Annotated in this window: 51 protein-coding genes and 1 pseudogene (2 of these 52 running past the window's edge); 42 read left to right on the top strand and 10 right to left on the bottom strand. The window is 47.3% G+C overall.

All coding sequences use genetic code 11. The annotated features are described in order from the left end of the window. Window positions 1–1,222 carry the 3' portion of a HelD family protein gene (locus tag PTQ21_RS30045; protein WP_274568267.1) on the top strand. 965 nt of this gene lie to the left of the window's left edge, so 1,222 of the gene's 2,187 nt are visible here — the last part of the coding sequence; its start codon lies off the left edge, out of view; its stop codon occupies window positions 1,220–1,222. A gap of 169 nt (window positions 1,223–1,391) precedes the next feature. On the opposite strand, the gene PTQ21_RS30040 is transcribed toward PTQ21_RS30045, so the two are convergent. Together PTQ21_RS30040 and PTQ21_RS30035 are read right to left on the bottom strand one after the other, a co-directional pair. After that, window positions 1,392–2,261 (bottom strand): DMT family transporter, encoded by an 870-nt coding sequence (locus PTQ21_RS30040; protein WP_274568266.1) that lies wholly within the window; start codon window positions 2,259–2,261, stop codon window positions 1,392–1,394. A 34-nt stretch (window positions 2,262–2,295) separates the two neighbouring features. Continuing rightward, entirely contained in the window at window positions 2,296–3,036 is a 741-nt protein-coding gene (locus PTQ21_RS30035) for an SDR family NAD(P)-dependent oxidoreductase (RefSeq protein ID WP_274568265.1), read from the bottom strand. Between the two features lie 163 nt (window positions 3,037–3,199). Here PTQ21_RS30035 and PTQ21_RS30030 point away from each other — a divergent pair, with 163 nt between their 5' ends. Genes PTQ21_RS30030 through crcB (PTQ21_RS30015) form a run of 4 tightly spaced genes read left to right on the top strand, consistent with a single transcriptional unit; the run spans window position 3,200 to window position 6,225 of the window. Then, complete coding sequence (locus PTQ21_RS30030; protein ID WP_274568264.1) at window positions 3,200–4,078, top strand: LysR family transcriptional regulator; 879 nt, start codon at window positions 3,200–3,202, stop codon at window positions 4,076–4,078. A gap of 53 nt (window positions 4,079–4,131) precedes the next feature. Then, entirely contained in the window at window positions 4,132–5,439 is a 1,308-nt protein-coding gene (locus tag PTQ21_RS30025; RefSeq protein WP_072734760.1) for a replication-associated recombination protein A, read from the top strand. Between the two features lie 28 nt (window positions 5,440–5,467). After that, a complete protein-coding gene (crcB, locus tag PTQ21_RS30020; RefSeq protein ID WP_274568263.1) occupies window positions 5,468–5,869 on the top strand; it encodes a fluoride efflux transporter CrcB in 402 nt (133 codons plus the stop codon). Next, window positions 5,866–6,225 (top strand): fluoride efflux transporter CrcB, encoded by a 360-nt coding sequence (gene crcB / locus PTQ21_RS30015; protein ID WP_063566844.1) that lies wholly within the window; start codon window positions 5,866–5,868, stop codon window positions 6,223–6,225. Before crcB (PTQ21_RS30020) ends, crcB (PTQ21_RS30015) begins: the two co-directional genes overlap by 4 nt. Before the next feature lie 140 nt (window positions 6,226–6,365). Here the strand turns inward: crcB (PTQ21_RS30015) and mnmA are convergent, their stop codons facing one another. Further along, window positions 6,366–7,490, bottom strand: a complete 1,125-nt coding sequence (gene mnmA / locus PTQ21_RS30010; RefSeq protein ID WP_063566845.1) for a tRNA 2-thiouridine(34) synthase MnmA — start codon at window positions 7,488–7,490, stop codon at window positions 6,366–6,368. A 323-nt stretch (window positions 7,491–7,813) separates the two neighbouring features. Between mnmA and cymR the strand changes: the two genes are divergently transcribed. From cymR to PTQ21_RS29935, 15 genes are all read left to right on the top strand, one after another. Beyond that, window positions 7,814–8,233: a cysteine metabolism transcriptional regulator CymR gene (cymR, locus tag PTQ21_RS30005; protein ID WP_063566846.1), complete on the top strand. Its 420-nt coding sequence runs from the start codon at window positions 7,814–7,816 to the stop codon at window positions 8,231–8,233. A gap of 125 nt (window positions 8,234–8,358) precedes the next feature. Then, window positions 8,359–9,510, top strand: a complete 1,152-nt coding sequence (locus PTQ21_RS30000; RefSeq protein ID WP_072734758.1) for a cysteine desulfurase family protein — start codon at window positions 8,359–8,361, stop codon at window positions 9,508–9,510. Between the two features lie 164 nt (window positions 9,511–9,674). Then, entirely contained in the window at window positions 9,675–10,196 is a 522-nt protein-coding gene (locus tag PTQ21_RS29995; protein ID WP_024633069.1) for a PRC-barrel domain-containing protein, read from the top strand. Window positions 10,197–10,206: 10 nt separating this feature from the next. Continuing rightward, window positions 10,207–10,416: a hypothetical protein gene (locus PTQ21_RS29990; protein WP_024633070.1), complete on the top strand. Its 210-nt coding sequence runs from the start codon at window positions 10,207–10,209 to the stop codon at window positions 10,414–10,416. 251 nt (window positions 10,417–10,667) lie between these two features. Next, window positions 10,668–11,735: an AI-2E family transporter gene (locus tag PTQ21_RS29985; protein WP_063566848.1), complete on the top strand. Its 1,068-nt coding sequence runs from the start codon at window positions 10,668–10,670 to the stop codon at window positions 11,733–11,735. A 421-nt stretch (window positions 11,736–12,156) separates the two neighbouring features. Beyond that, window positions 12,157–14,787, top strand: coding sequence for an alanine--tRNA ligase (gene alaS, locus PTQ21_RS29980; RefSeq protein ID WP_090953820.1), 2,631 nt, complete (start codon window positions 12,157–12,159; stop codon window positions 14,785–14,787). 242 nt (window positions 14,788–15,029) lie between these two features. Next, window positions 15,030–15,290, top strand: coding sequence for an IreB family regulatory phosphoprotein (locus PTQ21_RS29975; RefSeq protein WP_024633073.1), 261 nt, complete (start codon window positions 15,030–15,032; stop codon window positions 15,288–15,290). A gap of 125 nt (window positions 15,291–15,415) precedes the next feature. Continuing rightward, a complete protein-coding gene (gene ruvX / locus PTQ21_RS29970; protein ID WP_063566850.1) occupies window positions 15,416–15,832 on the top strand; it encodes a Holliday junction resolvase RuvX in 417 nt (138 codons plus the stop codon). 12 nt (window positions 15,833–15,844) lie between these two features. Continuing rightward, window positions 15,845–16,144, top strand: coding sequence for a DUF1292 domain-containing protein (locus PTQ21_RS29965; protein ID WP_024633075.1), 300 nt, complete (start codon window positions 15,845–15,847; stop codon window positions 16,142–16,144). After that, window positions 16,145–16,459, top strand: coding sequence for a DUF1292 domain-containing protein (locus tag PTQ21_RS29960; protein WP_024633076.1), 315 nt, complete (start codon window positions 16,145–16,147; stop codon window positions 16,457–16,459). A gap of 79 nt (window positions 16,460–16,538) precedes the next feature. Continuing rightward, complete coding sequence (mltG, locus tag PTQ21_RS29955) at window positions 16,539–17,579, top strand: endolytic transglycosylase MltG (protein ID WP_274568260.1); 1,041 nt, start codon at window positions 16,539–16,541, stop codon at window positions 17,577–17,579. 15 nt (window positions 17,580–17,594) lie between these two features. Further along, a complete protein-coding gene (locus PTQ21_RS29950; protein WP_064635862.1) occupies window positions 17,595–18,524 on the top strand; it encodes a peptidase U32 family protein in 930 nt (309 codons plus the stop codon). Between the two features lie 17 nt (window positions 18,525–18,541). Further along, the gene (locus tag PTQ21_RS29945) at window positions 18,542–19,870 is read left to right on the top strand and encodes a peptidase U32 family protein (protein WP_274568258.1); all 1,329 of its coding nucleotides are present in this window, start codon (window positions 18,542–18,544) and stop codon (window positions 19,868–19,870) included. Between the two features lie 235 nt (window positions 19,871–20,105). After that, entirely contained in the window at window positions 20,106–22,388 is a 2,283-nt protein-coding gene (locus PTQ21_RS29940; RefSeq protein WP_274568257.1) for a methyl-accepting chemotaxis protein, read from the top strand. Between the two features lie 121 nt (window positions 22,389–22,509). Next, window positions 22,510–24,318, top strand: coding sequence for a peptidoglycan D,D-transpeptidase FtsI family protein (locus PTQ21_RS29935; RefSeq protein ID WP_063566854.1), 1,809 nt, complete (start codon window positions 22,510–22,512; stop codon window positions 24,316–24,318). On the opposite strand, the gene PTQ21_RS29930 is transcribed toward PTQ21_RS29935, so the two are convergent. Continuing rightward, window positions 24,297–25,493 carry an AI-2E family transporter gene (locus PTQ21_RS29930; RefSeq protein WP_063566855.1) on the bottom strand — a complete coding sequence of 399 codons (1,197 nt, stop codon included), beginning with the start codon at window positions 25,491–25,493 and terminating at the stop codon, window positions 24,297–24,299. The genes PTQ21_RS29935 and PTQ21_RS29930 overlap by 22 nt on opposite strands. A gap of 186 nt (window positions 25,494–25,679) precedes the next feature. On the opposite strand from PTQ21_RS29930, the gene PTQ21_RS29925 reads away from it, so the two are divergent. Then, window positions 25,680–27,080, top strand: coding sequence for a polysaccharide deacetylase family protein (locus PTQ21_RS29925; RefSeq protein WP_063566856.1), 1,401 nt, complete (start codon window positions 25,680–25,682; stop codon window positions 27,078–27,080). A 107-nt stretch (window positions 27,081–27,187) separates the two neighbouring features. On the opposite strand, the gene ilvD is transcribed toward PTQ21_RS29925, so the two are convergent. The 3 genes and pseudogenes from ilvD to PTQ21_RS29910 all read right to left on the bottom strand — a co-directional run bounded on the left by ilvD (window position 27,188) and on the right by PTQ21_RS29910 (window position 30,603). Then, the gene (gene ilvD, locus PTQ21_RS29920; RefSeq protein ID WP_063566857.1) at window positions 27,188–28,873 is read right to left on the bottom strand and encodes a dihydroxy-acid dehydratase; all 1,686 of its coding nucleotides are present in this window, start codon (window positions 28,871–28,873) and stop codon (window positions 27,188–27,190) included. A 316-nt stretch (window positions 28,874–29,189) separates the two neighbouring features. Further along, a pseudogene (locus PTQ21_RS29915) lies at window positions 29,190–29,438 on the bottom strand (KGG domain-containing protein); the annotation flags it as partial. A 112-nt stretch (window positions 29,439–29,550) separates the two neighbouring features. Beyond that, entirely contained in the window at window positions 29,551–30,603 is a 1,053-nt protein-coding gene (locus PTQ21_RS29910; protein WP_274568252.1) for an acyltransferase family protein, read from the bottom strand. Between the two features lie 221 nt (window positions 30,604–30,824). Here PTQ21_RS29910 and PTQ21_RS29905 point away from each other — a divergent pair, with 221 nt between their 5' ends. The 6 genes from PTQ21_RS29905 (at window position 30,825) to mgrA (ending at window position 36,102) form a co-directional block, all read left to right on the top strand. After that, window positions 30,825–31,790 (top strand): sugar kinase, encoded by a 966-nt coding sequence (locus PTQ21_RS29905; protein ID WP_063566859.1) that lies wholly within the window; start codon window positions 30,825–30,827, stop codon window positions 31,788–31,790. A gap of 86 nt (window positions 31,791–31,876) precedes the next feature. Beyond that, window positions 31,877–32,542 (top strand): bifunctional 2-keto-4-hydroxyglutarate aldolase/2-keto-3-deoxy-6-phosphogluconate aldolase, encoded by a 666-nt coding sequence (locus PTQ21_RS29900; RefSeq protein ID WP_063566860.1) that lies wholly within the window; start codon window positions 31,877–31,879, stop codon window positions 32,540–32,542. A gap of 90 nt (window positions 32,543–32,632) precedes the next feature. Continuing rightward, on the top strand, window positions 32,633–33,397 hold the full coding sequence (locus tag PTQ21_RS29895) for an alpha/beta fold hydrolase (RefSeq protein WP_090953810.1): 765 nt from the start codon (window positions 32,633–32,635) through the stop codon (window positions 33,395–33,397). A gap of 61 nt (window positions 33,398–33,458) precedes the next feature. Further along, window positions 33,459–34,244, top strand: a complete 786-nt coding sequence (locus PTQ21_RS29890; RefSeq protein WP_072734750.1) for an HAD family hydrolase — start codon at window positions 33,459–33,461, stop codon at window positions 34,242–34,244. Between the two features lie 21 nt (window positions 34,245–34,265). Beyond that, window positions 34,266–35,006: an NAD-dependent protein deacylase gene (locus PTQ21_RS29885; RefSeq protein ID WP_063566863.1), complete on the top strand. Its 741-nt coding sequence runs from the start codon at window positions 34,266–34,268 to the stop codon at window positions 35,004–35,006. Window positions 35,007–35,094: 88 nt separating this feature from the next. Continuing rightward, window positions 35,095–36,102, top strand: coding sequence for an L-glyceraldehyde 3-phosphate reductase (mgrA, locus tag PTQ21_RS29880; protein WP_063566864.1), 1,008 nt, complete (start codon window positions 35,095–35,097; stop codon window positions 36,100–36,102). 104 nt (window positions 36,103–36,206) lie between these two features. Here the strand turns inward: mgrA and PTQ21_RS29875 are convergent, their stop codons facing one another. Continuing rightward, window positions 36,207–37,169 (bottom strand): AraC family transcriptional regulator, encoded by a 963-nt coding sequence (locus PTQ21_RS29875; protein ID WP_274568249.1) that lies wholly within the window; start codon window positions 37,167–37,169, stop codon window positions 36,207–36,209. Window positions 37,170–37,325: 156 nt separating this feature from the next. Between PTQ21_RS29875 and PTQ21_RS29870 the strand changes: the two genes are divergently transcribed. The 15 genes from PTQ21_RS29870 (at window position 37,326) to PTQ21_RS29800 (ending at window position 55,860) form a co-directional block, all read left to right on the top strand. Next, window positions 37,326–38,507, top strand: a complete 1,182-nt coding sequence (locus PTQ21_RS29870) for a galactokinase (protein WP_274568247.1) — start codon at window positions 37,326–37,328, stop codon at window positions 38,505–38,507. Between the two features lies 1 nt (window position 38,508). Further along, on the top strand, window positions 38,509–39,498 hold the full coding sequence (galE, locus tag PTQ21_RS29865) for a UDP-glucose 4-epimerase GalE (RefSeq protein ID WP_064635876.1): 990 nt from the start codon (window positions 38,509–38,511) through the stop codon (window positions 39,496–39,498). A 15-nt stretch (window positions 39,499–39,513) separates the two neighbouring features. Further along, entirely contained in the window at window positions 39,514–41,112 is a 1,599-nt protein-coding gene (locus PTQ21_RS29860) for a UDP-glucose--hexose-1-phosphate uridylyltransferase (RefSeq protein WP_274568245.1), read from the top strand. 149 nt (window positions 41,113–41,261) lie between these two features. After that, complete coding sequence (locus PTQ21_RS29855) at window positions 41,262–41,849, top strand: MSMEG_1061 family FMN-dependent PPOX-type flavoprotein (protein ID WP_090809510.1); 588 nt, start codon at window positions 41,262–41,264, stop codon at window positions 41,847–41,849. A 92-nt stretch (window positions 41,850–41,941) separates the two neighbouring features. Next, on the top strand, window positions 41,942–43,105 hold the full coding sequence (locus tag PTQ21_RS29850) for an iron-containing alcohol dehydrogenase (protein WP_063566869.1): 1,164 nt from the start codon (window positions 41,942–41,944) through the stop codon (window positions 43,103–43,105). Window positions 43,106–43,366: 261 nt separating this feature from the next. Further along, window positions 43,367–43,903, top strand: coding sequence for an NfeD family membrane protein (locus tag PTQ21_RS29845; protein WP_274568242.1), 537 nt, complete (start codon window positions 43,367–43,369; stop codon window positions 43,901–43,903). Window positions 43,904–43,964: 61 nt separating this feature from the next. Then, window positions 43,965–45,515 (top strand): flotillin lipid rafts scaffold protein FloT, encoded by a 1,551-nt coding sequence (locus PTQ21_RS29840; protein WP_274568241.1) that lies wholly within the window; start codon window positions 43,965–43,967, stop codon window positions 45,513–45,515. Between the two features lie 165 nt (window positions 45,516–45,680). Then, window positions 45,681–46,535, top strand: coding sequence for a glucose PTS transporter transcription antiterminator GlcT (gene glcT, locus PTQ21_RS29835; protein WP_274568240.1), 855 nt, complete (start codon window positions 45,681–45,683; stop codon window positions 46,533–46,535). A 288-nt stretch (window positions 46,536–46,823) separates the two neighbouring features. Further along, window positions 46,824–48,881 carry a glucose-specific PTS transporter subunit IIBC gene (gene ptsG / locus PTQ21_RS29830; RefSeq protein ID WP_063566873.1) on the top strand — a complete coding sequence of 686 codons (2,058 nt, stop codon included), beginning with the start codon at window positions 46,824–46,826 and terminating at the stop codon, window positions 48,879–48,881. Between the two features lie 77 nt (window positions 48,882–48,958). After that, entirely contained in the window at window positions 48,959–49,234 is a 276-nt protein-coding gene (locus PTQ21_RS29825) for an HPr family phosphocarrier protein (protein ID WP_024633102.1), read from the top strand. Next, window positions 49,227–50,939 carry a phosphoenolpyruvate--protein phosphotransferase gene (ptsP, locus tag PTQ21_RS29820; protein ID WP_063566874.1) on the top strand — a complete coding sequence of 571 codons (1,713 nt, stop codon included), beginning with the start codon at window positions 49,227–49,229 and terminating at the stop codon, window positions 50,937–50,939. The genes PTQ21_RS29825 and ptsP overlap by 8 nt, the downstream gene beginning before the upstream one ends. 249 nt (window positions 50,940–51,188) lie before the next feature. Then, window positions 51,189–52,760: a helix-turn-helix domain-containing protein gene (locus PTQ21_RS29815; protein ID WP_072734744.1), complete on the top strand. Its 1,572-nt coding sequence runs from the start codon at window positions 51,189–51,191 to the stop codon at window positions 52,758–52,760. Between the two features lie 144 nt (window positions 52,761–52,904). Continuing rightward, on the top strand, window positions 52,905–54,074 hold the full coding sequence (locus tag PTQ21_RS29810; RefSeq protein ID WP_269054429.1) for an alpha/beta hydrolase family protein: 1,170 nt from the start codon (window positions 52,905–52,907) through the stop codon (window positions 54,072–54,074). Between the two features lie 26 nt (window positions 54,075–54,100). Next, window positions 54,101–55,081: an ABC transporter substrate-binding protein gene (locus PTQ21_RS29805; RefSeq protein ID WP_269054428.1), complete on the top strand. Its 981-nt coding sequence runs from the start codon at window positions 54,101–54,103 to the stop codon at window positions 55,079–55,081. Then, window positions 55,078–55,860 carry a hypothetical protein gene (locus PTQ21_RS29800; RefSeq protein WP_064635886.1) on the top strand — a complete coding sequence of 261 codons (783 nt, stop codon included), beginning with the start codon at window positions 55,078–55,080 and terminating at the stop codon, window positions 55,858–55,860. The genes PTQ21_RS29805 and PTQ21_RS29800 overlap by 4 nt, the downstream gene beginning before the upstream one ends. Window positions 55,861–56,004: 144 nt before the next feature. Here the strand turns inward: PTQ21_RS29800 and gcvPB are convergent, their stop codons facing one another. Beyond that, the gene (gene gcvPB, locus PTQ21_RS29795) at window positions 56,005–57,492 is read right to left on the bottom strand and encodes an aminomethyl-transferring glycine dehydrogenase subunit GcvPB (RefSeq protein ID WP_274570587.1); all 1,488 of its coding nucleotides are present in this window, start codon (window positions 57,490–57,492) and stop codon (window positions 56,005–56,007) included. Between the two features lie 95 nt (window positions 57,493–57,587). Continuing rightward, window positions 57,588–57,671, bottom strand: the 3' end of a protein-coding gene (gcvPA, locus tag PTQ21_RS29790) for an aminomethyl-transferring glycine dehydrogenase subunit GcvPA (RefSeq protein WP_072734740.1). Its footprint extends 1,272 nt past the window's final position; the window shows 84 of its 1,356 coding nt (coding positions 1,273–1,356); its start codon lies off the right edge, out of view; it ends in the stop codon at window positions 57,588–57,590.

Below are 57,671 nucleotides of genomic sequence, written 5' to 3'. Positions count from 1 at the left end.
GCTATCCGGGATGGAAGAGGAATCCGTACCTGATATGGACTTCAGCCCATGGGATGGTGCAGTGCTCAGCAAAGCCGAGATTGAGAACTGGTTCGGGGATGAGTACAAACATTATCCGCTGGCGAAACGCAAAGAGCGGGTTATGGCGCGTATTCACCGCTGGATTGAGATGGAACTCAAGAAACCTTCCCCGGAAGCCATTCGCAAAGAGCGTAAGAAGAAAGCGGCAACTCGTGAGAAGGCCTACGCCAAAAAATGGCCTCAATATGAACCGCTTACGCTGTACAAACAGCTGTTTAAGGTTGTTAAAGGCGGTTCGGTACCTGCCTCGCTCAGCGGGCTTATTCCCAAATTGGTGATGAAGCAAACGGCTGCAGATCTGAAGCAGGATATTATCCGTGAAGAGGATTTGCCTGCATTGGTGTACATTCATACCTTGGTTCATGATATTGAAGGCTCCGAGCGATTCGATCATGTCGTCATTGATGAAGCGCAGGACTTTTCTCCTTTTCATGTGGCGCTATTGGATCAGTTTGTCAAAGGGCATTCTTTCACCATACTGGGGGATCTGTCCCAAGGCATTCATGAGTACCGTGGTGTTCACGCGTGGGAAGAGATGAGTTCGCTGTTTCCCGAGGAACAGAATGCATACTTTGCATTGACCCGGAGTTATCGCTCGACAATGGAAATTATCGATTATGCCAATACGATTCTGGAGCGGGGCGTCAAAAGCGGTATTACGGCAATTCCTGTATTCCGGAGTGGTGATCCTGTACGGACATTGTCCTATGGGGTAGAAGGGCGCACAGCAAGCCTCGAACAGGCTCTGAAGCTCTTGACGGTCAAAGACTATCGCACAGTCTCTATTTTGACTCGTACCCTGCGTGAGGCAAAGGAACTTCATCAGGAGCTCCAGGCCGCAGGTTGGGATCTGAACTTGATTGACGGCGGCAAAAAACAGTACACAGGCGGTCATTCCGTTTTACCTGTCTATTTGTCGAAAGGGTTGGAGTTTGATGCAGTTATCGTAGCGGATAGCGATGAGAAACACTATTTGCCCAATGCGGGTGATGCGAAGCTGTTATACGTTGGCTGTACACGGGCATTGCATGAACTGTGGTTATTCCACGACGGCCCATTGCCAGACTATGCTGCTGCAACCCACAATCTGGAAGGCGAGTCTGTTGCCATTCAGGGTTGGCCTGACAGCGAGGCAGAGTGAAACCTTGTTGTTGAACATAGCATCAATAAAGAAAGAGCATGGCGCTGTTAAAGCACCATGCTCTTTTTTGTACTTTTCAGATGAGTATTATTTTCGAGAGGTACACCTAAAGTTTGGTTGTTGTTCTTCTGCTGGTTAATTTGCAGGTGTACGTTGGGTCAAACTCGGCTTATTCCCAAACTGACTTATGTCTGGAGGGGTGGCGGTTAACCAGGAAAATGCCCAGACAGATCATTACCCCACCTGCACCCACAATCCAGCCGACATGCTCTTCCAACAAGACGAAGCTCGACAGCAGTCCAAACAGCGGTGCCAGAAAAAGAAAGGAACTGGTTTTGGCCGGATCTGTGTTCTGCAGCAAATAAAACCAGAGGGTGAACTGAATGATGGAACAGAAAATTGTCAGCCAAACCAGGACAACGATGGACGTTGTATTTACGATAAAACGAGGCTGCTCTGTAAACACACTCAGTAGAAGCAGTACTGCCCCTCCAGCGAGCATTTGGTAAGCGGTAAGTACAAATGTATCATGAGCAGCTCCCCAGCGCTTAATGAGCAACGTGGATACAGCAAAGGAGACAGCGCCACCAAACCCAATCCATGTCCCTGGACTCAAGCTCAGATGGAATCCAAAGGTCAGCGCCACTCCGACAAATCCGAGAATCACACCGGTCCACTGGCTAAAACGATAGGACACACCATATAGAGCAGCACTCAGGATGATGACAAGCAACGGATTCGTAAAGGTGATTATGGCGGACTCTCCCGAACTGATCCAGTTCATGCTGTAGTAGGCACAGCCCATCACTCCCGCCGACTGGAACAGACCGATTACGGCGATTTGCATCCACTGTTTCCACCCCACAGGCATGGGGCGTTTTCTGATGAGCCACGCTAGTAATGCTCCTGCCAATATATAGCGAAGTCCCATTAACAAAAAGGGAGGAGCATACATCATACCGATTTTTCCTACGGGAAACGAGGTTCCCATGATGAGAGTTGTAACAAGGATCAGGAGCGTATATTTTAAAGGCTTCATCAGGATTCCTCCACTTCGCTTCCCATGCTCATAATCATAACGTCTGACCGCTATCTACTGTAATCAGTTGCCCTGTCATGGATGGTTGCTCCAACGCGGCGCATATCATATGTGCAATGTCTTCGCTTGCCGCTATTCGCTGCAACAATAATTCACCACCCAGACGATGCATTTGTTCTTCCTTTCCTGCCCACCATCGGGTTGCGACTGCACCCGGAATGATGGCGTTAACCCGAATATCGGGGGATAGCGAGTGTGCCAAAGACTTCGTCAAACCGTGTACTGCTGCTTTGGAAACTGCGTAAGGAAGGGAGGACCCAGATCCTGTGCTGCCAGCGATACTGCCAAGGTTAACGATTGCGCCTTGACCTGCCTGCTGCATTCCTTTCGCTACAGCTCGTGCGCAGTAAAACATGCCTTTAACATTAACGTCATATAGTTCATTCCATATGTCATCCGTTACGGATTCCAGATCCTTCATTGGGATATGATGCGTAATGCTGGCGTTATTTACGAGTGCGGTCACAGGGCCAACTTTATTAGTGATAAAGGCTACCATTTGACGAACCTCGACATCGAAACCCACATTAGCCTGAACTGCAAAAGCATGACCTCCCGCATTCAAAATATGTTGTACAGTCTCTTCGGCCTCATCCTGGGAACGGGAGTAATTGACGGCAACGGTTGCTCCACGATTAGCGAGCAGTATACTGGTATCTCGGCCTATACCCGTACCACCTCCGGTTACCAAAACTACAGTGTTCGTCCAGTTCATTATTATTAACACTCCTTAAGTGAACTCAGCGAGTAGTAAGTTGCTGTGTTCTGATTACCCCGATTGTAGCTCGAAGCAGCTATACTGTATAATGATTGTTAATGGATTAGATATCATTTTAAATGATGTCAGAATGGATATCGTTTTATTGGGGAGGTTTACTATGGAAAGTGGGGATTTAAGGATATTTCAATGTGTCGCACAAGAAGGGAATCTAACCCGAGCTGCGGAGCGCCTCGGTTACGTGCAGTCCAATGTCACAGCAAGGATACGACATCTGGAATCCGAAGTAGGGACACTGCTGTTTATTCGTCATAATCGGGGGATGACGTTATCTCCAGCAGGTGAGATGCTGCTGACGTATGCGGATAAAATTGTAGGCCTGCTCGATGAGGCTGGTAAAGCGTTGAGCTCTACAATTGAACCTTCTGGACCACTATGCATAGGCTCCACGCAGACTGCCGCAGCGGTACGTTTACCTGAGCTTTTTGCGAAATATTATAAACAGCATCCGGCTGTCTCCTTATCTTTGAATACAGGTAACTCTCAAGTGCTTATGGATCAGGTTATTGGGTATGAATTGGAAGGGGCGTTTATCGGTTGTTCATGTGATCACCCTGATATTGCTTCTACTCCCGTATTCGATGAAGAACTATTCGTTGTCTCCTCTGGTATGGGACCAGAAGATGAAGAACTCACCAGTAAACCGATTCTGGTCTACAGCATGGGATGTTCGTATCGTCAGATTTTGGAGGAATGGTTATCGGCTAGCGGTGTAACCCGTCCGGTCATTATGGAATTTGGAACCCTTGAAGCGATTATTAGCGGGGTTACATCCGGCATGGGAATTTCACTGTTACCCGAAATCGTCATTCGGCATCAGATCCAAAATGGATCACTGCGCAAGCACACACTCCCGGCAGGCATGAATCGGATGATGACTCATTTTATTACGCGCAAGGATGCTTTTGTCAGCAGTGCGCTTGGCGCATTTATGGGTATGCTGCCGCGGGAGTATGATATGATAGAGAATAGCGATTAATCAGAATTTAATAAGGAACAAGTAAAGGCAATCCGTTAAGGAAGTGATGAGCAATGGATTTATTTTCGTTTCAGCAAGATTCAGAACCTCAAGCAAGACTGCTCGCTGACCGCATGCGGCCAGAGCGTCTTGATGAATATATTGGGCAAGAACACATTATTGGACCGGGGAAATTGCTTCGGCGCGCTATCGAAGCGGATCAGATCTCGTCTATCTTGCTTTATGGTCCTCCGGGATGTGGCAAGACGACACTGGCACATATTATTTCCCAGCATACCCAAGGACAGTTCGTCCGTCTGAATGCAGTGGATGCTTCCGTCAAAGATGTACGTGAAGTCATCGAGCAGGCGCAAACGAACAAGCAGTTGTACGGAACAAAAACCATTTTGTTCCTCGACGAAGTACACCGCTTTAATAGTTCACGTCAGGATGCACTGCTGCCTGCAGTAGAGAAGGGCACGATCATTTTTATCGGTGCAACGACAGAGAATCCCTTTCATTATGTGAATGGGGCCTTGATGAGCCGTTCCACGCTGTTTCAGCTGGAGTCTTTGAACAAAGAGCATTCCCTGATTGCGATGCGCCGGGCACTGACGGATGTGGATAAAGGTTTGGGATTCATGGATCTGCAGGCAGACGAGGAGGCATTGGAGCATATTGCGACGATGGCAAATGGCGATATTCGGCGTGCGCTGAACGCCTTGGAACTTGCTGCACTGACTACACCGCCAGAGAAGGACGGCTCGATTCACATTACGCTTGATGTAGCTGAAGAATCTATTCGTCGTCCGATTGTGAAGGCAGATGAATCGACACAATATGATGTATTATCGGCATTTCATAAAAGCATCCGGGGTTCCAGTGATGCAGCACTGTTCTGGTTTTTGTATGCGGTAGAGAAGCTGGGCATGGACCCGATGACGTTTATACGTCGTCTGATTGCAGCGAGCAGTGAAGATATTGGACTTGCGAATCCGCAAGCGATGACCCAGGCCATTGGGGCGCTGGATGCTTATCGCAATAATGGCTGGCCTGAAGCCAAGCTGAACATTGCCCAAGCAATCCTGTTTGCTGTTGAAAGTCCGAAGTCCAATGCGGTGTACACTGCGATCTCGAAAGCGATGAATGCCATTGATGAGGTGAAATCGGCTGAAGTCCCTCTTCATCTGAGGGATACCCATTATTCCGGTGCAGTGAAGCTGGGACATGAAGGCTACCAATACCCGCACAATTATCCGGGCCATTATGTGAAGCAGGAATATTTACCGAAACAGCTCTCACGCCGTATTTTCTATGAAGCAACGGAACAAGGCAATGAATCGAAGATTCGTCTAAACCAGCAGCGGCGCAGAGAGCTGTAAGATCCATGACCCGGGAGATGCTTGAACGATGAAAGAAATATTCTATATTGGAATCGGTGGAATTTTGGGTACATTATGCCGATATGGGATACAGTTATGGATGCCAGCAGCCAATGAGGGCTTTCCTTGGGCAGTGATGTTGATCAATGCCATCGGGAGCCTGTTTTTGGGTTGGTTCTTCACCATAGCTTTTCCAGGTAAAATAACGCCTCAACTTCGTCTTGCAATTGGTACGGGATTTACTGGGGCATTCACCACATTCTCCACCTTTACTCTCGATATGGTCCGTTTATCCGAGGGAGGAATGTGGGGGAAGGCTGTTATATACCTCGTTGTGAGTGTATTTGCAGGGTTATTGCTGTGTGCATTGGGGATTAAAGTTGGACAGCGAATGCTGAGTAAACCGACGCAGGATGGTGTTGCACCATGATCATCTGGATTGGACTTGCAGGAATGCTGGGTGCGGTGCTTCGCTACAGTTTGGGTCGATGGATATCCGGTTCGCTAGGAACGGCCTTCCCATGGGGGACATGGGTCATTAATATCAGTGGTTCTCTGTTACTTGGATTACTCTATGGCTGGCATAAGTCAGCTTCAATCCCGGAAGAAGTCTGGGTGATTTGGGGGACTGGATTTTGCGGAGCGTATACCACATTCTCTACATTTGGATATGAGACCCTTGGTTTGATGGGGCAGGAACGTTACTTAAGAGCATTTATATACGTCATCAGTTCGGTACTGCTGGGGGTTGCGGCTTCTTTTGCAGGAGTGTGGCTGGCTGCATAAGTGAAAATAATTATTTTTTTTGCAGGAAAAAGAAGGAAAAAAGCCATCCGTCATGGTATACATGAAAGATGGCTTTTGTTATAGGAATACAGGGTATTGTGCAAAATCCATATGGGGAAGGATTCATTTCTGTTATTGATCTATTGCAGCGCCGGTACAGGCACTTTTTGAACCTGATCGATCGTTCCGCCGCCGAGACACACTTCTCCATCATAAAACACAACGGCTTGACCTGGCGTGATCGCTTTTTGCTGTTGGTCAAACTGTACATCCACGCTGCCATCTTCTTGCCATGTCAGGGTTACACCCTGATCCGGCTGACGATAGCGGAATTTGGCGGTACAACGGAATGGTACGTTAGGCATGTGTGCTGCACCTGCGATCCAGTTTACACCTGTTGCAGTCAGACCGGTTGAATACAGGCTTGCATGTGCATCGCCTTGAACGACAAGCAGTTGATTTTTCTCCAAATCCTTGTCTGCCACGAACCAGGGTTCACCATTACCGGAACCGCCAATGCCGAGACCTTGACGTTGTCCAAGCGTATAGTACATCAGACCATCATGACGGCCCTTCACTTCTCCGGTTGCAATATCAACCATGTCTCCACCTTTGGCAGGAAGATAGTTGCTCAGGAACTCTTTGAAGTTGCGCTCGCCGATGAAGCAGACACCTGTGCTATCTTTTTTCTTCGCGGTGTACAGGCCAGCTGCTTCTGCAATCTTGCGCACTTCCGGTTTTGGAAGATGACCAATCGGGAACATGGCTTTGGACAGCTGGTTCTGATTCAGTGCATTGAGGAAGTACGTTTGGTCTTTGTTACTGTCCACACCGCGCAGCAGTTTGAACGTTCCATCTTCTTCAATGAGGCGAGCATAGTGGCCTGTAGCCACATAATCAGCGCCGAGATCCAGTGCTTTGTTCAGGAATTCGCCGAATTTGATCTCACGATTACACATGACATCAGGATTCGGAGTCCGACCCGACTTATATTCATCAAGGAAATAGGAAAATACTTTATCAAAGTACTCTTTCTCGAAGTTGACAGTGTAGTAAGGAATGCCGATCTGTTCGCAAACCCGGCGTACGTCCTCTGAATCTTCTTCAGCAGTACAGTGGCCGAACTCGTCCGTGTCATCCCAGTTTTTCATGAAAATGCCGATGACATCGTAACCCTGCTCCTTCAGCAGCAGTGCGGTGACGGAAGAATCGACACCTCCGGACATGCCAACGACGACCCGTGTATTTTCAATTGTTTTGGACATCGTTATCACCATTTCTCTATATAAATGTGTTTCGTTTCTTATTCTAGCATAACCGGACTCAAGTTACGATACACCCGGCCAACTTTGGATAGTGTCCACCACAGGCGCACATTTTGGAATTTCGTCAATCTTTTTTTTCCATAAAGCATGCAGATATGTTAACATTAGCTGAGGGTTATGATCGGAATACGGAGGATTAGAGGGACTAGGTCTGTATTTTTCATATCCCGCTGTGGCGGATCCTAGAAAGACGGTCTTGGACCACATCCTGTTATTTTATGTTTTACAACTTGTTTTTTCGAAAATTGAAAGAGGTGACTCCTTTGAAAATATCGACAAAGGGCCGTTATGGGCTCACAATCATGATGGAGCTGGCAGCCAGAACAGGCGAAGGCCCTACATCTTTGAAAAGTATTGCCGAGCGCAACCAGCTCTCGGAGCATTATCTGGAGCAATTGATCGCTCCCCTGCGTAATGCAGGACTGGTCAAGAGTATCCGTGGCGCCTACGGCGGTTACATTCTGGCAGGCGATCCTGCTACCGTAACGGCAGGGGATGTTATTCGTGTACTGGAAGGTCCAATCTCTCCAGTGGATTTCACGGAGGAAGATGATCCGGCGAAGCGCGATTTGTGGTTGCGCATCCGTGATGGCATTGCAGAAGTATTGGATTCAACAACGCTGAAGGATCTGATTACATTCCAGGATCAGGAGCAAAAAGACAGCTACATGTTCTATATCTAATATAGTTGATGATGAGCATCACAGACGACACACTAAAGCCCCCATATTTGGGGGCTTTAGCCGTGCAACAAGCTTCTTTAATGATTTGAAAATATGGAAGTCCAACATATAACGGGGTGAAATCAATGAAAAGAATATATTTGGATCACGCCGCATCGACACCTATGCACCCACAAGTCGCGGAAGCGATGATGAAAGTTATGACAGGGCAATATGGCAATGCATCAAGTATCCATGCCTTTGGGCGTGAAGCCAAACGGACCGTCAGTGGAGCAAGGGATGTCATTGCGGCGTCTTTGGGTTGTTTCCCAGATGAACTCGTATTTACCGGAGGCGGCACGGAAAGTGACAATCTGGCGATATTTGGCGCAGTTTCAGCGAGAAATGAACGGGGACGGCACATCATTACAACGGCCATTGAGCATCATGCGGTACTGCATACTTGTCAGGAGTTGGAGCGACAAGGCTATGACGTGACCTATTTGCCTGTAGATGAGTACGGAAGAATACGTTTGGAAGAGCTGAAAGATGCCATCCGGCCAGATACAGTGCTGATCACCATGATGTATGCCAATAATGAAGTGGGTACGATTCAGCCTATCCGCGAAATTGGTGAATTGGCCCGTCAACATGATATTTTGTTCCATACCGATGCAGTTCAGGCTCTTGGCACCCAGGAAATTTCCTGCAAGGAACTGCCTGTGGATCTGATCAGCTTCTCTGCTCATAAAATTAATGGTCCTCAAGGTGTGGGTACACTATATGTACGGCGCGGAATTGTGCTGGAAGCGAGATCTCATGGTGGCCTTCAGGAACGGCAGCGACGGGCGGGTACCGAGAATATAGCGGGTATCGCTGGTTTTGCGGAGGCGTTGAAAATATCAGGAGAACAAGCGGATGCGCGCCGTGAACATGATCTGGCATTGCGATCATTACTTCTGGAACAATTGGAGCAGCATGTAGGGTTGGAGCATTTCCACGTCAACGGACATCCGGAATATACGCTGCCCAATATCCTGAACATCAGCTTTCCGGAAGTTTCCACAGAGACGATGCTCATGAATCTGGATATGGAAGGCATCGCAGTTGCGAGCGGTTCGGCATGTACTTCCGGTTCCCTCGAAGTATCCCATGTACTCAAAGCGATGAAGCTGCCGGAGACATTTTTGCATTCCGCGATTCGTTTTAGCTGGGGGTTGGGTAATACTACGGAAGAAATCATGATAACCGCCGAAAAAATTGGAACCATTCTTGGGCGACTGCGTAATAGAGCCTAAGGGGCTCTTTGCACATGGAACAGAAGGAGGGAAGAAGTTCCATTTCATCGGTTGGATAGAAGCGGTTTTGATGATCGGCGTCTGATTGCCACTCATCAACTTTGGGCATACCTAGCAATAGCGCCGCGACTATTTAATGATAAGAAGATGAGGAGGACCCTGCGATGAAGCTTCAGGAAATGATCGGACTTGCCGTTTTTGACGTTGAGGATGGAAAGCAGGTCGGTAAAATCCAGGATTTCATTGTGAATGACGATTGGAAAATTGAAGGCATTGAACTTGAAAACAAAGGCCTGTTTACCAGTCATGTCAAAATCGTGCAGTGGCAAGATATCGTTGCCTACGGCGAAGATGCCGTCATGATCCGTAATCAACAGGCTGTCCGCAAAACGGGAGCCGACGACATAAAACACACGTACCTCCTCGGCCAGTCTAAATTGAAGGAGATGTCCGTGCTCACCGAAGAAGGTTTGCTGCTTGGACGTGTCTCTGATGTTTATTTTGACCAGGAGTTGGGAAATACAATAATAGGGATTGAAATTACGGACGGTTTTGTGTCCGATTTGATTGAGGGCCGCAAATGGCTGCCATGTACAAGCGATATGTCTATTGGGGAAAGTGCCATTATGGTGCCGCCGCTGAGTGAACAGCGCTTGGAAAATGCCATTCATTCTGTTAATGGATAGGTGAATGAATATGAAATGTCCAAACTGTAGTTCCAAAGATATTGGGAAAATCGGTTCCCACCAGTTTTATTGCTGGGGATGCTTTATCGAATTAACAGTGAACGGTGAGAAAATGTCCGTATACCAAGTGGAAGAAGATGGCACGCTCAGCTCCCTCGATGATCTGTTCTTCGGGGAAGAGCTGCCGCAAGACTTCCCTCATCTTCATGCTTCTTCTTAATAAGAAGCATAACTTCTTCTATATGCGGTTTCATGACAAAGACTGTCATTGAATGCTGTCATGAAATGATGACAGATGTATATAGCTGCGGTTACATAGTGGTTCAAGGGAACTTGTATGAATATATGCTAACCCGGATCACAAGATGCGTCTCCTTCGTTATGAAGGAGACGCTTTTTTTGTGTGTTAATAAATATTCCCTTCCTTACATATACTGACTTTCAGAGCCAGTCCAAAAGGGAGAGATGCAAGTGGAGCAATTAACCAAAAACAAGCTGTTCCGTTATGCCATCTGGCTGCTACTCGGATTGATTATTCTATATTTTATATGGCTGCTGCGGCCATTACTGCTTCATATATATGGATTTTTGAAAACAGTGCTGGCACCATTTATCGTGGCCCTCATCATATCCTATGTTCTCAATCCGATTGTAAGCATGCTGGGAGGGCGCAAAGTCCCTCGAACCATTGCCGTGCTGTTAATCTATGCTTTTTTCCTCACCTGTATCGGGGTCATCCTGATGAATGTCATTCCGGTGTTGATTGAACAGTTGGAGGAACTGAACGAGCATATGCCTGAACTGTCGATGCGTGCTCAGAGTCTGATGAACAATATGGATCACAAATTGATGCCGCCAAGTGTGCGTACAGGTATGAACAGCTGGTTTTTCCAGATGGAGGATCGGCTGACCCAGGGGATCACGAAGCTGATGGATAATATCGGGACAACCATTAATGTGTTGTTCAACGTGTTTATCGTGCCATTTCTCATTTTCTATATGTTAAAAGATTTTGAGGTGTTCGAGCGTACGATTGTGGCGTACCTGCCCCGCTCACGGCGCAAGGCCATTGTTTCGGTTATGAAAGAGATTGACACGGCCTTGGGAAACTATATTCGCGGACAATTTATCGTCTGTGTGATTGTGGGCATCTTTGCCTACATTGGTTACATGGTCATTGATATGCCTTATGCACTGCTGCTCGCGAGCATTGTCGCTGTATTTAACATCGTGCCTTATTTGGGGCCGTTTCTTGGAGCTGCTCCTGCAGTGGTGATGGCGTCTACGGTATCGTTCAAAATGGTGCTTTTCGTTGTTATTGTGAACACACTGTGCCAGGTGCTGGAGAGCAACGTCATCTCCCCTCAGGTGGTAGGGCGGACTTTGCATTTACATCCGTTGTCGATTATCTTCGCGCTCCTTGTGGGAGGCGAACTGGCGGGCATAGTAGGTCTCATTCTAGCGGTGCCAGTTTTTGCTGTTCTGAAGGTCATTGTGCAGCACTTTTTTGCCTATTACATCAAAAGAAGAACGGACTAATCGTAGCAACAGTCTGGTCCTAAAGGGTGCGTTGACACCATATAGGCATATCGATATAATGGAGGGGTATGTTTAGAACAAGAAATCGATGATGAAATGAAGTACGCCGAGGTTCCTTTCCTCAGAGAATAGACTTCTTCGGATCAGATGTAATCTGAGCCCGATGGCTGGAAGAGTCTTGAAAGTTGAAGCGGCGGAAAGCTAATTTCGGAGTGCAGGACAACCCTGCCGGGAGCGACCGTTATTTCGCATCAACGAGGAGATTGTTTGTTTCATCTGCGGATGAACAGCAATAACCAGGGTGGTACCGCGATTACAATCGTCCCTGACTATCAGGGGCGTTTTTTGTGTTTATTTTTACTTGTTAACAACCCGGAGCGAATACGCACCGGACTATTATAATTAATTGGGGGCACTCCGTATGAAAGCCAGTGAAATCCGGTCCAAATGGATAGAGTTTTTTGCAAGTAAAGGTCACAAAATCGAGCCAAGCGCATCGCTTGTACCTCATAATGATCCATCCCTTCTGTGGATCAATGCGGGTATGGCACCGTTGAAACCGTATTTTGACGGTCGGGAGAAACCGGAGAATCCACGTCTTGCCAACTCCCAAAAATGTATTCGTACGAACGATATTGAAAATGTCGGCAAAACTCGCCGTCACCATACGTTCTTCGAAATGCTCGGTAACTTCTCCATCGGAGACTATTTCAAGGAAGAGACGATTACTTGGGCATGGGAATTTCTCACAAGCAAAGAATGGATCGGTTTTGATCCGGAACGTCTCTCCGTAACGGTATACCCGGAAGACGAAGAAGCTTTCAAACTGTGGAACGAAAAAGTAGGCTTGCCTGCTGAGCGTATCATCAAACTGGATGAGAACTTCTGGGATATCGGCGAAGGTCCGTGTGGACCTTGTACCGAAATCTTCTATGATCGCGGCGAAGCTTATGGCAACGACATGAATGATCCCGAGATGTATCCAGGCGGGGAAAATGAACGTTACCTCGAAGTATGGAACCTGGTATTCTCCCAGTTCAATCACAACAAGGACGGTAGCTATACACCGCTTCCGAACAAAAATATTGATACAGGCGCAGGTCTGGAACGCTTTGCATCCATTCTGCAAAATGTGGATTCCAACTTTGACACAGATCTGTTCCAACCAATGATTCAAAGAACAGCGGCTCTTGCCGGTGTGAAATATAATGACAGCGTAGAGATTGACGTTGCACTTAAAGTCATTGCCGACCACATTCGGACCGTTGCCTTTGCTGTGGGTGATGGCGTTCTGCCAAGTAATGAAGGACGCGGATATGTCATTCGCCGTTTGCTCCGCCGTGCCGTACGTTACGGAAAAGTACTGGGACTGGACCGTCCATTCCTATATGAACTGACAACGACTGTTGGTGAAGTAATGGGGATGTACTACCCGGAAGTCGTGGACAAACAGGAGTTTATCGCTAAAGTGATCAAAACCGAGGAAGAGCGTTTCCACGAAACACTCACAGATGGTCTGGCTATTCTTGCGGATATCAGCGGCACAGCCAAGTCCGAAGGACGTACGGTTATTAGCGGGCCTGAAGCATTCAAACTATATGATACGTACGGTTTCCCGTTTGACCTGACAGAAGATTATGCAGCAGAGCATGGTCTGACGGTAGATCGTGAAGGTTTTGATGCTTCGATGCAGAAGCAGCGTGAGCTGGGACGTGCAGGACGCCAAGAAAGCGAGAGCATGAAGGTTCAAGGCGGACCGCTTGCCGATCTTGCGGTTAAAAGCGAGTTTGTTGGTTATAATGACCTGTTGACGGAAGCAAAAGTGGTAGCCATCGTTGCTGGTGACGCACTGGTAGACTCCGTAAGCGAAGGACAGACATGCCAGGTCATCCTTGATAAGACTCCGTTCTATGCGGAAAGTGGCGGACAAGTGAGTGACCAGGGCTTGCTGCGCGGAGCCAGTGTAACGGCGAAAGTGCAAGGTCTGTTCAAAGCTCCGCTGGGACAACACGTACATCTGGTGACTGTAGAGTCCGGTGAACTGCGTGTGGGTGATGTGATTAAAGCTGAAGTGGATGCGTCCAAACGCGGCGATATTATCAAAAACCATACCGCAACTCATTTGCTGCACAAAGCGCTCAAAGATGTGCTCGGAACGCATGTCAATCAGGCAGGATCACTCGTAGAGCCTCAACGTCTGCGCTTTGACTTCTCGCACTTCGGCAGCATTACGCCGGAAGAATTAACAGAGATCGAGCGTCAGGTAAACGAACAGATCTGGAATCGTCTGAACGTAAACATTGAACTGAAAGCTATTGATGAAGCTAAAGAAATGGGTGCAATGGCACTGTTCGGTGAAAAATACGGCGATATCGTACGTGTGGTACAAGTCGGAGACTATAGTTTGGAACTTTGTGGCGGCTGTCACGTAAACAATACATCAGAGATTGGTATCTTCAAGCTGGTGAGCGAGAGCGGAATCGGCTCCGGCGTACGTCGGATCGAAGCTGTGACTGGCCGTGGCGCGTATCTGTATGTAGAAAGTCAGCTTGAATTGCTCAAACAATCCGCATCCCTGCTCAAAGCAAATGTGGCGGATGTTCCTAAACGCATTGAAGGTTTGAATCAGCAATTGAAAGAAGCTGCGAGAGAGACTGAATCACTGCAAAGCAAACTGAGTGCCATGGAAGCAGGCGCATTGACAGATCAAGTGGTACAAGCAGGAAATACACAATTGCTTGCAGCTCGTGTGGATGCTCCGAACATGGATGCACTGCGTACAGTGGCTGATGAATTGAAAGTAAAACTGCCTAATGCAGTACTCGTACTGGGTGCTCCATCTGACGGCAAAGTGAATTTTGTTGTAGCTGTCCCTGCTGAACAAGTAAAACAAGGGCTGCATGCAGGTAAAATCGTCAAGGAAGTTGCGGCAGTATGCGGCGGCGGAGGTGGCGGACGTCCTGATATGGCGCAAGCCGGAGGCAAGGATGCAACCAAGCTGGATGAAGCGTTGAAACTGGCGGTTTCACTGGTTAGCGGGCATATTGCATAAATCCATTGAGCGGCTTTCAATCTTCAAAATATAAATCGAAATGGTTCTGTTCGTTTATATTTTGTACCCAAGAGCGAGTGGAATCGAATGATGCAATATGCTGAAGCCAGTAAAGGACAAGCAAAAAACACAATTGGCTTATCCTTTGTTTACTTGTGGCAGTCAGAATATGTTATTATATAAGCAGAAATCAATTCGGCAGGACATGGTCCCCATGTTCATGCAGGAGCGAGGTGTCATCAATGGACTCCATGGATAAGACGGTTAAATTTAATGTGAAAGCCGACGAGCAGGAAGCATCCTCCAAAGAGATTCTTCTCACGGTATATGATGCACTGGTGGATAAGGAGTATAATCCTATTAACCAGATTGTCGGGTATCTGATTTCTGGAGACCCCGCATACATCCCTCGTCACAACAATGCACGCAGTCTGGTCCGTAAAAAAGAGCGCGATGAGCTGATTGAAGAGCTTGTTCGTTCTTATCTGGCCAATCACCGGTAATGTACATCGCTTCCGCTGTGATGCAGCTATGCAGGCAGCGGGAAATGAACCGACAGAAGACAGCCTGAAGCTTGAGAAGGCGATTATTAATCGACCTAAGCAGGCTTGAGGATGGGAGAGCATGGATGAAAATATTAGGTTTGGACTATGGGGACCGAAGAATCGGAGTTGCCGCTAGTGACGCCTTCGGTTGGACTGCCCAGGGATTGGAAGTACTTGAACGCCGCCGGGATGAAGGTGAGTTCGTTCGGATTGCTGAACTTGTGCGTGAGCATGAGATTGGCGAGATCGTAGTCGGACTTCCCAAAAACATGAACGGCACCGTAGGGCCGCGTGGTGAAATATGCATCGCTTTTGCCGACCGCCTGCGGGGCGAACTGAATTTACCTGTTCACCTTTGGGATGAACGGCTGACAACCATGGCAGCAGAACGAACGTTGCTTGAAGCGGATGTCAGTCGCAAAAAACGCAAGCAGGTTGTGGACAAAATGGCCGCAAGCTTGATTTTGCAAAATTATTTGGATGCCAATAGTAAAAGGTGAGGGGGATCAACAATGGCTGAAGATCAACTGGGTATGGAAGAAGAATCGGAGATTATTTACATTGCGGATGACGAGGGTAATGAAGAGGAATTCGAAGTCATCATGAAATTCGAAGTGGACGGTTCGGAGGCCAAGTACATGATGGTTGCTCCGGTTGAACCCGAAGATGGAGAGACGGATGTTTATGCATTCCGTTATGAAGAAGAGGGCGACGATATTAAACTTTTCGTCATCCAAGATGATGCCGAATGGGATATCGTCGAGGAGACGTTTAATACATTTCTTGCAGAAGATGAAGAGGAAGCGAACTAAATGACAGAATACAGCCGCGAAGACTTGAAATGGACAGATTCGCTGCGTCTGGCTTTTGGTGCTCACGTTGAGCTGGAAGAAGAGAACGGTAAATCGCATCCGTATGACCTGTTGGCTGAGTTTGAAGTGAAGGGCCAACAGTATGCGGTGCTCCGCAGTTCATTACGTCCTTATGACGAAGTTGAACTTCTGCGGGTTTTACCGGGAAGTGAAGGCCAGATCATGCCGGAATTAGTTACGATTGACGATGATGATGAGTGGGAGAACATCTCTGAACTGTATGATGAGTGTACACTCCCGATTGACGAAGATTGATTGATCAGCTTCAAATTGAAGAAACCGGGAGGGCGGAGAAGTCCGCTCTTTTTGGTTGTGTAAAGGAGTTGTGTCTTTTTTGAAGGGAAAAGCGGTTTTAGTCTTTCTGCTTATCATCGTGGTTGTTGCTGGAGGCGCAGGCGTATATGTCTGGAACATGATGCGTCCCGTGCAAGCATCCACAGAACCGATCGTTTTCGAGATCAAGAGCGGGTCAGGAACTTCCAAAATTGCCGACCAGTTGGAGCAGGAAGGTCTGATTCGAAGTGGTTTAGCCTTTAAGGGATACCTGAAATGGAAGAAAAAAGGATCGAATTTTATGGCAGGTACATATTCCTTAAATCCAGGTGTGTCATACGATGAGATTATTAATAAGTTGAGTAGTGGCGAAGTTGTACCAGAGGAAATGGTGAAATTTACGATTCCGGAGGGTTATACTGTTCTGCAAATGGCGGGTAAGCTTTCTTATGAGCATGTCGTAGATCGAGATGAATTCATCAAGCTGGCTAATGATCCTTCGGCCTTTGATGTAGATATCGTCAAAAATATTCCAGTGGATGAAGAACTTCGCTACGTATTGGAAGGGTATCTGTTCCCGGAAACGTATGAGCTGAAAAAAGGAAGTTCCACGCATGATGTGATGCAACGGATGCTGGAAGAATTTCAGACCAAGATTAATTCCATTCCTGATTTGGAAGCCAAGCTCCAAGAGAAGAACCTTTCCCTGCATGAACTGCTGACCATTGCGTCACTGGTGGAGAAAGAAGTTGTAGTGGATGAGGAACGTGCTCTGGTTGCCGGTGTAATCTACAATCGGATTAATCAGGATATGAAGCTGGAGATTGATGCTACCGTGCAATATCTGCTCGACAAGCCGAAGGAGCGGTTGTTTTTCAAGGATCTAAAGGTGCAAAGTCCCTATAATACGTATCTGAATAAAGGCTTGCCACCAGGTCCAATTGCCAGTCCAAGTCTTCCGTCCATTGAGGCAGCGCTAAATCCGGAAGCTTCGGAGTATCTGTTCTATGTGACGAAAAAGGATGGCTCGTCTGGACATCTGTTTGCCAAAACGTATAAGGAACATCAGCAAAATATAGCCAAAAGTAAGGCTGCGCAATAAGCGGAGGGGATGTATATGAGTACGAAACATGAACTGCTCGTTACGGCGGCAAATGTGAAAGAGGCAGAGGTGCTGCTCCAAGCAGGAGCAGATGCTTTGTTAATTGGGGATGATCGCTTCGGCATGCGTCTTCCCGGCAGCTTCAGTGTGGAAGAAACAGCAGAGGTCGTTGCCGTTGCAGCGAAACATCAGGCTCGTGTATACGTGTCCATGAACAATCTGATGTCCAACGAGCTGCTAAAGGAATTACCTGAATATGTTCAAGCACTGGGTAAAATCGGTGTACATGGGGTGGAGTTCAACGATCCATCTGTGCTCGCCGCTATTAAGGAGCATGCTCCGCATATCCAGCTGCACTGGAACGCTGAGATGACATCGACCAACTATGCAACAGCCAACTACTGGGGAACTAAAGGAGCGAGTCGTGTCGTGCTTGCTCGGGAGCTGAATATGGACGAGCTTACAGAGATGGTTCCATTTCTGAAGGTGGAAGCTCAGGTTCAGGTACATGGCATGACGAACATTTATCATTCCAAACGGAGTCTGGTGCAAAGTTATATGTCCCATCAGGGGCGTCCTGTAGAGGGGCATTTGGGTAAAGAGCGTGGTTTATTTCTGATCGAGGCTGAACGCCGGGATGAGAAGTTCCCGATCTATGAAGATCTGAACGGAACTCACATCATGAGTTCGGAGGATATTTGTATTCTCGAAGATCTTCATCTGTTGATGGAGGCCGGGGTACACAGCTTCAAAATCGAAGGCATGTTAAAATCGCTTGCGTATAACGAAGCTGTTGTACGTGCATACCGTATAGCTCTGGACAGTTATGCAGCTGATGCCGATGCTTATGCATTTTGTGAAGAATGGCTGGACGAGGTTCGTCAGTTGCAGGACCCTGAACGGGAATTGTCGTTTGGATTTTTCTATAAAGAACAGGTGTATTAATAGACGAGGTGAACAACATGGAAACAGTGGCGGTACAGCGGAAGTTCTCGGGTAAACGTAACCGTCTGGACAAACCGGAGCTGCTTGCTCCGGCGGGCAACCTGGAAAAACTTAAATTTGCAATCCATTATGGTGCAGATGCTGTGTATATCGGTGGACAGGCATACGGATTGCGTTCCAACGCGGATAACTTTAGCTTTGAAGAGATGCGTGAAGGTGTGGAATTTGCTAAAAAATATGGAGCTAAAGTTTTCGTGGCAACCAATATTTATGCGCATAATGAAGATATCGAAGGCATTCAAGCGTATTTGCAAAACTTGTATGATGCAGGAATTGCAGCTATTATCGTAGCAGATCCAGCAATTATTGAAGTGGCTCAGCGTGCCGTACCGGGTCTGGAAGTGCATTTGAGTACACAACAATCCACTCTGAACTGGCAAGCTGTGAAGTTCTGGAAGGATGAAGGCCTTCCACGCGTCGTTCTCGGACGTGAGACAAGCTTTGAAGAAATTGAAGAAATCAAGGCCAATGTGGATATCGAGATCGAAGCCTTTATTCATGGAGCGATGTGCTCGTCATATTCCGGACGTTGTGTGTTGTCCAACCATTTTACGGATCGGGACTCCAACCGGGGTGGCTGCTGCCAATCCTGCCGCTGGAAGTATGATCTCTTTGAAGATGCCCGGGAAGATACCGTGTGGGTCAGCGAAGAAGAAATGCAACTGCAGGCACCTGCACCATTCAAATTGGGAGAGAACCAGCTACCCCTATTTCAGGAGCAGGACAATTCTTTTTCCATGGGTTCGAAGGATCTGTGCATGATTGGGCATATTCCTGAGTTGATTGATGTTGGTGTGGATAGTTTCAAAATCGAAGGACGCATGAAGTCGATTCACTATGTGGCTACCGTGGTTAACGTATATCGTCAAGCTATTGATTCTTATATGGCTGACCCGGATAACTATGTATTGAAGCCTGAGTGGGTAGAGGAAATGAACAAGGCAGCGAATCGTCCACTGAATACCGGATTTTTCTATGATACACCGGATCATGAGGACCACATCTATGAACCGGAAGAAAAAGCGGTACCTTTCGACTTTGCTGGATTGGTGATGGACTATGATGCGGCTACAGGAATGGCGACCATTCAACAGCGCAATCATTTCAAACCTGGACAGGAAATCGAATTTTTCGGTCCGGGAGGCCACTTTTTCAAACAGGTGGTTGGGGAACTGCAGGATGAAGAAGGCAATGTGCTCGATGCAGCTCGTCACCCGTTACAGCGTGTAAAAATGAAGGTGGATCAACCTGTTTCCTACTTTGATATGATGAGAAAAAAGAAGTAGGTTCAAATGCCTAGTTTTTAACAAAATAATATTATGTTTTAACAATATAGTGTTATAAAATTTACAAATTTGACCTCCGTATATCGGTATATGGGGGTCTTTTTTTTATAGAAAAATAGGAAAAAAGTTGTAATAAATTTCGAAAAAACGAAAGGGGAAAGGAGAAAGCTGTCGAATACTACATATTTATAGGGGAGAGAAAGAAAAATCCAACAAGTAAATTACTGGCAGGTGAATGGGATTGGTTCAAAAGAAGCAGAAGGACAGTGGGGAAGAGTTGACAACACCCGAGAAGGTTAAGCCCGAGAAGGTTCAGAAAGTGAAGAAAGAAAAAGGTGTTAAAAGTAAGACAGGGGATGCCTCAGGCAAAAAGTCTTTTACATTGGGCTCAGGTAAGCTGAAGTCGGGGTGGAACAAGACCAAAAACCAGTTGAAGAAGCAAAACTGGAAAAATGTTGGGGGAACCACGTTTACACAGATTAAGAAGGCTAATCCGGTTAAATCGGTAGGCGTTAAGCTGTTTTTGGTCTTTTTTGTAGGAATCATGTTTTTTGTTATTGGTTTAGGTCTATTATCCTATGCTAAAGCCAAAGATACGATTGAGAAGAATGCATCCCGATCAAATCAGGAAACGATTGAACAAACCAAACAAAAAATGGACATTATCCTGGAACGGTTTGTAGACACATCTACACAAATTTTCTTCGATCCGGAAATGCAGTCCTTGCTTCAAAAAATGTCTGATAAGAATTTGTCAGCATATGATACGTTTGTGAATTCAAGCTCCATCAACAAACAATTATCGAATATTGCTTTTACGAATAAATCTATGGAAGCGATTTATCTTGTGCCTACAGACGAAACAAGGTCTACCATGGGCACAGGTAACAGTAGTTCTTCCATGGGCGACATTCGGAATGAGAGCTGGTACAACGAGTTGGTACAAGCAGGTGGATATCGCTGGCTTCCAACGGAAGTCAAAGAGGATGGCAGCACACCAACGTTCCGAATTGCCCGTTCAATGAAGAACCTGCAGGGGACAACCCAGTCCTATGTGTTAATCATTGAATTGAAATTGGAGGTTCTGGAGCAGCAATTGAAATCACTTGACTTGGGTGAAGGCGCAGTCCTCCAGCTCATTGCTCCGGACAACAAGGTAGTAGCTTCAACGATTGCTGATCGTACAGGGAAAGATACAGATTTGGCATTTATAAAAGAGTTGAAAGAAAAATCCGGCAGCACGAATACGGAGTATACGGTGGATGGAAATTCAACCAATATGCTGGCTTCATACAGCACCATGGATACATCCGATTGGAAACTGATTGGGATGGTTCCAACTTCGATCCTGGTGAAAGATGCCAAGGGTATTCTTACACTGACTTTGTGGATGGCATTGATTGATGCCGTTATTGCGATACTGATCGGTATTTGGATGGTTCGTATGATTGCCCGCCCAATGGGCAAATTGAAAGATCTGATGCAAGAAGGTGCAAAAGGGAACCTCAAGGTGCGTACACCTTATAGCTCCCAGGATGAAATTGGCCAATTATCGGCTGCATTCAATCTGATGATGGAGCAAATTACGAAACTCGTGGAGCAAACCAACCGATCTGCACAGGAAGTATTGGATACTGCTTCTGAGCTAAGCAGTGCATCCAAGAAAACAGCAGTCTCTGCTTCAGAGATTGCCGTTGCCACTGAAGAAATTGCAGGTGGAGCAAGTAGTCTGGCAACAGAAGCGGAGCGTGGAAATGAATTGACCGACAATATCTCCCGTCAGATGGAGAGTGTGGTCGCCGCAAATGAACAAATGGGTGATTCAGCCCGTCATGTAGAGAAATCCAGTCAGACAGGTACTCAGCATCTGAACCAGTTGATGACCAAAACACAGAAGACAGAAGAAATGATTGGTGCGTTGGTAAACAAGGTGGATTCCTTGAAAGAGAGCACATCCTCTGTTCTGAAGGTGCTTGACGTCATGCAGAATATTACCAAACAAACGAACATTCTCTCCTTGAATGCAACAATTGAAGCCGCTCGTGCCGGTACAGCTGGACGCGGATTCATGGTGGTAGCAAATGAGGTTCGTCAGTTGGCTGAACAATCCAGACAGTCCATTGATATGGTTGGCGACATTACCGACAAGATTATGACCGAAATGAATGAGACGGTAGATCAATTGTCTGCGGCTTATCCGTTATTCAAGGAACAGATGGATGCTGTTAAAGATACCAATGTAATATTTGCTTCAGTACAGCAACAAATGGGTGCTTTTGTTGAGAGTCTGAGCATGGTCACTGGTTCAATCGGAGATTTGAATCAATCTCAAGGGACGTTATCCGAAGCGATGAGTAATGTCAGTGCTGTAGCTGAACAATCTTCTGCAACGTCCCAGGAAGTTGCCTCCTTGAGCAGTGAACAACAAAATATCAGCAATCAACTGGTGAATTTGTCAGCAAAACTGGAGAATGTTTCGACAGAATTGAAAGATACATTGTCTCGCTTTACAGTATAATTCGAACCTATTTGATTCATTGAGAAGCCTGTCCCTTAAAGGGGCAGGTTTTCTTGTTGTTACCGGATAATTCCATTCTGAATGTAGAATACTATGCCAAAACGCTGAACGGGGTGGCCAGATGCATGTACAACTGAAACGGCGCATTTATATTGCATGTATTCTTCTTACGGGTTTATTCGCTTTGCTTATGATTCGTTTGGTTTGGATTCAGGGCATTCAAATCAACCGCACGATGCCTGGATTTCAACGTACTGTTCGTGAGATGTCCGTATTGCAGCGAGAACGAGGGGTTGTACTGGATACGGGACGAGGACATTTTACTGATTATAAGGGGCAACCCCTAACAGGCAAGCTGGAATGGGGATTGGTCCTTTTTCCGCATCCAGATCAAACAAGTCATTCATATCCATCTACAATGGCAAATTCGGAAGTTAAGGAATTGGCAGCTCTATTACATACCGATACGAAGTCGTTACAAAAGGAATGGAATCAAGGGAACGCACCCCATTTCTGGACAGCAGGTGCCAACCAGCCGATTACGTTGACCGAATCCCAGGTTGCCCGACTACGTATATTGAAGGCAGACGGCGCAAGTGTATATCCTCTCATGACACGTTATGGACAAGCCACTACGGGTATGCAATGGTTGGGTTATCTTGCTGAACAGCCTGGATTTCCGAACGCACAGTCGCGTCATAAGAATGAGGTGAAGCAGCCTTTTGCCATGAAATCTGGAGCAGCTGGGTTGGAAAGAACAATGGAACCTTTATTGATGGGCATTGGGCCGACCCTGTTAACACGTATGGTTACAGGTTCAGGAGAGGTTATTCCAGAATTACAGCCGCGTGTGATTGCACCATCAAATACACACTACCCATTGCGTGCGGAGACGACGATCAATATCGATGTGCAGCAAGGGATAGAGCAGATTGTGAAGAAGTCCGGAATGAAGGAAGGGGCTATCGTTGTGCTGGATGCAGCCAATGCAGACGTGCGTGCAATGGTTTCGGCACCGTTCTATAATCCGCAGCATGTAGACCCTAAACAAACGGCTTGGTCGAATCGTGCCGTGCAGGGGGCTGTACCGGGTTCCATATTCAAAATCGTTACAGCAGCGGCCGCGCTGGAATATCACGCAGTATCCAAAGGGGAGACTTTTCATTGTGGTGGCGAGTGGGGGAAATATGGTCTGTCCTGCTGGAAGGAGCATGGGCATGGGACATTGAATCTGGAGCAAGGGTTTGCCGAGTCCTGCAATATTGTATTTGCTGAAACTGCTCGTCGGCTCAGTATGGAGCAGTTGGAACGTACGGCAGATGCTTTGGGATTGGCACGTCCAGTTGGCTGGGAGGGAAAGCAAATCGCAGGAATGACGGTACTGCATCATTTTGATCATGAGGACGCAGGAAGAGTGAGACTGCCATCCGTCTCTCCTCAGGATGAAGGAGTCAAGGTACAGACGGCTATCGGTCAGCGGGACGTTCTGGTGACTCCATTACAAGCGGCTAATCTGATCGTTACGCTCTTGCATGATGGCAAGGTGAGTGCTCCACGCCTTGTTCAGCGTATCCGATATGCCGATGGCGATACGATGCTGGATATGCCGATGCATGATTCACCATCTTCGGCAGGACGGATCTCTCCAGCTACGGCGCATCAGCTGTTATCTTGGATGAAGAAGGTTGTCAGTGACGGAACGGGAAAATCCCTGCAACATGCACGGTGGCAGGTGGCAGGGAAGTCAGGCACAGCACAGGTACAGCAGCATGGAGAGAAACGTAACCATCAATGGTTTATCGGGTATGGACCTACGGAACAACCCAAATATGCTGTAGCTGTCCTTGTCCAAAACGTTGCTCCAAGCAGCCGTCATCAAGCAACGGCGATGTTCAGAAAAGTGATGGACTATTTGGCTGAATCCTCATGATTACCGGGAGGAGCAGGTTCTTGCACCGAAGGCTCAGTATTCATACCAGAGGTGGTGCTACCCGGTGTGTCCATCACTAATGGGGAGGATTCGAATTCATCCTTCGGCAAGTGAATCCATTGCTGGAGATATCCTTGTTGCAGTAGTTCTTTGAGCAGAATCAGCAGCACCGGAGACAATACCACACCGGCCAGACCAAAGACGGAGAGCGAGATCAGCATAAAAGAAAGCATCAAGTATGCGGAAGAGACTCCGATTGAATTACCCGATATTTTGGGCTCCAGCAGTTGGCGTGTCAGCATGGTTACAGCAAGGACTACAATTAAGCCAATCGCAAGGCTACTATTCCCCACAATGAACAGATACACAATCCACGGAATGAATATAACTGGAACACCCAGCAAAGGTACAAGGTCAAAAACGGCGCAGATGGCTGCGATGGTGAAGGCATTGGCAGTTCCAAGAATCAACAAGCCTGCATAAATCAATACAAAAGTAATCAGCATCATAATCATTTGGGCCTTCAAATACGAACGGATCGTCTTGAACACATGATTACGCATAAATTCAAGAGCCAGCTTCAACGTTTTTGGTGTTTTGGCCCGGGCAAATTTCCGCCAGGATTCAATCTCGATACTGAGAAAGAACGCGAGAATAATGGCAATCCCGAAATTAGTAATAAAGGAAGAAAATGAACTGAGAAAACCGATGACGATTTGTGCACCGCTGGTCACCCATTTGGACAGGAATCCGGTCAGTGTAGCAAAATAGTCACTAACCTTCTCGGTTATTCCGTCAGGTAAAGCATCGGACTTGTCCTGAATAAAATAAACCAGATTGGTGAATTCACGCTGGACCATCTCGATATAATAAGGAAAATTATCCTGCAAATTAGAAATTTGGGATACGATAATTAATCCCAATCCAAAAAAGGCAGCAACAATAACAGCAAGAAACAACAAAACCGAAATAGCGGCGCCCAAGGTTTTGGGCAATCCTTTGCGGTGCAGAAATCTTGCCAGGGGTTCGATCATCCAATACACTATAAATGAAAGAAAAACTGGCGCAGCCAATTGATATAATCGACTGAATCCGTACATGATAAAGTACACGGTTAATACGAGCAGCGCAATGTCAAAGACGGTGCGCCCATATTTTTTGTAAAGCGGCAGCATGGGCAGGGCTCCTTTGTTGGTCATTAAGGTAAAAATTAGGATGCATTTATTGTACACGAAAGCTATCTTTTTGGGAAAAGAGGATTCAAGAAAAGGCTGAATTATGATAAAATTAAAGGCGGTTTATTTTGGTTAGTGCTATATTATGGCACGGTAATTCAGCAAGAGAAGCGGGGAGTTTGTAGCATGACAAATTTACTTCAGAGCATATTACTGTGGTTATTGTACATTTCATCGTTTTACGCCTTTATTCCGAGTTTAGTTAGCAGATTTTTCGGTTTTCGTGTGTTCAGGCGCGGGAGAAGTGAGACGGAGTTTTCCTTAACCTTTGATGATGGGCCGGACCCGGAATACACACCCAGATTGCTTGATTTACTACACCAGTATGGGGCAAAGGCAACGTTTTTTGTAGTCGGGGAGCATGCAGCCCGTCATCCCGAACTCATTCAGCGTATACATGAGGAAGGTCATCTTCTCGGAATTCATAATTATATTCACAAAACGAATTGGTTGATGCGGCCGCGTACGGTTCGAGATCAGATTCAACGAACAGGTCAGATTATTCAGGAGGTTACGGGGGTAAGAACTTGTTATTATCGTCCACCGTGGGGGATTATGAATCTGTTTGATTTTTTCAGTAAAAAAGATCGTCGGATTATTCTGTGGTCGTCCATGTTTGAGGACTGGAGAAGTAGTGTAGGCGTTGAGAAATTGACAGAACGAATGTTGAAGGAGCTAAGGGGCGGAGAGGTCATGTTGCTGCATGATCGAGGGACTACCCTCGGCGCTGATGCACACGCGCCGGAGCAGATGCTCCAGGCGCTCGAAGTCGTATTGCAGGAGGCAAACAGGCAGCAGTTGCACAGTGTACGCATCGATACGTTGATGGGAGGCGTTACGGTGAGCGAATCTAAAAGTACAAATCAACCACAAACACATTTATCACCTTGGAAACGGATGGTTGTTGCTTTGTGGCTAGGATGGGAGAAGTTGTTTCATTGGGTATACCATCTGCATACAGCGTCACCGGAGGACCCATTGCTGCATTACCGCTCCCGCGTATATCATGGAGCATTGGTTGAAATGAATGACGGTCATGTGATTCGTAACGGAGATCCGGTTATTGAACTTCATTTTGATAATAAAAAGCTTTTCGATCTAGGTATGACTTCACGCTCAAGTATGCATCTGGCCATTCGCATGATTCGGGCCATGGAACAGCAACTTCCTGATTTGGCCCGGCAGGTCGCTCTTGAACCTGAACTTCGTTCAGCCAAGGCTCTATACGGTGTGAGCATGATTAACCGGGGACCGGAGAAATTCGGGTTTACGGTTCGGGAGTTGGCTCCTGGGCCGTTCAGTTCTGCATCCAAAGTGTATCTGAAACTTCTGCTAAGCGTCATTCATCCGGCAGGAACGAAACGTCTGAAGCAGCGATCCGAACAATTGGTTCCAAAAATGATTGCCATGCCGCTTGACGTGTTGCTGGATCGATATGGTCAGCACGCATTGGTAGCTGCAACGGCGGAACAGTCCTCTGAGGAATTGTTGGTTCCTGAACAGGATCTTGTACCTGAACGAAACTGATTGCGAAATGAATAAAGAAAAGGGTTGCCCTTCGCCGAAGTCGGCTGAAGAGCAACCCTTTATTTATGTTTCCGATATAGAAATTCACCGGATATCTCATACTTGAATTAGATACTCAGTACGCCGCCGTTGCTTGCATTCGTTACCAGTTTGGAATAACGAGCGAGGTAACCGGTTTTTACTTTCGGTTCAAAGCCTTTCCAACCTGCGCGACGACGTTCGAATTCTTCGTCACTGATATGCAATTCGATGATGCGGTTGTTCAGATCAAGTTCAATGATGTCTCCTTCTTCAACAAAAGCGATTGGACCGCCTTCAGCAGCTTCTGGAGAGATATGTCCGATACTGATTCCGCGGGATGCGCCAGAGAAGCGTCCGTCGGTGATCAGACCTACTTTGGCACCAAGGCCCATACCTACGATTTGGGAAGTAGGAGCGAGCATCTCAGGCATACCTGGTCCGCCTTTTGGTCCTTCATAACGGATAACGACAACATGTCCTTCTTTTACCTTGCCGTTTGCAATGCCTTCGAGCGCTTGTTCCTGGGAGTCGAAGCAAATAGCAGGACCTTTGTGATATCCACCAACCGAAGCGTCAACAGCACCAACCTTGATGATGGCGCCTTGTGGTGCAAGGTTACCAAACAATACAGCCAAGCCGCCTTTTTCGGAATGCGGGTTATCCAGGTGGTGGATGACATTGGTATCTTGGATTTCCTGACCTTCAACGTTCTCACGGATCGTTTTACCTGTTACCGTGATACAGTCGCCATGAATTGCACCTGGTTTCTTGAGCAATTCGTTCAGAACTGCACTTACGCCACCCGCATTGTGAACGTCTTCGATGTGAAGATCGGAAGCAGGTGCCAATTTTGCCAAGTGAGGAACGCGGTTAGCAACTTCATTGATTCGCTCGATTGGATACTCGATGCCTGCTTCATGAGCCAGTGCCAATGTATGAAGTACCGTATTCGTGGAACCACCCATAGCCATATCCAGTGCAAAAGCATTGTCGATGGCTTCTACAGTAACGATATCGCGTGGTTTCAGATCCAATTTGATGAGTTCCATCAGTTGTTTAGCGGATTGTTTAACAAACTCACGACGCTCAGGAGCAACAGCCAGGATGGTTCCGTTACCTGGCATAGCCAGTCCCATCGCTTCAGCCAGACAGTTCATGGAGTTCGCAGTGAACATACCGGAGCATGATCCACATGTTGGACAGCCGAACTGTTCAAGTTCAAGCAAGCTCTTATCATCGATTTTACCAGCTTGATAAGCACCTACGCCTTCAAAAACGGAGGTCAAGGACAGAGCTTTACCATTGCTGTCACGACCTGCCTTCATTGGACCGCCGCTGACAAACACGGTAGGGATATTACAGCGGAGTGCGCCCATCATCATACCTGGTGTGATTTTGTCACAGTTCGGGATACATACCATGCCGTCGAACCAGTGTGCAGATACAACGGTTTCCACGGAATCCGCAATAATGTCACGGCTTGGCAGCGAGTAACGCATACCAATGTGTCCCATGGCGATTCCGTCGTCAACTCCGATGGTGTTGAATTCGAATGGAACGCCACCGGCTTCACGAATAGCTTCCTTTACAATTTTACCGAATTCCTGCAGGTGGACATGGCCGGGCACGATATCGATGTAAGAGTTACATACGGCAATAAATGGTTTGCCAAAGTCCTCTTCTTTAACGCCCGCTGCGCGGAGCAAACTGCGGTGCGGTGCACGGTCAAAACCTTTTTTGATCATATCGGAACGCATCTTCTTGGCTGACATGGTGTATTTCCCCCCAAATTTATAATATTGAGCAACATGAATGGAAATATAAATGGCAGTGCATCTGTCGTTTAATTTCATCCGTACTCTAAAAAAATTGACCAGTGATACTGGTTTCGAGCTTCCCGTAGTTTGTGAAGTTCTTTGCTGCTTTAAACCCGTGAACAACCCGGTTTTTCTATAGAGTCTATCACAACCGTCGTCATAATTCTACAATTCAATAGAAAGAAGCTTCAATCCATTAGTGGAATGAAGCTTTCTTGATTTGATGCACTGCATCAGGTGATCTTTCACCGCTACCTATGGGGATAGACTAACTGCTCCCGCCTTTGCGGCCAATCTCCCGATAGAATTCTTTATTATGAGTTTCTGAAGTTGCTTCTCCACCCTTGCGTCCAATTTCCTTATAGAACTGAGAATCATGCGCATCTGAAGTCGCTTCTCCACCTTTTTTACCTATCATTTGGTAGAAGCTCCGATCATGCTTTTTGGATGTGGCCTTGCCACCTAATCTACCCGCTTCCTCGCGACTCATTTTGTGTTCAGACGTCTGTGGACGTGCCATTACAAATCACTCCTTATATCATAAGTAGATTGTTGTAGCGCGTATTCCTACTTACCACAACATTTCCAGCCTGAAACAAGTCGATTTGAATGGAAAGGAGCAGGATTTCAGTTTATCTAAACCAGGATGCTGAACGTTTTAATACCCCCTGATGGTTGAAGTGAAAGCGGGAAATATCGGGCTCAATGAGAGGGCGAAAGGCATGACGGACGGCTGGGTGGGCCAGCGTTATAGCGAACAGTAACGCAATGGAGACAATCACCGGAATATACAAGCTGGTCTCCAGATAGTTGTAAACCCCGGACCAGACCGCCAAGCGAACGAGAAATCCATGTAAAAGGAACACATACAGAGTGCGTCGTCCCAATTCAGTCAATCTGGATGTTAATGAAGGGACCCAGGCGAGAAATAATGCTCCTGATCCAATTTCAAGTGCATAGATTCCGAGGCGGTAAATTCCTGCAAACCACTCATGATGTCCAAGCTCTGCATAAGTCATGCTTCCCAGTAACCAGCCTGGTGAAATGTTGAACCCTCCGAGTCCAATCCAACCAAGAAGAGCAGCAGATAACGTAGCTGCAATTCTTCGGCCCCAGCAGGATCGCAAATGGGAGCGGATGGACGCTCCGTAGTCATACCCGATAACAAAGAAAGGAAGGAACACAAACGTTCGGCTGAAGCTCAACCAGAAACCATCAAAGGGTAAATATCCGGCACATACTCCCAGCATCACGGCACCCAGTAATCTATAGATCGGCTTCCAGGAGAGTGTAAGACGAAGCAACAGCCGCCAGCAGAAATGACTTGCCAGAAACCAGAGCAATAGATAAGGTGCAAAGAAAGACAAACGCATATGCGGTGTGTGGAATACGGTGAAATCCATTACTGCATACAGAGACTGAAACAGAAGGTATTGTAATGCAATCTGCTTAAGCACGTTACGGCCAGATGTACCTTTGAGTGAATGTCTGGCGAAGTAGCCGGTTACCCATACAAACAGCGGCATGTGAAACGTATATATCCACAGAAACAGAGCCTCTGCTCCTGCAAAACGCGTAATGATTGGTTCGAGAGCATTGCCTGCTAGTACACAGACAATGAGCATGAAGCGCAAGTTGTAAAAAAAGGAATCCTGATCTTTGTGAATGATGGTCGGTTTGTTCATGTTGTAGCCCCCCTGATAACCCTTGGCGATTGCAATCTGCTTCTGTAATAAGGGTAATATGGATGTGTAACATTCATTGTGATATATTTCACAATAGTAAGCGCTATCCTTTCTCAAAGCTGTGACAACAAAATGAACGCTCCGGGATTGACAACGGTTGCATAGAGGCTGACAATGGGGAAAGAAGATGAGAAATTGTAAATATAAGGAGGGGAGAATTCATGTCGACGAATACCCGCCCTAGCCCTGAAATTGTTACGTTTGGCGAAAGCATGGGTTTGCTGACAGCAAAGGATACAAGAGGTCTCGAATATGCAGCGACATTAGACAAATCATTTGGCGGCGCAGAGAGTAATCTGGCTATTGGTGTATCACGGCTTGGGCATACCAGCGGCTGGTTTGGCCGCCTGGGTAATGATCCGATCGGTAACATGATCTTGAAGGCAATTCGTGGTGAAGGTGTAGATGTATCCAGAGCAAGGATGAGCGACAAAGAGCCCACTGGTTTGATGATTCGTGAGAACGCTTCCGGGAAAGCCTCGGTGCACTATTATAGGAAGCTATCCGCTGCAAGTGCGATTACTCCTGAAGACCTGGACACGGATTATATTGCGGGTGCGCAAATCCTTCACGTTACAGGCATCACCGCAGCAATAAGCGCGTCGGGACTTGCTACTGTTGAAGCTGCTATACATATAGCTAAGCAGGCTGGTGTGAAAGTGAGTTTTGATCCGAATCTGCGTCTTAAACTGTGGTCAGCTGAAGAAGCGCGTCCTGTTCTGCTTCGTCTGGCTGAGCAAGCGGATTATTTCTTGCCGGGTCTGGACGAGATGAAACTTCTGTATAACGAAGAAGATGATCAAAAAGTCCTTGAGCGTTTGTCCGCTATGAATGCAGTCTGTATCGTGAAGGGCGGCCCTGATTTGACCTACGTATTGGTGAATGGTACCCTAACGGAAGTTCCGTACTTCAAGGCAGATCATGTCCTGGATACGGTTGGGGCAGGAGATGGATTCTGTGCGGGCTTTTTGTCCGGCCTTATTAAAGGATATTCTCCGCAGGAGGCGACCCGTCTCGGGAATTTGACCGGTTCCATGGTAATACAGGCTGTTGGCGATTGGGAGGCGCTCCCGACGTGGGAGCAGGTCGAGGCCAAGCTGAACAATGTAGCTCATGTTGAGCGCTAGTCGCTGCTGATATCATATATGTCTCATCTTCGTTCATTAATGTAAGGCTTGTAAAAGACAACCACATTGACAAGGGAGAGAATGAAATGAAGAAGCTTCAGCTGCTACAAAAAATAACGGATAGTGGGGTTGTTGCGGTTCTGCGTGCAGATTCTGCTGATCAGGTTATCGCCATGGCCGAACAAGCCATCGCGGGTGGCATCAAGATTATCGAGATTACGATGACGGTACCTAGTGCCCTCAAGGCCATCGAGAAATTAAGCCGTGTATACCATTGGAACACGCAAGATCCAGAGAAATTTGCCATTATTGGAGCTGGAACAGTGCTTGAACCCCAGACAGCGCGTGCCGCGATTATGTCAGGTGCCGAGTTTGTTGTGGGTCCTTCCCTGAACCCGGACACTGTGAAAATCTGCAACCTGTACCGGATTCCGATTCTTCCAGGGGTAATGACCATTGCGGATGTTCAACGTGCATTGGAACTTGGCGTGGATATTGTGAAGTTGTTCCCCGGTAATCTCTACGATCCGTCCATTATCAAAACGATGAAGGGACCTATGCCACAAGCAAATTTTATGCCGACTGGTGGGGTGTCCTTGTCCAATCTAGGTGACTGGATCAAGGGAGGCGCTGTTGCTGTAGGTATTGGCTCGGACCTTACAGCGGAAGCAGTGAAGACGGGGGACTTGAGTCATGTTCGCCGCAAAGCGGAACAATATATGGATGCTTACCGCAAGGCCAAGGCTGAATAGCGATGAATGATGGAGAAGGGGAGCCTCAGGAATGAAGGCTCCCGTTCTGCAAGCCGCGGCACCTGCGGAAGTGCAGAAAGGTGATGAACGTTGAGAAACCGATATAATACAGGGCGCAAGAAGAGGGGCATCGGGAAATTCCTGCTCGTTCTTCTGGCGCTCATTGTCATTGGATGTGGGTTTGTGGCCTGGAAGCTGTTTACGCCTTATGGACCACAGGAGGTGGCTCAGACAGCCATGGAAACTGCAAATCAGGTGACTGTAACTGAAAAAGACAACTGGATTGATTTTGTACCGGACAAATCTGTTGGGGTGAGTGTTATTTTTTATCCAGGTGGATTGGTTAAACCGGAAAGTTATGCACCTCTTGCCCATGAACTTGCGGCAGCAGGACATCATACCATTATTGCAAAAATGCCTTTTAATCTGGCGGTAATCAAGCAGAATCTCGCAGATGATATTATTAAAGCCTATCCAGATGAACAATTTGTTATGGGAGGGCATTCTCTTGGTGGATCAATGGCAGCACGTTATGCTGCTTCCCATCCAGATGCACTTCAGGGCATCTTTTTCCTCGCATCTTATCCGGATGAAAAAGGCAGTGTGAAGTCACTGGGGATACCCGCGTTATCCATCTTGGGTACGAATGACGAAGTTGTGAATGCAACAAAGTATCAGAATGGTCGGGCATATTTGCCAGAAGATACGGTGTATTACACCATTGAAGGTGGTAACCATTCGCAGTTTGGTGACTATGGCCACCAGAGCGGTGACGGCGAAGCTGGGGTCAGTGAAGAGGAACAACTGTCTCAAACGGTTAAAACGACTGTGGGCTGGCTGGATACAATCAAGTAAGCTGCAATTTCAACGGTGAATGGAACGAATCCATAGCAGATGGGAACTGGGGGTGATACGTATGTCTATGCTTCAAATCCGTGGTAAGCAAGTTACCTGCCGAGGTATTCTTTTTGATAAGGATGGAACGCTGCTGGATTTCTTACAGCTATGGGGGCCGTGGGCGGAGTCTTTGCTGAATCAGTTGGAATCACAGCTGTCAGAGCTTGGTGCCTCGTTCACGGTGGAGCGTGAGCAAGTTCTCGGTACGGTCCGCAATCGCGAAGGTCAGCTGATCGGATATGATCTTCAAGGGCCATTAGCTATTGCCACGGTGGACGAGAGCAACGGTTTGCTTGCTGGGCAGTTGTATGCCGCAGGCATGCCGTGGAACGAAGCAATCACTACGATCCGCCATTTTTCCAGTGTCGCCATGGATGAGGTACGGCAGAGAAAAATGGCCGAACCACTGCCTGGATTAAATGCATTTTTGCAGAGCTGCCAGAAAGCATCGATTCCGATGGCAGTGGTCACTTCGGACAGCACAGCTGCTGCCGAGGAACATCTGGAGTGGATGGGAATCCGGTCATATTTTACATCGATTGTTGGCAGTGACCGGGTGACTCTGGGCAAACCGGATGGAGAGGCTGCGGTTCTGGCTTGCCGGGAATTACATATTCTTCCTGAGGAGGGTGTGGTGATCGGTGACAGCAATGGGGATATGCAGATGGGACGTAACGCAGGGGTGTCCTATAGAATTGGTTTCTGTCCAGAAATCCAGAGAAGCCACTATTTACATGACGCCAATGCAATTATCCAAAATTATGATGAGTTAAAAATCATCTCTGAATATTCTTCACAGGGGTGATCTCATAAAGGAGGAGAGAGGATGAACGCAACAGAACAACTGGCTGCCTGGATTAAGGAAAGTTCAAATATTGTTTTTTTCGGAGGGGCCGGAACTTCAACGGAAAGCGGGATTCCCGACTTCCGCTCTGCCGCTGGCTTATACCAGACAGAGCAGCATTCACCCTACCCACCGGAAGAGCTGCTGAGCCGACATTTTTTTGATCAGCATGCTGATATTTTTTATGATTTTTATCGAGGCAAAATGCTTCATCCCAATGCGATGCCCAACGGCTGCCATCGACTGCTCGCCAGATTGGAGCAGGAAGGAAAACTTCAGGCGGTTATCACGCAAAATATCGACGGGTTGCACCAGAAGGCTGGCAGCAGCAATGTCCTGGAGCTTCATGGTTCGATCCATCGAAACGCTTGTATGGATTGCAAGAGATTTTACGGGTTGGATGACATTATTACGGCAAAAGATACGGTTCCTCGTTGCACTGAATGTGGTGGCGTGATCAAGCCGGACGTCGTGCTGTATGAAGAAGAACTGGACCAGACGATATTATATCGTTCGGTTGACGCACTGTCCTCGGCAGATTTGCTGCTGGTTGGTGGAACTTCACTAACGGTGTATCCTGCCGCACAATTGATTACGTACTTTCAAGGGAAACACACGGTCTTGCTGAACGCTACACCTACGGCTTACGACAGGCGAGCTGATTTGCTGATTACAGACCCTATTGGTGAGGTAATGAATAAGGTGGACCAGCTTTTTGGTTAAACGTAAGTCGACATTGTCCGAATAACCGCATTCTCCGGCATACGGACCGGGAACTAGAGGCGGAACCTGGGGAAAGAAGGGATTCATGATGGTCTACGTAGCCAGCGATGCACGCTACGAAACAATGAAATACAACCGCGTTGGACGTTCAGGTTTGAAACTGCCAGCGATTTCACTTGGGTTATGGCATAATTTTGGTGGCATTAATAATGCGGAGAACGGCCGAAATATGATTACCCGTTCGTTTGATCTGGGCATTACGCATTTTGACCTTGCCAACAATTATGGTCCGCCGGCAGGTTCGGCAGAGCAGTTATTCGGTCAGGTATTGGCACAGGATCTGAAGCCATATCGAGATGAACTCGTCATCTCCACCAAAGCCGGGTACTATATGTGGCCTGGACCTTACGGTGAGTGGGGTTCTCGTAAAAACCTGGTTTCCAGTCTCAATCAGAGCTTGAAGCGCATGGGTCTCGATTACGTAGACATCTTTTATTCTCATCGTTATGATCCCGAAACACCTCTGGAAGAAACCATGATGGCGCTGGACCATATTGTTCGTTCCGGCAAAGCATTGTATGTCGGCATCTCCAACTATCCTGCAGAACAGACGAAGCAGGCGGCCGAGATTCTCAAAGGTCTGGGTACACCTCTGTTGATTCATCAACCCAAATATTCAATGCTGGATCGCTGGATTGAGGATGGGCTGCAGGATGTACTTGATGAGTATGGAACAGGCAGCATCGCTTTTTGTCCATTGGCACAAGGCGTGCTCACCAACAAATATCTGAACGGTATTCCAGAAGATTCACGTGCCAAGGGCCCGTCTGTGTTTCTGAATGAGAACAACATCTCGCCAGAGACATTGCGCAAAGTGCGTGCTCTGAACCAGATTGCAGCATCACGTGGTCAGAGTCTGGCCCAATTTGCTCTGGCCTGGGTATTGCGTGATGGCAAAGTAACCTCTGCGCTGATTGGTGCAAGTCGTCCTTCGCAGATTGAAGAGAATGTGGCTGCTCTCAGCCAGTTGGAATTCTCCTCAGAGGAATTGGAGCGCATTGAATCGATTCTTCGTCCGGAACCGGATCATAAATAAAGTTCAAAAGGTGCATCTTAGCCATAATGGCGGGATGCACCTTTTTTGTCTTTTATTATTTATGCTGACCTAGGCGATAGGAGATCCTACTTTTGATTACAGGATTATCGCTGGTTCGGTGGTACTTGGCGTGTCGCTTGATGCAAGGGCCTGTTAAGAATGTTCTCCCGGTACAGACTAGGGGCTTCCCCATGGAATCGCTTGAACTGTTTGGAGAAATACAGCGCATCTGGCAACCCCACGGAGGCCGATACCTGTTCAATGGACAGATCCGGACGTTCCCGCAGCAGTTGGCGCGATTTATCGATCCTCAGTTTAAGCAGGTAGGTAACTGGTGATAGTCCGGTTTCCTGTTTGAAAATGCGGGACAGGTAAGCACGGTTATAGCCAAGACTGGCCGACATTTGCTCAATCGAGACAGGGTAGGCATATTGAGTAGACATGTATTGAATCATCTGTTTTACAGTTCGTCGTATGGAAGATTCACCTGGTACTAAGGTTTGCCCCTGAGAAAGGTGATTTTGTGCCTCGGCTAGAATCATATATAACGTACCCAATGATGTAAAATGAGAGCTTTCTTTTCGCTTGGCAAAAGCCGTCTGCATCACGGATAACCAATCGGAAATACCGCAGGAAGGACCGGCATGAAAGACGGATTTTTCCGGACGGAAACCTGCTTCCTCTATATGCTTGGCAGTCTGGCTGCCGGTAAAGGCCATCCAGCGGTATTGCCAGGGATTCCGGGCATGAGATTGGTAGCTTACAAGCTGCCCTGGTTGAATAAGGAAACAATCTCCTGCGGATAGTTCGTAGGTATGTAGTTCAGTACGGAACGTACCGGCTCCTTTTTCTACATAATGCAATAGATAATAATCGTATAGCTTCGGGCCAAGGGCGTGACCGGGAAGGGTCTGGCTTGCCCCTGCAAAGAGGACATGCAATGCCCCTTTTTCATAATAAACAGGATTGGAGGCAACCGAGTAGCTGAGTGCTCCACTTTTGCCAGAGGTTTCCGGAATTTGTTTTATCGGATCCCCCGTTAGACCTTCCTTACGTTGTTCAGTCATGATGACATTCCTTTCCTTCCTGGATGTTCCATTCATTATACGTCGAAAGGTCACATTTATCCATATGGAACACACATGGTTGCATTTCAAGAGGAACCGCCTTCTTGTATAATAACATTAAGAAAACCAACAACATTGAGATGGGGTGCAGCAGCAATGAACATAAATGAATTGAAACAAAAGTTTATTGACAAGTACGGAGAGAGTGGAGCGGACATCCGTGTGTTCCATGCCCCTGGGCGGGTGAATCTGATCGGTGAGCACATTGACTATAACGGGGGGTACGTGCTTCCGGCTGCGCTTGAATTCGGTACCACTTTGATTATCCGTGAGCGTGAGGACAACAAGTTGCAGTTGGCTTCCACGAATATGCCCTATGAAGGAACGCTGGATACGTCCTCCATTGGCAAAGAGAAAACAGGGGAATGGACGGATTACCCGGTAGGCGTCATGGTTGAACTGCAAGGCAAAGGCGTAAAAGTAACCAAAGGTTATGACTTCCTCTATCATGGAGAAATTCCGAACGGCGCAGGACTTTCCTCTTCCGCATCGCTGGAGGTTCTTACCGGGTTTGCTATCCAGTCGCTTGAAGGTGTGAATGATATTGATACGGTTCAACTTGCGCTGCTGTCCCAAAAGGCAGAGAACGAATTCGTTGGCGTCAACTGTGGCATCATGGACCAGTTCGCTGTAGCTAATGGAGCAGAGGATCATGCGATCCTGCTGATGTGTGACACCCTTGAATATGAAAAAGTGCCATTCCGTACCGGCGCCTACAAGCTGGTCATTGGTAACACGAACAAACGTCGGGGGTTGGTGGACTCGGCTTATAACGAACGTCGCTCCCAATGTGAGCAAGCACTTGCCATTTTGAAAGAACAACTGCCTGCACTGAACTATCTGGCGCAACTTACACCTGAACAATTCGTTACACTGCAGGATCACATCAAAGATGAGAAGGTAAGACAGCGTGCCCAGCACGTCGTGGAAGAGAATGCACGTGTACTTGCATCGGTGGATGCACTGCGTGATAACGATCTGGAAACCTTCGGCAAGCTGATGAATGCTTCTCATGAATCCCTTCGTTATCTATATGAAGTGAGCTGCGAAGAACTGGACGTGATGGTTGAAGAGGCTCAACGTATTCCAGGCACTCTGGGTGCTCGGATGACTGGTGCAGGATTCGGTGGATGTACGGTATCTCTTGTGCATGAAGACGATGTAGAGCGTTTTGTAAGCGAAGTTGGAGCGGCATATGAAGCACGTACCAGTCTCAAAGGCGAGTTCTATGTATGCGGAGTAGGCGATGGCGTTAAAGAATTGAAGGAGGCGAAGTAAGATGGCGATTTTGGTGACAGGTGGAGCAGGATATATTGGTTCTCATACGGTAGCGGCTTTGTTGGAGCGTGGCGAAGAGGTAGTTGTACTGGATAACTTGCAGACAGGGCATCGTGAAGCTCTGCTGGGCGGAAAATTGTATGAAGGTGATCTGCGTGACAAGGAACTTCTGGCGAAGCTGTTCGCTGAGAACTCCATTGATGCAGTCATCCACTTTGCGGCTAACTCACTGGTTGGCGAGAGTATGAAAGATCCCGTGAAATACTATGACAACAACGTGTTTGGCACATTGTGCCTGCTAGAAGCGATGAATGCAGCGAATGTACGTCGCATCGTCTTCTCCTCCACGGCTGCTACTTACGGCGAGCCGGAGAAAGTGCCGATTGAAGAGAGCGATCGCACAGAGCCTACGAACGTATATGGTGAAACCAAGCTGATGATGGAGCGCATGATGTCCTGGTTCGATAAAGTACAGGAAATCAAATACGTCTCCCTTCGTTACTTCAATGCTGCCGGAGCCCATGATAGCGGCAAAATCGGTGAAGATCACCAGCCGGAGAGTCATCTTATCCCACTCGTACTGCAAACGGCATTGAAACAACGTCCACACATCGCCGTGTTCGGTGACGACTACGCGACAGAAGACGGAACCTGTGTACGTGATTACATCCACGTAAGTGATCTGGCGGATGCGCATCTGCGGGCCGTAGATTATCTCCGTAAAGGGGAGAACAGCAACGTGTTCAACCTGGGCAACGGTCAAGGCTTCTCTGTTAAACAGGTTATTGAGACGGCTAAGAAAGTAACCGGACTGGATATTCCGGTTGTACAGGAACCACGTCGTGCGGGTGATCCAGCTGTACTGGTGGCTTCGTCTGCCAAAGCAAGATCCGTACTGGGTTGGAATCCAAAATGGACCAATCTGGAAGATGTCATTCAAAGCGCATGGAGCTGGCATCAGTCCCACCCTGACGGCTACGGAAAAAACTAGGAGGCGAACATCGATATGTCACAGACTCAACTTGCAGCAGGTGCCACAGAGCGGACACCGGAGCAGCAGGAAGCACTGCATGCCATTGAACGTCTGGTAGCATTTTCCTTGCAGAACAAATTGATTGAAGAAGCGGATCGGGATTACAGCCGTAATCTACTGCTAGAACAGTTTGGGTTCTCCGAGCCGTATGCTGGAGTATTGAACGAGACGGTGTTGGATGGACCCCAACCATTGCTGGATACGTTAATTGATTATGGGTTCACCATTGGACTTATTCCTGAAAATAGCGATACGTTCCGTGATTTGCTCGATGCAAAAATTATGGGTCAATTGATGGCACGTCCATCTGAGGTGGTGCGCGCATTCCGTCATACGGAGCAGACTGAAGGCATTGAGGCGGCTACCTCGCAATTTTATGAGCTTTCAATTCATTCCAACTACATTCGGATGGACCGTATCTCCAAGAATGTGTATTGGACACAGGATACAGCTTATGGAGATATGGAGATTACAATCAACCTGTCCAAGCCGGAGAAAAGTCCAAAGGAAATCGCGATGGCAAAGCTGCTTCCGCCTCCGGTATATCCGAAATGCCAACTTTGTCGTGAAAATGTGGGCTATGCGGGACGGGTCAACCACCCGGCCCGTCAAAACCTACGTGTCATTCCTTTGGAATTGAACGGCGAACCTTGGTTCTTCCAATACTCGCCATACGTGTACTACAACGAGCACTGCATTATTTTCCATCACGATCATGTGCCGATGAAATTAACCAAGGATACGCTGCGTAGGCTGCTGGCTTTCGTGGGGGAGTATCCGCATTACTTTATCGGTTCCAATGCCGATCTGCCCATCGTTGGCGGCTCCATCCTGACTCATGACCATTTCCAGGGTGGACGCCATACCTTTGCCATTCAAAATGCGAAGCCAGAGGCGGTATTCCGCCACGCTGGTTCGCCGGGGCTTACGCTCAGTCTTGTGAAATGGCCAATGTCCGTTCTGCGGCTGGCTTCACACGATCCTGCAGAGCTGCTTGAAGCGGGTAACGCAGTATATGAAGCGTGGAAGGTATACAGTGATTCTACGGTGGAGATCGAGGCATTCAGTGAGGTTGATGGAGAACAGATTCCACACAATACAGTGACTCCAATCGTTCGTCGCAGTGCGGACGGAGGATATGAGATGGACCTCGTTCTGCGGAACAATCGCACGAATGATGAACATCCCGAAGGGATTTTCCATCCGCATCGTGAAATGCATCATTTGAAAAAAGAGAACATTGGACTCATCGAAGTGATGGGGCTTGCAATCCTGCCAGGTCGTTTGAAAGAAGAGCTGGACAGCATCGCGGATATTCTCGCTGGGGATACCAAACTTGCTGAGGCGGCCAAAGCTTCCGAACATGTGTTGAATAAACATCTGGGCTGGGCAGAAGAACTGATCGAACGTTTCGGTCCCAACCTGAACAAGGAGCAAGCTGTTGCGCTTGTGCAACAGGAAGTCGGCTTGAAATTCGCCGAGATTCTGGAGCATGCAGGTGTGTACAAATATGATGAGGCGGGACGTCAAGCCTTCCGTCGTTTTGTAAGCAGCATGGGATACACCGAATAGTAGTCAACTAACCAAAACACCCGCCCAATCATGAGCGGGTGTTCTTGTCGTTCTTGACATTTGTGTGCATTGGAATGAACTACCGAGCCAGTTATAATAGAGGGAAGTCTTAGAGTACCACAATGAATTGAGGAAATGGGGTTAATAATATGGAAAAGAAGGCATTGGATATTCCGTTGATCACAGATGCTGAGGAACTGCAAGGCATGGTGGGTGAACCGCATGAACATGTGCGTAACAAGGCAATCTCATTTGTGGATTCACATGTTCAGAACTTTCTATCCATATCACCATTATTTTTCCTCTCCACGTCCGATCGTGATGGGAAAAGTGATGTGTCACCCCGGGGCGATGGAGCGGGATTCGTAAAAGTTTATGATACATATCGGCTCATCTATCCCGAACGCCCGGGCAATCGGCGGATAGACTCCTTGTTGAACATTTTGTCTAACCCTGGTATTGGCATGCTCTTTTTGATTCCGGGTCTGAATGAAGTGCTGCGCATTAATGGTACAGCGTCCATTACCAAGGATGAAGAATTTATCGCGAGTATGGGCTGGACCGGTAAAACGATTGGTGCGGCTGTCATTGTGGATGTGGAAGAGTGCTTTATCCATTGTCCGCGGGCATTCAAACAGGCTGGATTATGGGCCTCAGAAACCTGGGTGGATGCTGAAGATTTGCCTTCAACGAGCGAGATGTTTCGAGCCCACTTGCAGATTAACGGGTTGTTATAAAGTGAGTGACTATGGATTTGTTTTTCTATAAACGGGGTACTATAATTGGAGTTGCACTAAAAATTCTAAACTCCATTGGAGGCGACATAGATATGAGATCATTTCAATTTTATAATCCAACCCGATTGATTTTCGGTAAAGGTCAGCTGGAAGCACTGAAAACCGAAGTACCGAAATACGGCAAACGGGTTCTGCTTGTATATGGTGGCGGCAGTATCAAACGCAGCGGATTGTACGATCAGGTGATCGGTTTGCTGAAGGAAGTTGGAGCTGAGGTTACGGAGTTGGCTGGTGTAGAACCGAACCCACGTCTTTCGACGGTTCACAAAGGCGTAGACCTTTGCAAAACGAATAACATTGACCTGATCCTCGCTGTAGGCGGCGGCAGTGTACTGGACTGTGCCAAAGCGATTGCCGTAGGTGCTAAATATGACGGCGACATGTGGGACTTTGCTCAGCGCAAAGCCGTAGCACAGGATGCTCTTCCACTCGGAACCGTGCTGACAATGGCTGCAACTGGCTCGGAAATGAATGCCGGTTCGGTTATCACGAATCAGGATACACAGGAGAAGTTGGGCTGGGGCAGCGCGTATTCGTTCCCTGCGTTCTCAATTCTTGATCCGGTAAATACATATACCGTTCCTCTGGACCAAACGGTTTATGGCATGGTTGATATGATGTCCCACGTACTGGAGCATTACTTCCATCTGGATGCCAACACACCGGTTCAACTCGGATTCTGTGAGACGATTCTGCGCACAGTTATGGATGCAGCCCCTCGTTTGGTTGAAGACCTGGAGAACTATGAACTGCGTGAAACGATTCTGTACTGCGGAACGATGGCATTGAATGGTGTACTGAACATGGGTCTCGCTGGTGACTGGGCTACTCACAATATCGAACACGCGGTATCCGCAGTGTATGACATTCCGCATGGCGGAGGGCTCGCGATTCTGTTCCCGCATTGGATGAAGCATAATGTGGACGTCAATGTGGATCGTTTCAAACGTCTCGCGATCAATGTGTTCGAAGTTAATCCTGAAGGTAAATCGGACAAACAGATTGCTGAAGAAGGCATCGAAGCGTTGAGCAAATTCTGGACATCCATTGGTGCGCCTAACCGTCTGGCTGATTATGATATCGATGACAGCCAAATCGAAGTGATGGCTGACAAAGCCATGCTCTTCGGCCCATTTGGTAACTTCAAAAAATTGCAACGTGAAGACGTTGTATCTATCTACAAGGCTTCTCTATAAGAATAAAACATAAAAACACAGCGATGTGTTCTTGAACCGCACGTCTCCTTTAACGGAGATTTGCGGTTTTTTTGTTGTGAATAAGAGCGAATTGGAGAATGTTCTAGGAACTGGACCATTTTTCAACCAGAATAACCATTATCGGGTCTAGGAACCAAATGAGGAAAGATTTTGAAACATAACAGTGGGTTGCTACGTATTTATTTACATGAGGAATGCCCAGTTGGATGGAATTGCGGCAGAAGAGAGGAGGAACGGGGAATGGAGTCAATCTATTGGGGGTGTCTAATCGGAGGAGCCATATTTGCAGTCGTCAGCCTTGTGCTAGGTGACTTGATTGATGGCTTGCTGGACGGGGCCTTTGAATTGCCAGGCCTTGATTTTTTCAAACCTGTTGTGCTGGCTGGTTCTATAACAACCTTTGGCGGAGCCGGTATTATGCTGACACGTTATAGCTCGATAAGTGCGATTTTGGCACTGATACTATCCCTGCTTATAGGTATTGCTGCAGCCATGCTGGTATTCTTTGCATATATCAAGCCGATGCGTAACAGTGACGTTTCCATTGCGTTTTCCATGAAAGAGCTATCCGGGAAAATTGGAGAAATCACCATTCCGGTACCAGAAAAAGGTTTTGGTGAAGTCATGATCAAGATTGCTCCCGGTAATACGGTGCACACGGCATCCAGCTTTGAACATCGTCCCATTGCGGCGGGAGCGCGTGTTGTAGTTGTGGATGTAACCGAAGGTGTGCTGCGTGTATCGGAATGGGATGAAGATGTACTTAAAGATGTTTAAGGTAGTTTAACCGCCGTTAGCAGTGTAAGCAGTCATGTATAAATAAGGGGAGAGATGTGGAATGAATAATCTGGATATGGATGTGTTGTTGGTTCCTGCAATTGTTGTCGGTGTAGTTCTGATTCTTGGTTTGGCGTTCTGGGCGAGGTACAAGACGGTTGGGCCGGATGAAGCCATGATCGTTACGGGTTCATTCCTTGGAAGTAAAAATATTTCCGACGATGACTCCGGACGCAAAATTAAAATTGTTCGTGGAGGCGGCGCATTTATCTTGCCAGTATTCCAGCAGTCAGAGTTTATCTCACTGTTGTCCCATAAGCTGGACGTTTCCACACCGGAAGTATACACGGAACAAGGCGTACCGGTCATTGCCGATGGTGTCGCCATTATCAAGGTCGGAAGCTCAATAGAAGACGTGGCTACTGCAGCCGAGCAATTCATCGGTAAGCCGGTAGAATCGTTAAGAGGCGAAGCACAGGAAGTTCTGGAAGGGCATTTGCGGGCCATCCTCGGAACGATGACGGTGGAAGAAGTATACCGTAACCGCGATCGCTTCGCGCAAGAGGTTCAAGGTGTAGCTGCCAGGGATCTGAAAAAAATGGGACTGCAAATTGTCTCTTTTACCATCAAAGATGTTCGTGACAAACAAGGTTATCTGGATGCCCTCGGTAAACCGAGGATAGCAGCCGTCAAGCGTGATGCTGAAATTGCGGAAGCGGAAGCGATGCGGGATGCACGTATTCAGAAGGCCAATGCAGAAGAGCAAGGGCAAAAAGCCGAGTTGCTGCGTGATACGAATATCGCTGAAGCTGCAAAAGAGAAGGAACTGAAAGTAGCGACGTTTAAGCGGGATCAGGATACTGCTAAAGCAGAAGCGGATCAGGCTTACCATATCCACGAAGCGCGTGCGAGACAAACCGTGGTGGAGGAAGAAATGAAAGTTGAACTCGTTCGTAAAGAACGTGAGATCGATCTGCAAGAGAAAGAAATTATCGTACGTGAGAAGCAGTATGATGCTGAAGTGAAGAAAAAGGCAGAAGCGGATCGTTATGCGGTGGAGCAGGCTGCCGAAGCGGATAAAGCCAAAAGAATGCGTGAAGCCGATGCAGTACAGTACTCCATTGAAACGCATGCGAAAGCTACTGCGGAGCAGAAGCGTCTTGAAGGGCAGGCTATGGCGGATGCAGAACTCGCTAAAGGTACAGCGGATTCAGAAGTTATTCGTCTGAGAGGACTTGCAGAAGCGGAAGCGAAGGAAAAACTGGCCGAGGCGTTCCAAAAGTTCGGCGAAGCTGCCGTGCTCGATATCATCGTCAAAATGCTGCCTGAACTTGCTGGTAAAATTGCGGAGCCGATCTCTGCGATTGATAAACTGACTGTTGTGGACACAGGTAAAGGTGAAGGCGCCACTCGTGTAAGCAATTATGTAACTGAGCTCATGGCGACGGCCCCTGAGATGCTCAAAAGCGTTTCCGGCATTGATGTGGAGCAGTTAATTAAAGGCCTCACCAAACCTAAAACAACAGCACCGGTTGCTATCCAACAGAGTGAACCTGTAACGACTCCCTCTATAATCGATAAGATTGTGGAAAAAGCTGGAGTTGACGAGTAAGACAACGAATTATAAAGCAGTCATGCTCTATTGACCTTAAGGCGAATTTTTGTTACTTTTTAAGCGAGACGTCCGGCGCGGTTTGCCCGCTTCCGGATGTCTTTTCTTTCTTACTAGGGTGTGACTGAATCACACCTAAGATGGTGTGAAAAAGAGGTGCAAATATTGAGTAGCCTGCAAGTAGCCAAAGCGCTAAATAATAATGTAATTATTGCACAGCATCCTGAACATGGAGAAGTTGTCGTGATTGGTAAAGGCATCGGCTTCAATCGGAAAACGAATGATATTATTCCTCTGATGGCTGTGGAGAAGATGTTCATTTTGAGAAACCAGCAGGAGCAGGAGCAGTATAAACAGCTTCTTCCACAAGTGGATGAAGCATTAATCGAAATTATTAACGAAGTCATTACGTATATTGCAGGACGTACGGACGTTCCTTTAAACGAACATATTCATATCGCACTGACCGACCATATTTCTTTTGCATTAAAACGGAAAGAACAAGGGATTGTTATCCAGAATCCGTTTCTATATGAGACCCGTGAAATTTATCCTGACGAATATCGTATGGGTGAATATGCGGTTCGTTTGATTAAAGAAAAACTGGGCGTAGATCTAGGAATGGATGAAATCGGTTTTATTGCGCTTCACATCTACAGTGCCATGACCAACCAAAATATTTCCCAAGTTCGCGAGCACTCGCAATTGATAACTGATTTGGTGAGCCTGGTGTCCACCCAACTGGATTATTCGTTTGAGACCGAGTCACTGGATTATTCCCGGTTACTGACTCATCTTCGATTTGCCTTGGAGCGTGTCCGTCGGGGAGACAAAGTGGAAGAAATCCACAAATTGGATTCCCTGTTGAAGTTAGAATATCCTGAAATGTACTCGCTTGCATGGAAACTAACGAAGGTGATGGAAAAAAGGTTGAATCTCCCAGTGTATCCTGCGGAAGTAGGTTATTTGACCATTCATTTGCAGCGCTTGAATCAAAGGAAAGAAGAAGAGAGTAAGTAAAAAAATTCCATCATTGGAATTCTGGTTCGACAAATTTCGTGTAAAGGCTTGCATCGTTTTTGAAGTGGTGCTACAATGGTCTCCGTAATCAAGCAACTGAATAAACACAAACGACGTGTTACTGATTCGATCAGGCATGAGTTATCTAGAGCGTGATTGTTCTTACCTTATACCGGGTATGCTATACCCGAAGGTTGGACCAATTTGCTTTGTTAACTCGTGCCTTTTTTGTTTTCCCTTGCTTGCTTCACAACATAAAAATTTAAAAGAAAGGGTGGATACGACGCAATGTTTAAAAAGCTTTTTGGTGTATTGCAAAGAGTAGGTAAAGCTCTCATGTTGCCCGTAGCGATTCTTCCAGCAGCAGGTTTGTTGCTCGGGATCGGTAACATGCTTGTAAATCCGGATTTTCTGCAATATGCTACAGCGCTAGATACCCCATGGGTAAGCTCGATCGCGACGATTATGATGAATGCGGGTCAGATCGTATTTGATAATCTGGCATTACTATTCGCTGTCGGTGTAGCCGTCGGGCTGGCCGGAGGCGAAGGTGTCGCAGGTCTTGCGGCCATCATCGGTTACCTGGTCATGAATGTGACTTTGGGTACGGCTGTTGGTGTTACGCCGGCCATGATCGGTGAAGTACCCGGTTATGCCAGCATCTTGGGTATCCCTACATTGAGTACTGGCGTGTTCGGAGGTATTATCATAGGTATTACCGCCGCGCTATGTTACAATCGATTTTTCAAAATCGAACTGCCGTCTTACCTCGGTTTCTTTGCAGGTAAACGTTTTGTCCCAATTATCACTTCAGTCGTTTCCCTCTTAATCGGGTTGCTTCTGGTGATCATCTGGCCTCCAATTCAAAATGGGCTGAATGCTGTATCTCACTTCATGGTAGATACAAGTCCGACATTGTCGGCGTTCATTTTCGGAGTGGTAGAACGGTCACTTATTCCGTTCGGTCTGCATCACATTTTCTATTCACCATTCTGGTTTGAGTTCGGTGAATATGTGAACAAAGCTGGAGATGTCATTCGTGGAGACCAGCAAATCTTCTTCAATCAACTGCGTGATGGTGTGAACCTTACAGCGGGAACGTTCCAAGTTGGTAAATTCCCGTTCATGATGTTCGGTTTGCCAGCTGCGGCGCTTGCGATGTACCATGAAGCAAGACCGGAGCACAAAAAGTATGTTGCAGGGATCATGGGATCAGCTGCGCTGACTTCGTTCCTCACAGGGATTACAGAACCACTGGAGTTCTCATTCCTGTTTGTAGCGCCAATCCTGTTTGCAGTACACTGTATCTTTGCAGGTTTGTCTTTCATGACGATGCAAATTCTTGGAGTCAAAATCGGGATGACATTCTCCGGTGGATTCATTGACTTCCTGATCTTCGGGATTATCCCGAACCGCACGCCTTGGTGGGATGTTATCATCGTAGGTTTGATTCTTGCAGTGATCTACTATTTCGGATTCCGATTGATCATTCGCAAATTCAACCTGAAAACACCAGGTCGTGAAGAGGCAACTCCTGAAACTGCTTCGGGCGGTGGAGGCTCAAGTTCAACGGATGATCTACCTCACAATATTCTTGCTGCTTTCGGCGGGCAAGATAATATCAAACATCTGGATGCTTGCATTACTCGTTTGCGGATTGAAGTAAATGAGAAATCCAGTGTAAATAAAGATCGTTTGAAACAATTGGGTGCATCTGGCGTACTTGAAGTGGGTAATAATGTACAGGCCATCTTCGGTACACGTTCAGATACGATTAAATCTCAAATGCAGGATATCATTGCAGGACGGACACCGGCACCAGCTCCAGCAGCTGTGGCTAAGCCAGCTCCTGAACAGGAAAAGGCGCAAGGTGAAGAAGGTGAACGTATTATTGCGGAAGACATCGTTATGCCAGTTAACGGCGAATTGATGGATATCACAAACGTTCCTGATCCGGTCTTTGCTGAGAAAATGACAGGCGATGGTTTTGCTGTTCTGCCTCATGATGGCAAGATTACTTCTCCTGTATATGGTAAGGTGTTTAACGTATTTCCAAGCAAACATGCCGTGGGCATTATGTCTGACGGAGGCAAGGAAGTACTTGTTCATATAGGTGTCAACACGGTGAAGCTGAAAGGTCAGGGCTTTAACGTGCTTGTGCAGGAAGGCGACCTGGTATCGGCAGGACAGCCGATTATGGAAGTGGATCTGGAGTATGTGAAAGCTAATGCTCCGTCGATCATCTCTCCGATCATTTTCACCAACCTGCCAGAAGGCTCGACAGTAACGCTTACGAAAAGTGGGTTACTGAAAATTGGCGATCAGCCGATTATTGAGATAAAATAAGAAGTGTTACGACGATGGCAAGCAAGTGTAAATATATGCAATGCCTAAACTAAATTATTGAAAGTGAGATGATTGTAATGCAACAAACATTCAGAATTACAGACGAAGATGGTATCCACGCACGTCCGGCGACAGCCCTGGTTAATACAGCAAACAAATTCAAAGGTGCAGAATCCTTTGCAGAAGCTAACGGTAAAAAAGTAACTTTGAAATCCATCCTGGGTGTACTTTCCCTTGGTCTGGAACAAGGCGACACCATCAACATCATCGTTGAAGGCGAAGGAGAAGCTGAAGCTCTTCAAGCTCTGACAGACGTTATGGTTAACGAAGGGCTGGGCGAAATTAATGCTTAATGTCTCTGGGATCGCGGCTTCGGCGGGTATTGCTATCGCCAAGGCGTTTATCTTGGAGCATCCCAATTACTCTGTAGAAAAACGCGAAATCAACGACGTTGACGCAGAGATCGCGAAACTCGACTCAGCTCTGGGCAAGTCCCAGGCTGAGCTTGAGGCGATCAAAGAGCGTACTTTACAAGAGCTTGGCGAGAAAAAAGCTGAGATTTTTGCTTCGCATTTGCTCATTCTGAATGACCCGGAACTGATTGATCCGGTTAAAGCGAAAATTGCAGATGATAAGATTAATGCGGAATTCGCATTGAACGAAACAGCAACGCAATTTATCGAAATGTTCGAAAACATGAAGAGTGCTTACCTGCAGGAACGTGCTGCGGATATGCGTGATGTAACCAAACGTGTGCTAAATCACTTGCTTGGTATCGAATTCATGAGTCCGGCTGAGATCAGTGAAGAAGTAATCGTGCTTGCGGAGGATCTTACGCCTTCCGACACGGCTCAACTGAACCGTCAATATGTTAAAGGTTTTGCAACCAATATTGGTGGACGTACTTCTCACTCTGCAATCATGGCTCGTTCGCTTGAAATTCCGGCTGTCGTTGGAACCAAGGACATTCTGGCTCAAGCGAAACAAGGTGACATGATTATCGTTGACGGTTTGGACGGTCACGTACTGGTTAATCCAACGGATGATGTTATTGCTGAGTATCGTTCCAAACAGGAGCAATACGATGCACAACGTGCGGAGTGGAGAAAACTGCGTGATGAGCCAACGGTAACGGTGGACAACGTTCATGTGGAACTGGCAGCCAACATTGGTACACCGAATGATGTTGCTGGTGTTCTGGAGAATGGCGGCGAGGCTGTAGGCCTGTACCGTACCGAGTTCCTGTACATGGGCAGAGACAAGCTTCCTTCCGAGGACATTCAGTATAATGCTTACAAGGCTGTACTGGAAAAAATGGAAGGCAAACCTGTTGTTGTTCGTACACTCGACATCGGTGGAGACAAAGAGCTTCCATATCTGGACCTGCCAAAAGAAATGAATCCATTCCTCGGTTTCCGCGCAGTTCGTCTGTGTCTGGACCGTCTGGACATTTTCCGTACTCAATTGCGTGCATTGCTGCGTGCAAGCGTACATGGTAACCTGCGTGTCATGTTCCCTATGATCGCAACACTTGGTGAATTCCGTGAAGCGAAAGCTGTCTTGCTCGAAGAGAAAGAGAAGCTGGTTGCTGAAGGTATTGCTGTTTCTGACAGCATTCAACTCGGAATCATGGTCGAAATTCCTTCGACTGCAGTTCTGGCGGATCAGTTTGCCAAAGAAGTGGATTTCTTCAGTATCGGAACGAACGATCTGATTCAATACACGATGGCTGCTGACCGTATGAACGAACGAGTGGCATATCTGTACCAACCTTACAACCCAGCCATTTTGCGTTTGGTTAAAATGGTTATCGATGCAGCGCATCGTGAAGGTAAATGGGTTGGCATGTGTGGTGAGATGGCCGGAGACGAAACAGCAATTCCATTGCTACTCGGTCTCGGACTGGATGAGTTCAGCATGAGCGCAACATCTATTCTGCCAGCTCGCAGTCAGATCACCAAGCTGTCCCGTGCAGACATGCAAGAACTTGCTGCCAAAGCACTCGATATGCAAACGGCTGAACAAGTCGTTGAATTGGTTCAAAGCATTCAAGCGTAATGTAATTTTACGGGGGTTCCACCCGATTTTAAGGGTTTCTTTTTCCGATAAAAAAGCTGCAGTCTTGCAGCGATTTTGCCGGTATCTGTTGTTACAGCAGATACCGGCTTTTTTTGTTTTGGGCCGATATCACTATTCTGCAGAGAAGTTACATTTTTCCGTTTGTATCTTGGTTGAAAATCATTATCATTAAGATATTCGAACAATTCAATCAATGGACATCATGCTGAGGGAGAAAGTAGGGTTACCATGAAGGTCAATGAAAAAAAGGCAGGCAAGATGCTTAAATATAGCAGTATCGATTCGTTTGAAGTGTCCTGGAATGGAGAAATTGTTCATGCAGCGACAGCGGAACACTTCGCTATTCTTTGTACAAGTGGCTCAGGAACTTTGGTATCGAACGAACACATATCCCGATTGAATGAAGGGGAAGTCTATTTGCTGGCTCCTGGACAGAGGTTCAAGCTGGCGGCAGATGAGCAGGCGTTAAAAGGCTGTATGGTCCGTTTCGAAGTATACGAATATGGCGGAGAACAGCAGATGACCGCTACCCATGCTTTCATGGAGGGTTTGTTTTGGTGCAAAGATCCGCATCAACTCGCGCTCTCTTGTGATCGATTGCTTCAACTGGAGGTCGCTGGTGACGAGGAACACTTCAATAGACAGGCCGCATTATACGGTTTGATGACTTCACTTGTTCAAGCGGAGGCCAAGCCGGAAAGCGTTGAGTCTACCGCTTCTGCGATTGCCCGTGTTGCCGATTATATGAATGAACATCTGGATCATGAGTTAAAACGAGATGAATTGTCCAAGCTTGCTGGCCTGAGTCCAGGGTATTTTTCGTGGGCATTTCAGCAATATACAGGAAAGACCCCGACGGCCTATCTGATGGATGTCAGAATGAAACGGGCCAAGGAGCTCCTTTTGTCAGGTGATGGTGTAAAAGAGACCGCGGTCCGAGTCGGCTATGAAGATGAATTTTATTTTAGCCGCAGATTCAAACAGAAGATGGGACTTTCGCCTAATGCGTTTGTCAAAAGCCGCAGATATAGTATCGCAAGTGTCTCTGATCCAATCTCGGGCAGTTTACTGGCACTTGGCCTGCTTCCGAAAGCTGCTGCCTTTTATCCAAATCACGAATTATACAACCGAATGACTCGTCTGCATTCTTATGAGCTGGGGGAAGGGCAGATCTGGCAAGAAAATGTGGATCGATTGCGTGCGTCGGAGCCGGAGCTTATTTTCTGCACTGACATTCTGGGCGAGCGGGCGCGAAAAGAGCTGGAGCAGATTGCGCCGACAGTTGCCATCCCTTGGTTATCCGCAGACTGGCGCGAGCAGCTTCGAATGATTGCAGAAGTCATGGAGCATCGGGCAGAGGCGGAGGTGTGGCTGTCAGAATATGATGGCAAGGCGGAAGCGGTCTACCGCAAAGTAAGACGTAACATCGGTGGAGCTACCGTCAACATATGGCGTATCACGGATTCGGAATATCGGATATATGGCAAACGCAATGCTGGCGCGGTCCTTTATGATGATTTTAGATTGGCAGCTACGCATCGTCTCGATGACATCAATGTTTTTGAATCGGTGACTAAAGAAGCTCTGGAAAAATACGACGCAGATATGCTGATTATCATGGTAGATTCTACACAGCAGGCGGCCCGGGAATGGAAGGCGCTTCAGGCCAGTGAGCAGTGGCATCGTTTGACAGCGGTTCGGCATGGACATGTGTACGAGGTGGGGACAGAAAAATTGTTTGAGTATTCAGCTTGGTCGCATGATCGGGCGCTATCCTATTTTATGCGGTTATTTGGCTGACTAAAGTCCAGTTCACTCCGTTTATATATCCATGTTTAGCTGAAGCAATGAATGATATGATACGTATTGAGAAAGAAAATCATTATCAGTGTAAAGAGGAGGTGACATTCCATTTCTGGAAAGCCGCCTTGGAATCTAGAGCAATTGTTTAAAGCACCTCGATTATACCCGGTTTCCGAAGATCAACATACCGGCGTACATGCCTGCTTCTATGAGGGTGTGTCATATAAAGGTCGTGCTACTCGCATATTTGCCTACTACGGCATCCCGCGTCCGGTCTCTCCTAACGAGGAAGTTCCCGCGGTAATTTTGGTTCACGGTGGTGCGGGAACAGCTTTTAGCAGTTGGGTGAAAGAATGGATGGCACGAGGGTATGCTGCGATAGCCATGGATCTGGAAGGGCATGTTCCATTCGGGGATGAGGAGCACACCGAACGGATGGAATGGCCTTCACATTCATGGAGTGGTCCTGAGAAACAGGGTGTATTTGCAGATTACGAACAGCCTGTTGAAGATCAATGGATGTATCATGCCGTAGCCGCTGTAATATTGGCTCATTCATTGCTCCGCTCTTTTCAGGGTGTAGACAAGCAGAGCATAGGTATAACAGGAATTTCATGGGGAGGCATCATCACAAGTTTGGTTGCGGGGTTAGATGCCAGGCTTTCTTTTGCCATGCCCATTTATGGCTGTGGGTATCTACATGAGCCGGGTTCCTATTATGGGCTTAGCTTCGCATCCATGCCGGGGGCAGAGGCAAAACGTGTTCGTCTATTGTGGGACCCATCCACTTATCTGTCCGAAAGCCGCTTGCCGATGTTATGGCTTAATGGTAGTAATGATACCCATTTTCCGTTGACCATATTTAATAAGTCTTATGAACAGCATCTGGAGTGCCATCCAAACAACAACCATAGCAGACTAAGCCTTCATCCGGGTCTCGGGCATTCTCATAAGGAGGCATGGGCATGCGAGGAGGTCTTCGCTTTTGCGGACAACATCGTTCAAGCGAAACCTGCGCTTGTTGAAATTTGTGAGGAGAAGCACGAGGACGGTTGGTTTGTCGTTAGTTATGAATCCTCCCTTCCTGTCCTGGAGGCCAACCTTTATTGGTGCGTGGATGATCGCAATTGGAGAACCGCAAGATGGGAGTCCATTCCTGCTTCGTTGGATACAACGAACTGCAAAGCGCTCATACGTCTTCCACAGCATGGAAGTTCGTTTTTTATGAATTTAAGAAATGAAATGGGATGGATCACAAGCACACGTGTAATGAGAAATGAGAGAACGGCAGAAGACAAAATAACAGAATAACGAATGAATAAGGGGATTTGCAGAACATGAAACAACGAAATCAACGCTATTTCACTTTAACAGCAGTTTTGCTTGCGGTGTTATTATTGATTGTGGCCTGTGGCAACAAAGAGAAGTCAGGTTCGTCTGAGGCAGAACCGACGAAACAGGAACAAGCGGCAACGGAAGAGTCCCAAGATACCACGTTTACATTTAAGGATACAAATGGTGAGCAGACATTACCGCAAAAGCCAGAAAACATTGCTTCCACAGTGACATATTTGACGGATCACCTGATTGCACTTGGCATGACGCCAAAAGCTACGGTGAAATCACAGAACGAAGATTTTCCGTTATATTTGAAGCCATTCTTGAATGATGTGGCTATCATCGGTGATCAAGGTAAGGTCAGTGTAGAGAAAATGCTCTCTCTTGGACCAGATCTGATTGTGACGGATACGAACAGCAAAGAGCAATACGAGAATTATACCAAAATTGCTCCAACGGCCATGCTTGAGAATGGATATGTGGCACCTGATTGGCAGACGGCATTTCGAGCTACCGCGGCGGCCTTTGGTCTGAACGAAAAGGCAGAAGAAGTGATAAAAACCTATGAAACGCATAAAGCTGAGGCGATCCAAAAAGTTCACGCCAAAGCAGAGGGTAAGACACTCATGGTATTGCGGATAAGAAATGATATTCGGTATTACGGAGACATGGACTACAAATGGCTTTATGATGATTTCGGTTTCTCCAGACCGGCTGTTTTCCCCGTGACAAGCGCTGAAAGTCGCTATGAAGTGCTGTCTAATGAAAAGTTGCCAGAAATCGATCCGGATTACATTATCCTTATCAATGATAATGAAGAGATATATAACAATCTGCAGACCTTGGGGATTTGGAAAAACATGAAGGCTGTTAAAAATAATCAGGTATTCCAGGTGGCGTCGGATTCGTGGTTTGGCGGGTATGGACCCAATGCGGCTACTTCCATGCTGGATGACCTGAATCGTTTGTTCGGCGAATGATGAATGACCGGATTCGTGAGGAACTGGGGAAGAACTTTAATCTTGTACAGGAACTGAATGGTGTACCCGTGGCATCGCTATGTGGAGAATCTATTGTTGATCCGGAGGCAATGAGAAGCTTTTTGTCCGCCTATCAACAGTTAATCGAGGGACAGGATCTAACGGTTGCCGCAGCCTATTTCACCAGTTGGTTCGGTGATGTGGCAGCTGCGCTGCAATATACCGTATCCGTCCATGATTCAGCTCCGAATTTTTCGCTAGCCAATCTGAGTATACATTTGATGAAGGAAACCGGCTATACACGAATTGCTTTTCAACTTGAGAACATGGATGTCACTCTCGCTCCGAAGGATTCGGAGGAAAGAACGGTCTGGCTTGAAGCAGAATTAAGACGTTTTTACAGTCAGACTGCACGTCCCCTCATGGAGTGTTTGTCCAAAGCTTCTGGGTTGCATGTCAGCATGTTGTGGGGGCAGTTGCCAACGGCTCTGCAAAACTACAGGGAGAATATTCATAATACGTATCAAGACGATGAAGCTCTCTTGCGTCAGTTTGCCGCTGATGAACTGGTGCTGCAAAATGGTCTGGAAGCTGATGTATTTGGTCTGGCCAAGAATCCGCTTCGTGTCAGGGTTCGGATGATTGATCATCCGCTGGAGCCTACGAAAAGACTTGCGATCAAAAACGTCTGTTGCTTGCAATATTTACGACAAGGTCGCTCCTATTGTTACACCTGTCCGCGATTGGGCAAGAAGGAACGGGCCAATTGGAAGCCCTAGACCGGAGAAGATAAAATAAAGCTGACAGGTTAATAAGCAATAAAGAAAACAGCCGCGCAGAAAGCAAAATGCGGCTGTTTTTGGCATTTATTAATGATTATCAACGACTGAATATGTTTTCATTAGTTTATTAGAGGTTAGCTTTTAACTGCAAGCACAGTTCAGTACAGGTTTACGGGCTGCTGTTGTTTCATCCAGACGGGTAACCGGTGTGCCGTAAGGGGCATTGAGTACCAGTTCAGGCGTTTCTTCTGCTTCCTTGGCAATGCGAATCATCGTATCGACGAACCCATCAAGGGTTTCTTTGCTCTCGGTTTCCGTTGGTTCGATCATGATGCACTCCTCGACGTTCAGCGGGAAGTACACGGTTGGCGGGTGATACCCAAAATCAAGCAATCGTTTGGCAACATCCAGTGTACGTACACCATACTGTTTCAACCCCCGGCCAGACATAACGAATTCATGTTTGCACACGCCTGGATACGGAATCTCGTAGTAAGGTGTGAGACGAGCCATCATGTAGTTGGCGTTGAGCACCGCACATTCAGATACCCGGCGTAAGCCTTCAGGTCCATAGGTACGAATGTAGGCATAGGCGCGGACCAGAATACCGAAGTTACCATAGTAAGCTTTGACCCGGCCAATGGATTGATCACCTTCGTGATCCAATGCATATATACCCTCATCATTCTTGATGACCATCGGTTTCGGCAGAAATGGAATCAAGCGGCTCTTCACACCAACCGGGCCGGCACCAGGTCCACCTCCGCCGTGCGGAGTACTCATCGTTTTATGCAAATTCAGATGCACCACGTCGAAGCCCATATCGCCAGGTCGGGTGATGCCCATAATGGCATTGGAGTTGGCTCCATCGTAGTACAGCAAGCCACCTGCCTGATGCACAATGGAGGCAATCTCCTGAATGTCTTTTTCAAAGAGTCCGAGTGTGTTCGGGTTAGTCAGCATGAGCGCTGCGGTGTCCGAACCAACAGCTGCGCGAAGTGCGTCCAGATCTACCAGACCGTCTGCGCGTGAAGGAATCGTTACCGTTTCGAAACCTGCTACGGTTGCACTTGCCGGGTTGGTCCCATGAGAAGAATCGGGTACGATGACTTTCGTACGCCGTTCACCACGACCTTCGTGGTAAGCACGGATCATCATGAGCCCGGTCCATTCGCCATGTGCACCAGCGGCCGGTTGCAGCGTAACGGCGTCCATCCCGGTAAGTCCGGCAAGGTCATTTTGCAACGTGTAGAGCAGTTCAAGTGCACCTTGAATGCTGGATTCATGCTGATATGGATGAATTTTGGCGAACCCGTTGTAACGGGCCACATCCTCATTAATCTTCGGATTATATTTCATCGTACAAGAGCCCAGCGGATAGAATCCGTTATCTATCCCGAAATTACGACGAGACAGGGCAGTGTAATGGCGAATGACGTCAACTTCAAAAACCTCAGGCAATGCTGCTGCTTCCGACCGAAGCATTTCCCGGGGAATCAGGGAATCCACAGCTTGACGGGGAACGTCGCATTCGGGCAACGAATAAGCGACCCGACCCGGACTGCTGAGTTCAAAAATCAACGATTGCTCCGGTGCTTGAGAGGCAGCCTGGTTAGTGTCTGTTGTGATAGTTTCAGGTTGGCCCGAAGGGGAGATAGAAGTTACCGTTTCCGATTGTCCTTGTGCTGATGTCGTCGTAGTTGTCTTTGTTGTCGTTTCCTGAGTCACAGCGATCCCTCCAATACACGTGCGAATTCGTCGATCTCTTCCTTGCTGCGTCGTTCAGTAACTGCAATCAGCATATGTCC

The sequence above is a fragment of the Paenibacillus marchantiae genome, from assembly GCF_028771845.1.
GTDB classification, from domain to species: Bacteria; Bacillota; Bacilli; order Paenibacillales; family Paenibacillaceae; genus Paenibacillus; species Paenibacillus marchantiae.
Note: the sequence above shows the minus strand (reverse complement) of the source record. Positions and strands in the feature narration are given on the sequence as shown.

Bases quoted from the DNA above. Each gene is read 5' to 3' on its own strand.
- PTQ21_RS30040 (WP_274568266.1), bottom strand. From the start codon at position 2,261: ATGAAGCCTTTAAAATATACGCTCCTGATCCTTGTTACAACTCTCATC.
- PTQ21_RS30035 (WP_274568265.1), bottom strand. From the start codon at position 3,036: ATGAACTGGACGAACACTGTAGTTTTGGTAACCGGAGGTGGTACGGGT.
- PTQ21_RS30030 (WP_274568264.1), top strand. From the start codon at position 3,200: ATGGAAAGTGGGGATTTAAGGATATTTCAATGTGTCGCACAAGAAGGG.
- PTQ21_RS30025 (WP_072734760.1), top strand. From the start codon at position 4,132: ATGGATTTATTTTCGTTTCAGCAAGATTCAGAACCTCAAGCAAGACTG.
- crcB (WP_274568263.1), top strand. From the start codon at position 5,468: ATGAAAGAAATATTCTATATTGGAATCGGTGGAATTTTGGGTACATTA.
- crcB (WP_063566844.1), top strand. From the start codon at position 5,866: ATGATCATCTGGATTGGACTTGCAGGAATGCTGGGTGCGGTGCTTCGC.
- mnmA (WP_063566845.1), bottom strand. From the start codon at position 7,490: ATGTCCAAAACAATTGAAAATACACGGGTCGTCGTTGGCATGTCCGGA.
- PTQ21_RS30000 (WP_072734758.1), top strand. From the start codon at position 8,359: ATGAAAAGAATATATTTGGATCACGCCGCATCGACACCTATGCACCCA.
- PTQ21_RS29995 (WP_024633069.1), top strand. From the start codon at position 9,675: ATGAAGCTTCAGGAAATGATCGGACTTGCCGTTTTTGACGTTGAGGAT.
- PTQ21_RS29990 (WP_024633070.1), top strand. From the start codon at position 10,207: ATGAAATGTCCAAACTGTAGTTCCAAAGATATTGGGAAAATCGGTTCC.
- alaS (WP_090953820.1), top strand. From the start codon at position 12,157: ATGAAAGCCAGTGAAATCCGGTCCAAATGGATAGAGTTTTTTGCAAGT.
- PTQ21_RS29975 (WP_024633073.1), top strand. From the start codon at position 15,030: ATGGACTCCATGGATAAGACGGTTAAATTTAATGTGAAAGCCGACGAG.
- ruvX (WP_063566850.1), top strand. From the start codon at position 15,416: ATGAAAATATTAGGTTTGGACTATGGGGACCGAAGAATCGGAGTTGCC.
- PTQ21_RS29965 (WP_024633075.1), top strand. From the start codon at position 15,845: ATGGCTGAAGATCAACTGGGTATGGAAGAAGAATCGGAGATTATTTAC.
- PTQ21_RS29960 (WP_024633076.1), top strand. From the start codon at position 16,145: ATGACAGAATACAGCCGCGAAGACTTGAAATGGACAGATTCGCTGCGT.
- PTQ21_RS29950 (WP_064635862.1), top strand. From the start codon at position 17,595: ATGAGTACGAAACATGAACTGCTCGTTACGGCGGCAAATGTGAAAGAG.
- PTQ21_RS29945 (WP_274568258.1), top strand. From the start codon at position 18,542: ATGGAAACAGTGGCGGTACAGCGGAAGTTCTCGGGTAAACGTAACCGT.
- PTQ21_RS29940 (WP_274568257.1), top strand. From the start codon at position 20,106: ATGGGATTGGTTCAAAAGAAGCAGAAGGACAGTGGGGAAGAGTTGACA.
- PTQ21_RS29935 (WP_063566854.1), top strand. From the start codon at position 22,510: ATGCATGTACAACTGAAACGGCGCATTTATATTGCATGTATTCTTCTT.
- PTQ21_RS29930 (WP_063566855.1), bottom strand. From the start codon at position 25,493: ATGCTGCCGCTTTACAAAAAATATGGGCGCACCGTCTTTGACATTGCG.
- PTQ21_RS29925 (WP_063566856.1), top strand. From the start codon at position 25,680: ATGACAAATTTACTTCAGAGCATATTACTGTGGTTATTGTACATTTCA.
- ilvD (WP_063566857.1), bottom strand. From the start codon at position 28,873: ATGTCAGCCAAGAAGATGCGTTCCGATATGATCAAAAAAGGTTTTGAC.
- PTQ21_RS29910 (WP_274568252.1), bottom strand. From the start codon at position 30,603: ATGAACAAACCGACCATCATTCACAAAGATCAGGATTCCTTTTTTTAC.
- PTQ21_RS29905 (WP_063566859.1), top strand. From the start codon at position 30,825: ATGTCGACGAATACCCGCCCTAGCCCTGAAATTGTTACGTTTGGCGAA.
- PTQ21_RS29900 (WP_063566860.1), top strand. From the start codon at position 31,877: ATGAAGAAGCTTCAGCTGCTACAAAAAATAACGGATAGTGGGGTTGTT.
- PTQ21_RS29890 (WP_072734750.1), top strand. From the start codon at position 33,459: ATGTCTATGCTTCAAATCCGTGGTAAGCAAGTTACCTGCCGAGGTATT.
- PTQ21_RS29885 (WP_063566863.1), top strand. From the start codon at position 34,266: ATGAACGCAACAGAACAACTGGCTGCCTGGATTAAGGAAAGTTCAAAT.
- mgrA (WP_063566864.1), top strand. From the start codon at position 35,095: ATGGTCTACGTAGCCAGCGATGCACGCTACGAAACAATGAAATACAAC.
- PTQ21_RS29875 (WP_274568249.1), bottom strand. From the start codon at position 37,169: ATGACTGAACAACGTAAGGAAGGTCTAACGGGGGATCCGATAAAACAA.
- PTQ21_RS29870 (WP_274568247.1), top strand. From the start codon at position 37,326: ATGAACATAAATGAATTGAAACAAAAGTTTATTGACAAGTACGGAGAG.
- galE (WP_064635876.1), top strand. From the start codon at position 38,509: ATGGCGATTTTGGTGACAGGTGGAGCAGGATATATTGGTTCTCATACG.
- PTQ21_RS29860 (WP_274568245.1), top strand. From the start codon at position 39,514: ATGTCACAGACTCAACTTGCAGCAGGTGCCACAGAGCGGACACCGGAG.
- PTQ21_RS29855 (WP_090809510.1), top strand. From the start codon at position 41,262: ATGGAAAAGAAGGCATTGGATATTCCGTTGATCACAGATGCTGAGGAA.
- PTQ21_RS29850 (WP_063566869.1), top strand. From the start codon at position 41,942: ATGAGATCATTTCAATTTTATAATCCAACCCGATTGATTTTCGGTAAA.
- PTQ21_RS29845 (WP_274568242.1), top strand. From the start codon at position 43,367: ATGGAGTCAATCTATTGGGGGTGTCTAATCGGAGGAGCCATATTTGCA.
- PTQ21_RS29840 (WP_274568241.1), top strand. From the start codon at position 43,965: ATGAATAATCTGGATATGGATGTGTTGTTGGTTCCTGCAATTGTTGTC.
- ptsG (WP_063566873.1), top strand. From the start codon at position 46,824: ATGTTTAAAAAGCTTTTTGGTGTATTGCAAAGAGTAGGTAAAGCTCTC.
- PTQ21_RS29825 (WP_024633102.1), top strand. From the start codon at position 48,959: ATGCAACAAACATTCAGAATTACAGACGAAGATGGTATCCACGCACGT.
- ptsP (WP_063566874.1), top strand. From the start codon at position 49,227: ATGCTTAATGTCTCTGGGATCGCGGCTTCGGCGGGTATTGCTATCGCC.
- PTQ21_RS29815 (WP_072734744.1), top strand. From the start codon at position 51,189: ATGAAGGTCAATGAAAAAAAGGCAGGCAAGATGCTTAAATATAGCAGT.
- PTQ21_RS29805 (WP_269054428.1), top strand. From the start codon at position 54,101: ATGAAACAACGAAATCAACGCTATTTCACTTTAACAGCAGTTTTGCTT.
- PTQ21_RS29800 (WP_064635886.1), top strand. From the start codon at position 55,078: ATGATGAATGACCGGATTCGTGAGGAACTGGGGAAGAACTTTAATCTT.